The organism is Ruegeria sp. F11 (genome assembly GCF_056533855.1).
The window spans coordinates 280,747-334,435 of sequence record NZ_JBQFOW010000001.1; the positions used below are offsets into that span (position 1 = coordinate 280,747).

A 53,689-nucleotide genomic window follows, 5' to 3' on the forward strand; every position below is an offset into this window, starting at 1 on the left:
TCGTTCTGTTCGACGAGACGCGGTTTGACCCCGATGATTTCTACGAGGCCCGCCACGGCATGGTCCGCGCCACGCGCAATTTCTGTGCCACGCTCAGCGACAAGACGGCGGATGGCTATGTCTTTCGCACCGATCTGCGCCTGCGCCCTGATCCGGCGGTGACGCCGGTCTGCATGGCGATGGAGGCAGCAGAGCGATATTATGAAAGCCTCGGCCGCACTTGGGAACGCGCCGCTTATATCAAGGCGCGGCCCTGCGCCGGGGACATCGCCGCGGGACAGCGGTTTCTGGATGCGCTGCGCCCGTTCGTCTGGCGTCGCCATCTGGATTTCGCCGCCATTCAGGACGCCCACGACATGCGCCTGCGCATTCGCGAGAACAAAGGGACGGGCGGCACCCTGTCTATCCCGGGTCATGACATGAAGCTGGGGCAGGGCGGAATCCGCGAGATCGAGTTCTTCACTCAGACCCGGCAGTTGATCGCAGGCGGGCGCGATCCCGATCTGCGGGTGCGTGGCACGGTTCCGGGGCTGGTCGCGCTGGCGGAAAAGAACTGGGTGCCCGATGAGGTCGCCGCCAAGCTGACCGATCACTACCGCGCCCACCGCGAGGTCGAACACCGTATCCAGATGATCCACGACGCCCAGACCCATAAAGTGCCCAATTCCCAAGATGGGATCGAACGCGTTGCCTGCCTGATGGGCTTCAGCAGTGCCGAACTGACGCAGGACCTGACCCGACGCCTGACCGAGGTACACGACCTGACCGAAGGGTTCTTCGCGCCCGGCCCCGGTGCCACCCCGACGCCCGCGCAAGAGGTCGAGTTCGACAAAGGCATCCTCGCCCGCTGGACAACTTACCCGGCGCTTCGCACCCAAAGGGGCAGGCGCATCTTCGACCGCCTCAAGCCCGAACTTCTGTCGCGCCTCGCAAAAACCGCCCAACCCGAGGAGGCGCTGATGGCGCTCGACGGGTTCCTCGCCGGATTGCCCGCTGGCGTTCAGCTTTTTTCCCTGTTCGAGGCCAATCCCCATCTGATCGACCTGCTGATCGACATCGTGGGCACCTCGCACGCCCTGGCCTCCCACCTTTCCCGCAACGCCTCGGTGTTTGACGCGGTGATTGGCGGCAGTTTCTTTGCCGATTGGCCAGGGCAGGCGGTGCTGCAGGCCGAATTGGCACAGGCGCTGGCGCAGGAGGCGGACTATGAAACGCAACTCGATTTCGCGCGGCGCTGGTGCAAGGAATGGCATTTCCGCATCGGCGTGCATCATCTGCGCGGATTGATCGGCGGGGCGCAGGCGGGGCGTCAGTATGCCGATCTGGCGCGGGCGGTCATCGCCGCGATCCTGCCGCATGTTGCCGAGACTTTCGCCCGGAAGCACGGCCCCGCACCGGGGCGAGGGGCCGCAGTACTGGGCATGGGGTCGCTGGGGGCAGGGCGCATCAACTCGGAATCCGATCTGGACATGATCGTGATCTACGACCCGCTGGATCAGGATATGTCCGATGGCCCGCGCCCTCTGGCAACCCGGACCTACTATGCGCGGTTCACGCAGGCGCTGATCACGGCGCTGTCCGCCCCGATGTCGCAGGGACGGCTGTACGAGGTCGACATGCGCCTGCGCCCCTCGGGCAATCAGGGGCCGGTGGCGACAAGCTGGGCCAGCTTCACCCACTACCAGCAAGAGGAAGCATGGGTCTGGGAACACCTCGCCCTGACCCGCGCCCATGTTGTGGCGGGTGATCCGGCCTTGGCCGAGGATATCGAGGCGTTTCGGGCCGAATTCCTGTCTCACCCGCGCGACAAGGACAAGGTTCTGCGCGAAGTGGCCGACATGCGAACCCGGCTGGCCGCCGCGAAATCGCCCGCCGGTGTGTGGGATGCCAAAAACGGCCCCGGTCGGATGATGGATATCGAGTTGATGGCCGAGACCGGAGCCCTGTTGGCGGGGATACCGCGACGCGATGTGCAGTCCGGGCTCGACGGGGCGGTCGCTGCCGGCCTGCTGGATGTCGCGCAGGCGCAAACGCTGAAGGACAGTTACGACCTATGCTGGTCGGTGCAATGCGCCGCGCGGCTGCTGTCCGGCAAAGTGATCGAGGCCGACAAGATCGGCGAGGGCGGTTCGGCCTTTTTGTGCCGCGCCACCGGGTTCGAACGGGTGGAAGAGCTGCAGGCCGCATTGCAGGACAGTTACACCACCGCCGCCGCTCTGATCGGCAGCGTGATCAAAAGGGGCGAAGATGGCGCGCAGCAGTGATCCCAACGATCCCAAGGGCCTGATCCGCGAGGCCTACCGCATCGAGGGCATCACCTTGCCCGAATGCCGCAGCATCTTTCTGGACTGGGCGCTCAGCCTGCCGGACGGGCAGGACCAGAAACAGGCGCTGGCCGATTTGCACGCGGCCTATTCCGCGCAGGACGCCGATCACCCGATGACGCAGGTGTTGGCCGAGGGTCTGCAAGCTGCGCAAGCCCCGAAACGGCGCGGCGGCTGGCGCAGCCGTCCCCGTTAACGGGGCTTTCCCACCACGCAGTTCAGGATTATGAGGGCGTCATGACCCAAGCCGCTGACCGCCCCCGCATCCGCCTTAAACCCAAAGCCAACGCGCGCGGCCTGCGCCACGGCTTCACTTGGGTCTACGCCAACGACATCGTCACCGACCGCCGTACCCGCAAGATCGCCGCTGGGTCACTTGCCATTCTGGAGGATGACAAACGCGCGCCCATTGCGCTGGTCGCGGTCAACCCCGAGTCAAAGATCATGTGCCGCGTTTTGGACCGAAACCTTCAGGCCGACCTGAACGCCGAGTGGTTCGAAACCCGCCTGCGTCGTGCGCTTGAAATGCGGGAACAATTGTTCGACGCGCCGTACTACCGCCTGATCCACGCCGAGGCCGATGGCCTGCCCGGCGTGATCATCGACCGTTTCGGCGATACCTGCGTCATCCAACCCAACGCCGCATGGGCCGAGGCGCATTTGGAAACGCTGACGGACGCGCTGGTTAAGGTGACGGGCGTAACGACCGTGTTAAAAAACGCCTCAGGCCGCACACGCGGGCTTGAGGGGCTGGACGATGTGAACCAAACCCTGCGCGGAACAACTCCCGATGCCCCTGTGCCCGTGCCCATGAACGGTGCGACTTACATGGCCGATCTGACCGGCGGCCAGAAAACCGGCCTGTTCTACGACCAGCGCCCCAACCACGCCTTCGCCGCTCGGTTGGTGCATCCCGGCGCGCAGATTTTGGACGTGTTCAGCCATGTTGGGGGCTTCGCGCTGGCCATGCTGGCCGGAGGGGCCGCACAGGCGCTTTCGGTCGATGGCTCCGCCGCCGCGCTGGACTTGGCGACCAAAGGCGCCGAGGCCTCGGGCTGCGCCGACCGGTTCCAAACCCGCCAAGGCGACGCCTTCGACGTCCTGACCCAATTGGGCGAAGAGGGCGCGCAATTCGACATGGTGATCTGCGACCCGCCAGCCTTCGCCCCATCAAAACAAGCGCTGGATGCAGGCCTGCGCGCATACGAACGCATAGCCCGCCTTGCCGCGCCTTTGGTCAAACCGGGCGGCTATCTGGGCCTGTGCTCCTGCTCGCACGCGGCTGATCTGGGCCGCTTCCGCGACGCCTCATCCCGCGGGATTGGCCGCGCCGGACGACAGGCGCAACTGATCCACACAGGCTTCGCCGGGCCCGACCACCCGCAATTGCCGCAACTGGCCGAAAGCGGCTACCTCAAAGCTGTGTTCTACCGGCTGTGAAGGCGGTTCTGGACACCTGCGTCATCTACCCCACGGTGATGCGAGAGATGCTGCTGGGCTCGGCCAGCCTCGGCCATTTCACCCCACTCTGGTCTCAGCGCATCCTCGAAGAATGGGCCCGCGCCGCCCGAAAACTCGGCCCAGAAGGCGAGGCGCAAGCCCGCGCCGAAATAGCATTGGTCCAGTCGCATTGGCCCAAGGCGGAACGCGCCGCCCCGCCAGGTCTGGAACAACGGCTCTGGCTGCCTGACAGCGCGGACATCCATGTTCTGGCCACGGCCATCGCGGGCTCGGCAGATATCATCGTGACAGTCAACGCAAAGGACTTCCCCAGAAACATCCTTACCGAAGAAGGCCTCAACCGACGCGACCCCGACGGTCTTCTGCACGCGTTCTGGCTTGCCGATCCCGGCGGTATGACACATCTCGCCACCCGCGTTCTGGATGAAGCCAACCGCTTGTCCGGCAACCAATGGACCCTGCGCGCCCTTATGAAAAAAGCCCGCCTGCCACGCCTGGGCAAAGCCCTGTCGCACTGAACAGAATCCTCTTCATCTGTCCAAAAATATCCCGGAGAGCGCGAGAGGCTGGCCTCTCGCTGCGCTGTAATCAGCCACCAGCCCAACGCCGTTCAAGCACCTCAAGCGCCGCAATCCGCTCATCCGTCTTGGGGTGGCTCATCAACCACGCCGGAACAACACCCGCCCGCTGCTGCGTCAGGTCTTCCAGCTTGTGAAACAGCGATTTCTGCGGCCCTATGCCAATCCCGGCCTTGGTCAGCAGGGCAGCAGCGTACTCGTCTGCCTCATACTCATCCGCCCGCGACAGACGCGACGCCAAAAGCGAGGTCAGAGCATTCGCAATCAGCGCGCCAATGAATGGAATGAACCGGTTCAACACCATAATCAACGCCGTCCGCATGGCGTTCTGCCCGGAAAAATCAATCATCCGCCGCCGCGCGTGACCCAAGGCGACATGGCCCAATTCATGCGCAATGACACTGGCCATTTCCTCGGCCGAGACCTCTCCGTTGCGGAACTTGCGATAGAACCCACGCGTGATGAAGATACGCCCATCCGGCGCGGCCAGACCGTTTACCGGGTCGATCTCGTAGATATAAACCGGCACCCGTTCCACATCCAAAGCAACAGCCAGCCGGTCGGTCATGCGCTTGAGTGCCGGATCGGCCAGTTCGGTCGATTTGGCGTCCAGTTCGCGATGCGTGCGCCAGACGGAAATCCGGTACATCACGACGGCATAAGCGATGGCCAGCAGGATCGGGGTTAGGCGCAGCATAAGAAGGATATGGCTTCTTCGCGGCCTGAGGGCAACTATAGCTGTCCCGAAAATTTCGAGAGAAAACAGATCTCACCGACGGGGCCCCGGAAACTTCAAAAGTTTCCGGTCCGATTTCATTTAATGAAATCGGGTGTCGGGGGCGAAGGCCGGGCCAATGCCAGCTTGCCTCAACGCGTCAGTTCCCGCATCCCCTGTTCCAACCCTGCCAGAGTCATCGGCACCATCCGATCCTCGAAAATCTCGCGCATCATGCCGATGGACTGGGTGTAGCCCCAGTACTTCTCGGGCACGGGGTTGATCCACAGGTTTGATGCCCACTGATCGCGCGCCCGCTGCAGCCAAACCTGACCGGCCTCCTGGTTCCAGTGCTCGTTCGCGCCACCGGGATAGGCAATCTCGTAGGGGCTCATAGAGGCGTCGCCGACAAAGATGCATTTATAATCTGCGCCATAGGTGCGCAGGACCTCATGCGTGGGCGTTTGCTGATCCCAGCGGCGGCGGTTGTCACGCCAGACGCCTTCATAGAGGCAGTTGTGGAAGTAATAGTACTCCAGGTGCTTGAATTCGCTGCGCGCGGCCGAGAAAAGTTCTTCGACCACTCGGATATGCGCGTCCATCGAACCGCCCACATCGAGGAACAACAGAACCTTCACCGCATTGTGGCGTTCGGGGCGGGTTTTGACGTCCAGATAGCCATGCTCGGCGGTTGCGCGGATGGTGCCATCAAGATCCAACTCTTCGGCGGCCCCTTCGCGCGCCCAGCGGCGCAGGCGTTTCAAGGCAACCTTGATATTCCGGGTGCCCAGTTCAACTGTGTCGTCCAGGTTCTTGAATTCACGCTTGTCCCAGATCTTGACAGCGCGCTGGTGGCGGCTTTCTTTTTGCCCGACGCGCACCCCTTCGGGGTTGTAACCATAGGCGCCAAAGGGGCTGGTTCCGGCGGTGCCGATCCACTTGTTACCGCCCTGATGGCGGCCTTGCTGGTCCTTCAGCCGTTCGCGCAGCGTCTCCATCAGCTTGTCGAAACCGCCAAGCGCTTCGATCTCGGCCTTTTCTTCCTCGCTGAGGTGTTTCTCGGCCATCTTGGCCAGCCAGTCCGACGGGATATCGACCGCTTCCAGCACCTGATCGAAGCTGATCTGATCCAGCCCTTCGAAACTGGCGGCAAAGGCGCGGTCGAACTTGTCGATGTTGCGCTCGTCCTTCACCATCGAGACGCGGGCGAGGTAGTAGAGCGCCTCGACATCATAGGTGGCGAGGCCCTTCTTCATACCTTCCAGAAAGGTCAGGTATTCCCGCAGCGATACGGGAATGCCTGCTTTACGAAGGTTTTCGAAGAACGGCAGAAACATCGCGTCAGACCACCAGTCGCACCAACACCATCGAGATTATGAGGCCCACCAGCGCAAAGGCAATGCCATAACCGGCGGCATATTGCGCCATGTCCGCCGCGTTGCCGTTGCGTTTGCGCGCAGTTAAAGCGCCCAGGATCGCCCCGATAAGCGCCATTCCCAGAACCACTAACATGTGTGTTTCATCCACCTCTGCTGCTGTTTGCCGGGGCTCTGGCCGCGACGTCCTGAGTCAGCGACTGTGCCACCAGATCCGAGCCGAAGCCGTAGCGCGCCCACCCCAGACTGTCCAGCCTGACGGCGCGTGCTTCCTGTATTCGGCCCGATTGCCGGAGCGCCTCGGATTTCAGCAACAGTAGCGTGGCGAGGATGGATGCGTTCTCGGCCCGCGTCATCACGCCGATCGCCCGATCCAGATCAGGTAGCGCGCTGGGGCCGCCACCTTTCGCCAGCGCATAGGCTGCGGTCTGGGTGGTAACATGCGCCTGGTGTACCTCAGTTCCAGGTGTGGCACGCAAATATTGCAGGGCGATCTGAAATTGACGCTGTGCTTCCTCTGGGTCATCGAACTGCACCATGCGACCCATCAGATAGTGGGGATAGGCGCGGCGGTGGTCCGTCCAGCCCATCTGCTGACCGATCCTCGCTGCCTTTTTGACTGCCCGCATTTGCCGCGGAGAGCCCGGCCCGGCCCCAACCGATTTCTGGATTGCCTCGATCCATTCCCGTGGGGTTTCCGAGAACGGCTGCACCGGCAGGTTCTCTCCCCTCGGGTTCAACCGACGAAGGATGCCCGGGATGACAGCGGCAACCTCTTCTCGGGTCATGCCGGTCTGCAATTCGGGCGCATAGGCCGCGCGCAGGATCAACATGTCGAACCCGGTCAGAACGGTATGGATGTTGTCATCGTTGAACACTGAATCCGGCAGGTGATACAGGTCGTTCAGTGGCCCCAGCGCCTGCGCGATTTCCTCATGCAGGCAATCGCGCATTTCCTGCGGACTGACGTCATAGGGGATGAAGATGCCCAGCCGCTCGCGGCGGCGCAGCTCGGTCCAGCTGCTTTTGGCTTTGCGCCTGTCGCGGCGGTATTCTTCCAGGCTGGATGCGTTGGGAACGACAAAGCAGGCGGCGTTCGGCAGAACGCGATGGATTTGCTCCTGACTGACTGCCTCGACGGTGATGTTAGCCTGACCCTCGTCGATTTGGCGGATGTCGATCCCCGCTTCGCGCCGAATGCGGTTCAACAGGCGGGTCAGGTCCCGCTGCATGCTTGGGGTCGGTGTGCCGGTCAGGCGCAGAGTGACGGGCGTTTCAAAGCGGGTGAAAACGGGCAGGGGGGCTCCGCTTTCAAGTTCGAAATGCAGCGAAACGAAATCGGCGGCGATGTTCTTGTTCGACCGGGCCGGAGCGGTGGGATACGAGCGGGCGAAGCTCTTGGCGGGGGGCAGCGATATTTCGGCGACGTTCACGCGGGTCGGTAGCTCGATCCGGTCCACCTGTGTACAGGCCGACACCGCAGCCACCAGAAGGAATGCGCCCCACCGCTTCATGAGCGGTTGTACCGTATAAAGGGCGACTTCTTGCCGATCCGGTCGTACAATTGCCGGGCCGTGTGGTTGAAATCCTGCGTCAGCCAATAGACCGACGGCGCGCCCTGCCGGTCTGCCTCATCATAAACTGCCTGGATCAACGCCCGCCCGACGCCGGTTCCGCGCGCCTCGGGGCGGGCAAACAGGTCCTGCAGATAGCAGACGTTTTCCACCTTCCACGCGTGGCGGTGAAACAGGTAGTGGGTCAGCCCCACAAGCTGCCCGTTCAGGTCGGCCACGAAGCACGAAAAATCATGCGGATCATCGCCCAGCAGGCGCGAAAAGGTGGAATCGTAAATCTCATCCGGCACCGAAGTTTCGTAAAACGCCAGATAGTCCTGCCACATCTCGGCCCATGGCTCTCGGTCCTCGGGCCGCAGGGGGCGGATTGTCAAATTGTCGGCCAAAGGACGTCCTGCTCTGCTGTTGTGGTGCCGGGACCCGAGCGGTGGGCCATGCACAATGCTTGCATTCAGCCCGCCGTAAGGCAAGCCGTGATCCCCGCGCGCCGGTCAGGCCGTCGTTATCGCTTGGATCGTGCCATAAACGCCAGCCGCTCAAACAGGTGCACATCCTGTTCGTTCTTCAGTAATGCTCCATGCAGCTTGGGCAGTGCATTCGCTCCGTCGCGCTTGAGGTCCTCAGACGTCAGATCCTCGGCCAGCAGCAGTTTCAGCCAATCCAGAACTTCCGAGGTCGAGGGCTTTTTCTTCAACCCCTGCGTCTCGCGGATTTCATAGAACTGGGTCAGGGCGGTGGTCAGCAGCGCGTCTTTGATGCCGGGGTGGTGTACCTCGACGATCCGGCGCATCGTGGCCTCATCCGGAAAGCGGATATAGTGGAAGAAACAGCGGCGCAGGAACGCGTCGGGCAGTTCCTTTTCATTGTTCGAGGTTATGATGACGATGGGGCGGTGCTTGGCGCGAATCGTCTGACCGGTCTCGTAGACGTGGAACTCCATCTTATCGAGCTCTTGGAGTAGGTCGTTGGGAAATTCGATATCGGCCTTGTCGATCTCATCGATCAGCAGAACCACCTTTTCGTCTGCCTCGAACGCCTGCCACAGCTTGCCCTTGCGGATATAGTTCGACACATCATGCACGCGCTCCTCGCCCAACTGACTGTCGCGCAACCGGCTCACCGCGTCATATTCGTACAAGCCCTGCTGCGCGCGGGTGGTGGATTTGACGTTCCACTCGATCATCTTCAGGCTCAACGCCCCGGCCACCTGCCGCGCTAGTTCGGTCTTGCCGGTTCCGGGCTCGCCCTTGACCAACAGCGGACGCTCCAGCGTGACGGCTGCGTTCACGGCAATGGTCAGATCGTCGGTGGCGACATATTCGGCTGTGCCTTGAAAACGTGCGGTCATAGGCCCCTCGTGTGGATTCGCGTGATGTGCGGGCAGAATTGTGGTTTCCGGGTTACAGAGAGCCAGGGTTTTTGACAACCCGGGCCCCTGCGTCGTGTTTGATGAATTTTGCAGCGACTTCAATCCGTTTTGCTTGATTCGCTTGTGGCCGGGTGCCGCATGGGTTGTAGGGCGCCCAGAAATGGCCCGATAAAGTTCACAGAAAAACAAGGTTTTGTTTGTAAAAGTCTCATATTTAGACCGGTTCTTGTGACGGCGCGTTTGCGCTACGTTTGTGTAGTGACATTCCCACGCGCGTCGGATACATGCAGCGCAGAAGGGGGTGCCAAATGTCAGGTGAAACGACCGCAACCAACGACGTTTCTGGCCATACCGAGGGAGCAAAGATGAAGCAGGAAGTTTTTCTGCCGGAAGATTACCGCCCGGCCGAAGATGAACCGTTTATGAACGATCAACAGCTTGAGTATTTTCGCCGCAAGCTGCTGGATTGGAAAAATGAACTGTTAGCAGGCAGCCGCGACACGATCGAAGGGCTTCAGGACAATACCCGGAACATTCCCGATGTTGCAGATCGGGCCAGCGAAGAAACCGACCGGGCCCTGGAACTGCGCACACGGGATCGTCAGCGCAAGCTGGTTGCCAAGATTGACGCAGCCCTGCGCCGGATCGACGAAGGCGAATACGGGTACTGCGAAAAGACTGGCGATCCGATTTCTCTGAAACGTCTGGACGCACGGCCGATCGCAACCATGACGCTTGAAGCGCAAGAGCGTCACGAGCGCCGCGAAAAAGTCCACCGCGACGATTGATCGCTGGGAAACTTGGTAAAACGGAAACGCCGGGGCCTGTCGCTCTGGCGTTTTTGCGTTAAGGCGGTGCCATGAAGATCGACAGGCTGAAATTCTGTGTCGTCGGCGGCGGGATCGGTGGACTGGCGGCCGCGCTGGCATTGCGACAATCGGGCGCTAAAGTCACGGTGTTGGAGCAGGCCCCAGCCCTGATCGAGGTGGGCGCAGGGCTGCAGATCAGCGCCAACGGCATGTGCGTTCTGCGCGCGCTGGGTGTGGTCAAGGACATCCCCGAGGCGGGGCAGAGATCGCACGGCACCCTGTTGCGGGACTACCGCAAAGGCCGCCTGATCAGCCGTTTGCCTGCCCCATCTGCGGGTCCGACCTATTACTACCACCGCGCCGATCTGCTGGATCTGCTGCACACGGCGGCGCAACGGGCGGGTGTCGATATCCGTCTGGGTTCCCGCGTGACACAGGTGATCAAACACCCCGCCGAGGCTGAGGTGGTTATGGACGATGGCGAAAGGCTGCGCGCTGAATGCGCCATAGCGGCGGATGGCGGGCGTAGCATCATCCGGCCTATCCTGAATGGTCCCGAGACTCCGGAATTCACCCATCAGGTCGCCTGGCGCGCGACAATTCCTTGGGAACAGCGCGAACAAACCCCGAAAGCGACGCTGACAATGGGCCCGCACCGCCACGTTGTGACCTATCCCTTGCGCAACCAAAACCTGCTGAACATCGTGGCGATCGAAGAACGCTCGGATTGGCAGGAAGAAGGCTGGCGCCGCCCCGGCGACCCGGACGACTTGCGCGCGCGCTTCGCCGATTTCGGTGGGCCGGTACGGGACATTCTCGCCAAAGTGGACGAGGCGCATCTGTGGGCGCTATTCCTGCGCCCGGTCGCCGAAAAATGGCAAAACGGACGGCTGGCCCTGTTAGGCGATGCAGCCCATCCAACGCTGCCTTTCATGGCACAGGGGGCGTGTTTGGCACTTGAAGATGCGTGGATATTTGCGCGATCTTTCAAGGAACAATCAGGCGTAACCCGCGCGCTTGCCGCCTATGAGCAAACACGACGGCTGCGTGCACAAAAGGTCGTAGAGGCAGCTAACGCCAATGCCCGCAATTTCCACCTGACCGGGGCGGCTCGGCTGGCAGCTCAGACGGCGTTAACGGTGATCGGCCCGCGCCTGTCCCGACGCTATGAGTGGATTTATCGTTACGACGCGACCGTTTGAGCCCCTACAGATCCAGATCGACCCAGACCGGGACATGGTCCGAGGGTTTTTCATGCCCGCGCACCTCGGCGTCAATCCGGCAATCCCGCATCAGATCGGCAGCCTGCGGGGTCAGCAGGAAGTGGTCGATGCGAATACCGTCATTCTTGTTCCACGCCCCGGCCTGGTAATCCCAGAATGAGTAATGCCCGGGCCCCTGCGTGCGCGCCCGAAATGCCTCGGTATACCCGAGGTTCAGAATCTTGCGGAACGCAGTGCGGCTTTCCGGTCGGAACAACGCATCCTCGCGCCAGTCATCCGGGCGCTTCGCGTCTTCGGCTTGCGGAATGATGTTGTAGTCACCTGCCATAAGGGCCGGTTCCTCTGTCGACAAAAGATCACGAGCGCGATCATACAGACGCTCCATCCACGCCAACTTGTAATCATATTTTGGGCCGGGAACAGGATTGCCGTTGGGCAGATACAGCCCGCAAATACGCAGGGGCATTTTGCCAATGACGGTGGCCTCAATCCACCGTGCCTGTTCATCCTCCTCATCCCCCGGTAACCCGCGTGAGACGTCTTCTAAAGGCAGTTTGGACAGGATCGCCACGCCGTTGAAACTCTTCTGCCCGTGGGTTTCTACGTTGTAGCCGCGATCTTCAAATATCTCGCGCGGGAAGTTTTCATCGATCGACTTGATCTCTTGCAGCAACACGACGTCGGGCTGCGCATCGTCGAGCCAACGGGGCAGCGCCTCGACCCGCGCCTTGATGCCGTTGATATTGAACGTGGCGATTTTCATGCGCGGTCCTCCGTTGGCTTGTGGCAACCTATCGCTCATTCAAACCCCAGCGGCAAGTGTTGGGCGGATTTGCGAGGCTCTGCCTCGCGCTCCGGGATACTTTTAGACAGATGAAGAAACGGATCTTTAACCATTTTGAGTGAAGAAGATCAGGCGGTACAGGCGGGGACGCCGATGATCGCGACAGGTGAAGCTCTCCGACGGATTGGTCGGAGAGCGGATCCCTGCTTCATCTGTCCAAAAATATCCTGGGGGTGTGGGGGCAAAGCCCCCACTGGCGCTACATCGAAAAGGACGTGCCGCAGCCGCAGGAAGAGGTGGCGTTTGGATTCTCGATCACAAAACGCGCTCCGATCAGTTCCTGCGTGAAATCAATCACCGCGTTTTCCAGAAACGGCAGCGAGATTGAGTCGACGATGACTTTCTGGCCTTTGCCCTCAAGGATCAGGTCATCCTCTTTCGGGGTGTCCAGCGCGATTTCGTATTGAAAACCGGAACATCCACCGCCTTCCACCGCCACGCGCAGGGCTTGCCCTTGATCTGCTGCGCCAATCTCGGCCAGACGATCAAAGGCGCGTTCTGTGACTGTCGGGGGCAGATTCATGCCAGACTCCAAAGGTTTATTTCTGAACCACGGTACAATATATGAAACCTGACGACAGGCGACAAGGACAAGACGAGTGGAGCGAGCGGGTTTTGCCTCGGATCCGGGCCGCGCAAGGGGGCGGCTGGTGCCGGAAGAGGAGAGCAGTTTCCGGTCCTGCTTTCAGCGCGACAGGGACAGGATCATTCATGCCAGCGCCTTTCGGCGTCTCAAGCACAAGACGCAGGTTTTTGTCGAACATGAGGGCGACAGCTATCGCACCCGTCTGACCCATTCCATTGAAGTGGCGCAGGTCGCGCGGACCATTGCTGGGGCCTTGGGCCTGAACCCGGAACTGACTGAAGCTGTGGCATTGGCGCATGATCTAGGGCACACGCCGTTTGGTCATACGGGTGAGGACGCTCTGCATGCTTTGATGCAGCCGTATGGCGGTTTCGATCACAATGCGCAAGCGATCCGGATCGTCACGAAACTAGAAAGGCACTATGCGGAATTCGACGGCTGTAATCTGACATGGGAGTGCCTTGAAGGCATCGCCAAGCACAATGGCCCCGTGTTGGGGGAACTGCCCTGGGCGCTGGCCGAGTGCAATGGTGGCTTTGATCTGGAATTGCACACCCATGCCAGTGCCGAGGCGCAGGTGGCGGCGCTGTCGGATGACATAGCTTATAACAACCACGATTTGCTGGACGGGCTGCGGGCGGGGCTCTTTTCAGATGCCGAGATCGAGCAACTGCCCATCGTCGGCGACTGCTATGCCGAGGTGGATCGCAAATATCCCGGCCTTGATGCCTATCGGCGGCGGCACGAGGCGTTGCGCAGGGTGTTCGGCGTTATGGTGTCGGATGTCATTGATACGTCCCGAAACCTGATCGAGGCCTCCGGTGCTCAATCGGTCGAGGAGGTCCGTCATCTGGGCTACCCGGTCGTACAGTTCTCTGCCGGTCTTTGGGCGCAACTGAAAGAAATTCGCGCTTTTCTCTTTGCCCGAATGTACCGCGCGCCTGCGGTGATGCAGGTGCGGGCCGAGGTCAGCAAGGTCGTTCAGGAGCTATTCCCAATTTATCTGAGCGACCCAAGGCAAATGCCTGCGCGCTGGCATGCGGACATCGAAGCGGCCCAAGGCGAAACGGCGCTCGCCCGCATCGTGTCGGACTATATCGCGGGCATGACCGACAGGTTTGCATTGCAGGACCATGCCCGGCTGACCGGAGATCACTCGATCGCGATGTAGGCGATGGCCCAGACCTGCTGGCCTGCTTGTTCCTGCTTCAGGTCGGCGTCGTCCGTGGGTGGGAAGACAATCATCGTGGGACCATAGCCGCCGATGCCCATCGGCGCGCCGTCGGCATGGGTTGCTACGATGGGTTGGTGTGTCTCAATGCTCTGCCACGGAATTTCCGCCTGATAGCCGTCCATCGCCATGGGCAGCGCGGTTTTACCCTCGGCGCCGGCCATCTTCATCACTTCGGACAGCAGCGGGCCCGCGAAGGTATAGTCGCGCTGGTTGTCCGGCGGGCCATAGGGGATGGTGATCTCGACCTGCTCAAGCCCGTCCAGAATCGCGGCATCAAAACCGGCGGCCCCGTCATGGGTGACCTCAAGAAACCCAAGCAAACCGCCGTCATTTTCGCGGCGCGCGGGCAGGTTGGTTTCGTCAACCGCGCCGCCCAGCGTCAGGATCACATGGCCCTGCGGCGCGGGCATTTCGGCCCAGACAGAAGAGGCGGTCAGCAACAGGGTAAGGGGCAAGGCAAGGCGCATCATTGGGGGCTCCGGCGGTTGTATTGCAAATTCGACATTACCGGTCTGCGCGGCTGAACCAAGCTCAAACTTTAGGCGTCCATTGACCTTGGCGCTTTGCGTGGTAAACCGCCCGGCAAGCAGAAGGACATTCGAAATGAACCTGTTTTCCGAGATCCGCGCCCTTGTACTGGACGCGCTGGCAAAAATGCAGTCCGAAGGCACGCTGCCCGAGGGGTTGAGCTTTGACAATGTGGCGGTCGAACCTCCGCGCGATGCGGCGCATGGCGACATGGCGACCAACGCAGCGATGGTTTTGGCCAAGCCCGCCGGAATGAAGCCCCGCGACATTGCCGAAGCTCTGGCAGGTAAGCTGGCAGCGGATGACCGGATCACCAGCGCCGAGGTCGCAGGCCCCGGGTTTTTGAACCTGCGGTTGGCGCTGCCGGTCTGGCAGGGCATTGTGGGATCGGTTCTGGAAAAGGGCACGGATTACGGCAAGTCCGACATGGGAGCGGGCAAGACTGCGAATGTGGAATTTGTCTCGGCCAACCCAACCGGACCGCTGCATGTGGGCCATTGCCGGGGCGCGGTGTTTGGCGATGCGCTGGCGGGTCTGCTGGATTATGCCGGGTTCGACGTGACCCGGGAATACTGGGTCAATGATGGCGGCGGGCAGGTCGATGTGCTGGCGCGGTCGGCTTATGAACGCTACCGCGAGGCCAACGGGCTGGAATTCGAGGTCAAAGAGGGGCTGTACCCCGGCGATTACCTCGTGCCCGTCGGTGAGGCGCTGAAAGAGAAGTTCGGCGACAGCATGATCGACAAGCCCGAGGCCGACTGGCTTGTCACCTTCCGCGATTTCACCATTGACGAGATGATGCGGCAGATCCGCGAAGATCTGGGCTTGCTGGGGGTTCAGATGGATGTCTGGACGTCCGAGTGGTCGTATTATGACAGTGGCAAGATCGAAAAGACGCTGGAAGAGCTCAAAGGGATGGGGCTGGTCTATCGCGGCGTGCTGGAACCGCCCAAGGGCAAAGCCCCGCCCGAGGACTGGGAGCCGCGCGAACAGATGCTGTTCAAGGCGACCGAATATGGCGACGATGTCGACCGTCCGGTGCAGAAATCGGATGGCGGCTGGACCTATTTCGCGCCCGATCTGGCTTATCACTATGACAAGATCAAACGTGGTTTTGACGTCATCATCGACGTGTTCGGTGCCGATCACGGCGGCTATGTCAAACGGATGAAAGCGATCGTGGCGGCCTTGGACAGCGAAAAGCGGGTGTCCTTCGACATTAAGCTGACGCAGCTTGTGAAACTGTTCAAGAATGGTGAGCCGTTCAAGATGTCGAAACGGGCAGGGACGTTTATCACCCTGCGCGACGTGTTAGAGCAGGTTGGGCCTGACGTTACCCGTTTTGTCATGCTGACACGGCGCAATGATGCCTCGCTGGATTTCGATTTCGACAAGGTGCTGGAACAAAGCCGTGAGAACCCGGTGTTCTACGTGCAATACGCCCATGCCCGCGTCATGAGCGTGCTGCGCCGCGCGGCTGAGGCCGGGATTGACGCGCAGGATACGACCCTCGTCGCGTCTGACAGGGGCAAGATCGACCACCCGTCCGAACTGGCGGTTGCCAAGAAGCTGGCCGAATGGCCGCGTCTGGTCGAAATTGCCGCCCGCACCAATGAGCCGCACCGGGTTGCTTTCTACCTGTATGAACTCGCAGGCGATTTCCACGCGCTGTGGAACAAGGGCAATGATGAAACCCAGCTGCGTTTCATCCAGGATGGCGATGTTGCCACAAGCCAGTCAAAAATCGCATTGGCCCGGGCCGTTTCTGTTGTGATTTCAGCGGGCTTGGGTATTCTTGGCGTTACTCCGGCGCAGGAGATGCGGTAACAAATATCGCCCGAACCGCCGGTACGAGGTAGGCAAGAAATGACCCGCGCGCCCAATTTTACGGCGCGAAACGGGCGGTGAGGCGGATATGACGAGTTACGATTACTCGGGGCAGGAAAGCCCCGAGCACGCGCAGTACACGAATCAACCCCATGCGCAGGATGCGTATGAGTATCCCGAAGATATGCAGGACCACACCGCGCCTGCGCGGTCTTTTGGTCTGGGGCGTGCGGTCAATGTGCTGGGTGCGGTTGCCTCGGTGGCGCTGGTAGTCGGGGTTGGCGTTTGGGGCTATAAGCTGGTCATGAGGGATGTCAGCGGCGTTCCGGTTGTACGCGCGGCAGAGGGACCGATGCGTATTCAGCCCGAAAAGCCCGGCGGCACTCCTGCGGATCACCAGGGCCTTGCCGTGAATGCAGTGGCGGCTGAAGGTTCGGCTGCGGCCCCGGCAGATCGCCTGATCCTGGCACCGCGTCCGGTGTCCCTGACCGATGAGGACCTGCCCGCCGGTGAACTGAAGCCGACAAAAGCGGTGCATGTGATTGAAGAGCCGATCTCGAACCGTGAAGCGGCTGAGCTGCGACAGAACGCCGTTGACGCTCTGGTCGCGGAACTGGCCGGAGAGGCGGCGAAACAGGAACAGCCGCAGGACGAGGGCGTCCAAGTTGCCGCGCTGGCGTTGCCCGAAGAGGAACCTGCCATTGATCCCGCCGATCTGGCGGCCTCGCTGCCGGATCCGGAACTGGCGGCGCTGCCCGGTGTGCGGCGGTCTCTGCGGCCCCATACCCGCCCGGCCCGTAGCCTGCGCAGCGCGCCTGCCGAGGACGCAATCAATGCCGCCGTCAAAACGGCCGTGGGTCTGGATGTTGATCCCGACACCCTGAACAAGGGGACACGTCTGGCCCAGTTGGGCGCTTACGAAAGCGTGGATGTTGCCAAGTCCGAATGGGCGAGGCTGAACGGTCGGTTTGGCGAGTATATGGATGGAAAACAACGCGTTATCCAGAAAACCTCAAGTGGTGGGCGCACGTTCTACCGCCTGCGCGTGCTGGGCTTCGATGACCTGAGCGACTCGCGCCAGTTCTGCGCCGCGCTGGTGGCACAGGGGGCCGATTGCATCCCGGTGGCCGTTCGGTGAATTTCGGTGCGACGATCACCGATGCCGAAGGTCTGCGCCTGAGTGATGAGGAACGCGCCCTGTTCCGCCAGATGAACCCGTTCGGGTTCATTCTGTTTGCCCGCAATATCGACACTGCCGATCAGGTCCGTGCCCTGTGCGACGATTTCCGCGAGGCGGTTGGCCGCAATTGCCCCATCACCATTGATCAGGAGGGCGGGCGTGTGCAACGCCTGCGCGCTCCTTTGGCCCGCGAGTGGCTGCCCCCGCTTGATCACGCGGACCGCGCCGGGGATCAGGCCGAACGGGCCATGTATCTGCGTTATCGTCTGATTGCCCACGAACTGTTCGAACTAGGCATCGACAGCAATTGTGCCCCCACGGCTGACATGGCGTGGGCCGACACCCATGCTTTTCTCCGAAACCGCTGCTACGGCAGTGACGCGGACCAGATCGGAAAGATCGGGCGCGCGGTGGCCAAGGCCCATCTGGAGGGCGGGGTTTTGCCCGTTGTGAAGCACATGCCCGGCCACGGCCGTGCGACGCTGGACACCCATTTCGACCTGCCACGCGTTGACCTGTCGTTGGAAGAGCTGACTGAGACGGACTTTGCGCCGTTCCGCGCGCTGAACGATCTGCCCATGGGGATGACGGCGCATCTGGTGTTCGAACAGATCGACTCGACGCCGGCAACGATCTCAGCACCGATGATGCAGGTGATCCGCGAGGTGATCGGCTTCAAAGGCCTGATCATGACCGACGACATCTCGATGAAGGCGCTCAGCGGGTCCGCCGCGGACCTGTCGCGGCAGGCATTGCAAGCGGGGTGCGATGTTGTCCTGCACTGTAACGGAAGCTTTGCGGAACGCGCCGAAGTGCTGGAAGCCGCAGGTCAGATGTCGGACATGGCACAAACCCGCGCGGAGCGTGCGCTGGCCATGCGCAAAGCCCCGCAGGAACTTGACATCCAAGCCGCCGAGGCGGAACTATCTGCCCTAATGGGCGGGCAGGTATATGAACGATAACCTTTTCAGCGAAGACCCGGTCTCGGTCGCGGATCGTCTTGCGGCCGAAGCGCTGATCGTTGACGTCGACGGGTTCGAAGGCCCGCTGGACGTGCTGCTGACCCTGTCGCGGACGCAAAAGGTCGACCTGCGGAAAATCTCGGTTCTGGCGCTGGCACAGCAATATCTGGCCTTTGTCGAAAAGGCCCGCGCGCTGCGGATCGAACTGGCCGCCGATTATCTGGTCATGGCCGCCTGGCTGGCGTTTCTGAAATCCCGCCTGCTGCTGCCACCCGACCCAGATGATGAAGGCCCCTCGGGCGAAGAGCTGGCCGCGCATCTGGCGTTCCAGCTTGAACGTCTTCAGGCCATGCGGGACGTCGCCGCGCGGTTGATGGCGCGCGATCAGCTAGGTCGAGATTTCTTTAAACGCGGGCAGGGCGAAGATGTTACCCGCATCCGCACCGTGACCTATTCCGCGACGCTGCTGGACCTGATGCAGGGCTATGCGCGCATCCGCACCCGCGACGAATTCCGCCCCTTCGTCATGGACCGCGACGCCGTTTTTACCATGGAACAGGCGCTGGAACGGATGCGCCCTCTGATCGGGTTTGCCGGCGCTTGGACGGATATGGAGACCTATCTGCCCGACGGCTGGGATGCCGATCCGGTGCGCCGCAGGTCCGCCACGGCGGCGACCTTTGCGGCCTCGCTGGAACTGGTGAAGGAAGGACATATGGAGATCAAGCAGAGCGAGACTTTCGCTCCGATCCATCTGCGGAAAAGGACCGAAACCCGTGACTGACGCCCCCGAAGAGACCGGTACGCTGTTCGAAGCGCCCCCCTTGGCCGAACAGGAGCGCATGGTCGAAGCGGTGCTGTTCGCCAGCGCCGAACCTGTCACCGTGGCCGATCTTGAGGCCCGGATGCCCCATGGCAGCGACGCGGCGCAAGCGGTTGAATTGCTGCAAAAACGCTATGAAGGGCGCGGTGTGCGTGTGGTCCGTGTGGGTGAGGCTTGGGCGATCCGGACGGCACCGGATCTGGGCTTTCTGATGCAGAAGGAAACGGTCGAAACCCGCAAGCTGAGCCGCGCCGCCATCGAAACGCTGGCTATTGTCGCCTATCATCAGCCCTGCACCCGAGCCGAGATCGAGGAAATACGCGGCGTGTCCGTCTCGCGCGGCACCATCGACCAGTTGCTGGAAATGGAGTGGATCAGGCTGGGCCGCCGCCGCATGACGCCGGGTCGTCCGGTGACTTTCGTGGTGACGCCGCAGTTTCTGGATCACTTCGGGCTGGAAAATGCGCGCGACTTGCCGGGGCTCAAGGAATTGCGCGCCGCAGGGCTGCTGGAAAACCGTCCGCCCCCGGGGGCGATTCCGCTGGGCGAGGGCCGCGAAGATGAGGCAGACGAGGATCAGACGGAACTTTTCGAGGAAGAATAGCCAACTGGCCCTTTTTCCACCGCAAAGACCCCTTAAGTTGTGTCCCAGCAAACGGAGTTGAGCAATGAACGCAAACCGGATCATCGACATGATCGTGCGTCAGGTCATACGGCGGTTGGTGACACGTGGCGTGGACAAGGGCTTTGACATGGCCAGTCGGACGGGCAAACCGGGGCAAGCCCCGCGCGATCCGGAAGCCAAGCGTCAGGTGGCGGACAGTTCCAAGCGGCAAAAGCAGAACATGAAACAGGCGCAACGGATGACCCGACAGATGCGCCGGTTCATGAAGTTCTAACCCGCCTTGAAATGCTTCGACAGTTTCAGGCCTTGCCCCTGATAGTTCGACGCAATACCCGCGCCGTATAGCTGCGTGGGCATCTCGGCCATCCGTTCATAAACCAGCCGCCCAACAACCTGACCATGCTCCAGCACAAACGGTGCTTCGTGGCAGCGGACCTCAAGCACGCCGCGCGAGCCTGCACCACCGGCGGCGGCGTGGCCGAAACCGGGGTCGAAGAAACCTGCGTAGTGCACCCGGAACTCCCCGACCATTGCCAGATAGGGGGCCATTTCGGCGGCATACATTGGCGGGATATGAACCGCCTCGCGGCTGACGAGGATATAGAACGCGCCGGGGTCGAGGATGATGCGGCCATCATTGGTGCGCACCTCTTCCCAGTATTCCTGCGGGTCGTATTCGCCGATCCGGTCCAGGTCTATGACGCCGGTATGCGGCTTGGCGCGATAGCCGACCAGATCGGTGTCGGGCAGTTGCAGGTCGACCGAAAAGCCCAACCCGTCCTGAATCACCGCAGGCCCATCCACAAGGGGCGAGTCCATATGCAGCGCGGTCAGTTCCGCATCGGTCAGAACCGCCTGACCCTGACGGAACCGGATCTGGTTCAAACGCATGCCGGGGCGGACGAGGACCGAGAAGGAGCGCGGGCAAATCTCGGCGTACAAAGGCCCGGTGTAGCCTGCGGGAACGCGGTCAAATTCAGTGCCGCCATCGGTGATGGTGCGGGTCAGCAGGTCCAGCCGCCCGGTCGAGCTTTTGGCGTTGGCCACGGCGCTGACATCATCGGGCAGGGCCAACGATTCCATCAGCGGCACCAGATAGACGCAGCCTTTTTCCAGAACCGCGCCATCGGTGATGTCGATGCGGTGCATTTCGAACTCGGCCAGACGGTCGGCGACAGACCGGCTTTCGCCCGCAAGGAACGACGCGCGAACACGGTAAGCCACTGTTCCCAATCGTAAATCAAGGCTGGCGGGTTGAACTTGAGCCGGGATGATCTCGGGGCTGGCCGTGATCTCACCTCGCGCGATCATCGCCTCAAGCTGCTGGTTCGGGCATACGCCGGTCATTCCGATCCCCTCATGTGCCAGAGCGGGATCTGGCCTGTGTGCCATAAACGTCGGTGTGATTTGGTCGGGCTAGCAGGACTCGAACCTGCGACCTTCCGTCCCCCAGACGGACGCGCTACCAGGCTGCGCCATAGCCCGACGTTGGGCTGTTCATAAAGATTTTCCCGGCAGGGGCAAGAGGAAAACAATGCCTTTTTTCCTATCCGGCCACCTTGGTTTCCACCCGATCCAACCACGTGCGCAGGTCCCGCGCAATCGGTGCGATTCGGGCCAGAAGCGTATCGTCATACTCGTCGCGGTTCCAGGCCAGCGACGCGACACCACCCAGCAGCGGGGCGGTGTCCAGCTCCGGCTCTGCCGGCGCAGGGTCCGCAGATGCAGCGGCGGGGCTTGGGTGTTCTGGCGCGGCCTGTGGCGTCGAAGGTTCGTCCAGATCCATATGGATTTGCTCGGCCGTGGCGGGTTGTTTCGCGGCGAAGGGGACCACTGTGGCGTCAGCCTCGGCAGGTTCGTCCAGCGGCTGAGACAGGGCGGCAACATTGGCCACGCCCTGTTCGCGCAGGATGCGCTGCACGCCTTTGATGGTGATGCCATCCTCGTGCAGCAGCTTCTTGATGCCCCCCAGCAGGCGCATGTCGTTGGGCCGGTAATAACGCCGCCCACCGGCGCGCTTCACGGGTTTGACCTGACTGAACCGACTTTCCCAGAATCGCAGCACATGGGCCTGCACTCCCAGCCAGTCCGCAACCTCACTGATCGTGCGAAACGCGTCGGGGGACTTGCTCATCTCTGCGGGACCTCTGACTTACTTGCGGTTCCCGGCGGCGACGCGATCCTTCATCAGGTGCGACGGGCGGAAGGTCAGAACGCGGCGGGGTTGAATCGGAACCTCTTCGCCGGTTTTGGGGTTGCGGCCGATGCGGGCGGTTTTGTCCCGAACGCTGAACGTGCCGAAGGATGAAATCTTGACCTGCTCGCCGCGCACAAGCGCGTCGGACATGTGGTTCAGAACGCTTTCGACCAATTGCGCGCTTTCGTTGCGTGAGAGGCCTACCTCGCGAAAGACAGCCTCGCTCAGATCCATTCGGGTCAGTGTTTTGTCGCCCATGCCAATTCCCCTGTTGATAGGAAAGAATAGGGTCAGGGGAAATTCGCTGTCAATATCAATGAATTGCAGGCGGCTGTGTAAGCCGGATTGCGCCTGTTACCAGCGCAGCGCCACCGCGCCCCAGGCCAGACCGCCGCCGATGGCCTCGGTCACAATCAGATCGCCCTGCTTGATCTGCCCGCGTTCCTTGCCCACCGACAGGGCCAGAGGGATCGAGGCGGCAGAGGTATTGCCGTGATCCTGCACGGTGACCACCACGTTCTCCATCGGCAGGCCCATCTTCTTCGCGGTGCCCTGAATGATGCGGATATTGGCCTGATGCGGCACGACCCAGTCAACATCAGCGCTGCTGAGACCCGCGCGTTCCAAGGCGGTTTCAGCAGTTTTTGCAAGCTTTTCAACGGCATGACGGAAGACCTGATTGCCCTGCATCCGTAGGTGCCCGGTCGTATGAGTCGACACACCGCCGTCGACATAGAGCAGGTCCTTGTAGCGCCCGTCCGAATTCAGATCGGTTGCCAGAATGCCTCGGTCTGTAGGGGTGCCTGCACTCTCCTGCGCTTCAAGCACCAGCGCGCCCGCGCCGTCGCCGAACAGGACGCAAGTGGATCGGTCGGTCCAGTCCATGATTCGGGAAAACGTCTCGGCCCCGATCACCAGAACGCGTTTGGCCTGACCCGACAGGATCAGAGCATCGGCGTTGCTGAGTGCAAAGACGAATCCGGCGCACACGGCCTGAACGTCGAAAGCAAATCCATTGGTCATGCCCAACCGGGCCTGAACCATCGTCGCCGCAGACGGAAAGGTCAGATCGGCGGTCGAGGTGGCCAGGACGATGGCGTCGATATCATCCGCCGTCAGCCCCGCATCGGCCAGCGCCGCCTCGGCCGCGTGGGTTGCCAGATCCGACGTTGTTTGGCCATCTGCGGCAAAGTGGCGGCGTTCAATCCCCGAGCGGGTCCGAATCCATTCATCGGTTGTGTCCAGCGTCTTTTCGAACTCGGAATTCGGAACAACGCGTTCAGGCAAATAATGCCCGACACCTACAACAACTGAACGGCCTGCCATGTTGGGGTACTGCCTTTTTGTTATTTTTCGGTCTGCGGCGCAGATTGCGCGGCATCTTGGGCAAGCTGGGCCGTTGATGCAACCCGTGCCGCCAATTTTTCGGCAAATCCTGACTGGGCCAAGGTGAACGCCAGCTTGACCGCCGCGGACACGCCGGTCGCGTCCGCGCCGCCATGGGATTTGACCACGGTGCCGTTCAGGCCAAGGAAAACGCCGCCATTCACCCGGCGCGGGTCGATGCGTTTTTTCAGCCGGTTCAGCGACGTGATGGCCAGAACCGAAGCCAAACGGGACAGGGGCGAATACTTGAACGCTTGCCGCAGCAGATCGCCGATCAGGCTTGCGGTGCCTTCTCCGGTCTTGATCGCGACGTTGCCGGTGAACCCGTCAGTCACGATGACATCGGCCTTGTCGCCAGGAATGTCGCTTCCTTCGACAAAGCCTACAAAATCGAAATTCGCAGGGTCCGCGAAATCCGAGATCATGGCGTGGGCTTCTTTCAACTCCGCCCGGCCTTTGTGTTCCTCGGTGCCCACATTCAGCAGACCGATCCGGGGGCGGGTCAGCGCCATGCCGTTGCGCGCGTAAGACGCACCCATCAGAGCGTATTGCAACAGGTCCTTGGCATCGGCGCGCACATCCGCGCCGACATCCAGCATTACGTTGAACCCCTGCGGGTTCCGCGAGGGCCATAGAATGGCGATGGCAGGCCGGTTCACGCCCGGCAACTTGCGCAGTCGCATCATCGACAGCGCCATCAGCGCGCCGGTATTGCCGCAGGACACCGCGCCGTGTGCCTCGCCCTGACGCACGGCCTCAAGCGTGGACCACATCGAGGTCTGCTTGCCGTTGCGCACCACCTGACTGGGCTTGTCCTCCATCGTGACCACATCGCGGCAATCACGAAAAACGACGCGCCCATCAAGGACACGTCGTTTGGCGACAAGCTTGCGCAAGGTCTGTTCCGGACCGTGCAGCAGAAACCCGATATCGGGGTTCTTTTTGGCCGAATTCGCAATGCCTGCAACAACGACTGCGGGACCCGCGTCCCCACCCATAGCGTCTACCGAGATGGTGATCCGACCGGCGTGCGAGGGTTGTTCAGTCATGCCTTGGCCTGCGCTCGATCAGGCTTAGGCTGCGTCTTCGTCCAGATCGATTTCGTCGGCCTGTGCGACGACTTCGCGATCATCATAGTGGCCGCAGGATGCACAAACGTGGTGGGGGCGCTTCAGTTCACCGCAGTTGGGGCATTCGTTCGGGTTTGCAGCAACCAGAGCGTCGTGTGCGCGGCGGTTGTTGCGACGCGACTTGGAAACTTTGTTCTGTTGGACGGCCATGGTCTCAACCTTTGTCTGACTGGGGGCGGCAGATTCGCTGCCAGCCCGGGTTTCGTAGTTCGTTTTATCGTGGTTTGACGCGCGTTTAGGGGACGAGCCCCGCAATGTCCAACCCAAAATCCGATGAGCGCGCGAAAATACTGCGATTCTCGGTATGTTCAAGCGATTTTTCTGACCGCCTGCTATGACAGGAAATCAGCGCCCTGTCACTCGTCTTTTTTGAGCGCATCGCGCAATCCTGCCAACCCGGCAAAGGGCTTGGCGTCGTCGTCCGTCATCGCCTGTTTGCCCGGTTCGGTATAGTCGGCCTGACCGAGCTCCGCGCCATCCTTGCGCGGGTATTGGGGCAGGGCGAGGGACAGCGCCTCGGCCATCACCTGCGCGGGGTCGATCTCGGGACCCAAGGGCTCGGTCTCGTCGCCTTTGGGGATTTCGAACTCGTCTTCGTCCGGGTCGGTCCAGTCGGCCAGAAACAGGCGGGACACCGGGATGTCGATCCGGGTCGTGACCGGCTCCAGCGTAACGACGCAGGGCTGAATCACGGTTGCGCCCAGCTTGCCGGTCAACTCCCAGTCGCGTTTGCCCTGCGCGCGGACCTGACCCACAAAGCTGAGTTTGCGCAGGCCCAGCAGGTTAAGATCGTTTTTCAGCGCTTCCAGCGCCTGCGCGCCCGGGCGCAGGTCAAAGGGCGTGGGGGCGTTTTGCGGCAGATCGGCCACCCGAAGTGATGTGACGTTAGTCATCATAGAGTCTTTCCTGTGTTGAACCGTGGCAGCGGTTTCTGTAATCGGATAGAAGCCGTGACAGGCCAAGGCAAGAGGGTGCGTATGTTGAAGGTTGTAAACAGGTTTAAACCGGCTGCGAAATCGCTGGTCATTGTTGTGGGCCTGGGTATTGCCGGGGCTTGCTCGCCTGTCTTCCAGAATCACGGATATGTGCCACCTGCGGACCAGCTGGCCGAAATTCAGGTTGGCAAAGACACCCGCGATAGCGTGGCCGAGGCCATCGGCGCGCCCGGTGCGTCTGGCGTAGTCAAAGATTCCGGATACTATTATGTCCGCTCGCGGGTTCGCCACTACGGCCCCAAACGGCCCGAGGTTGTCTCGCGCGAGCTGGTGGCTATCAGTTTCGACCAGCGCGGCGTTGTCCGTAATATCGAACGTTTCGGCCTTGAGGATGGCCTTGTCATTCCGCTGGAACGCCGCGTGACCGAGTCGAGTGTTCAGGACAAAGGCTTCCTGCGGCAGTTGCTGGGTAACATCGGTAACTTCAACCCAGCCAATATTCCGGGTGCCAACTAAAACAGGCCGGTCCCTTGCTTAGGTCACATGGCGGTCACATGTCATGTGTTACCCAAACAACAAGGACGACAACAGGTCAGCAACCGTGGAGGATGCGACCATGACAACGGCAGTTTTGTTGAGCAAAGGGCGCTATCGCGCCCGTCTGGCCCAGTCGACCGCGGATGTCGCGGCGGCCCAACGCCTGCGGACGCTGGCCTTTGGCACCCGTCAGGTCGATCAGGACGGTCTTGACGCTGCGTGCGCCCATGTGCTGGTCGAGGATATGCGGTCAGCCGGGCAAATGGTCTGCTGCTTTCGTATGCTGGTGATGGAACATGGGGCTGAGATCGGGCGCAGCTATTCCGCACAGTTTTATGATCTGTCGTCCCTCAAGGGTTTCAGCGGACGGATGGTGGAGATGGGCCGGTTCTGCATCCATCCGGACTGGACTGACCCTGATATTCTGCGTGTCGCGTGGGGCGCGATGACGGCCTATGTGGATCAGAACGAGGTCGAGATGCTGTTTGGCTGTTCTTCTTTCGCGGGAACCGAGACCGGGCAGTATCTGGACGCGTTCGCCATGCTCAAGCACCGGCATCTGGGGCCCAAGCGCTGGTTGCCGCGGGTCAAGGCACCGGATGTGTTCCGGTTCGCGGCCCGTCTGCGGCGCAGGCCGGACGCAAAGAAGGCGATGCTGAGGATGCCTCCGCTTCTGCGCACCTATCTGATGATGGGCGGCTGGGTCAGTGATCACGCGGTGGTGGATCGGCACATGAACACGCTGCATGTGTTCACCGGGCTTGAGATTGGAGCGATACCCCCGGCACGGAAGCGTTTGCTACGGGCGGTGGCCGGGTAATTCCGTATTTTTGACGAGAAGAAGGTGTGGGCGTTGACGCGCCTGCCTTGCGGGTTTAGCTGGCGGGCATGGCGAGAATTCCTTTGTTGCAGATGTCCGGCATTTCCCTGACCTTCGGGGGTGATCCGGTGTTTTCCGAGCTTGATCTGGTGGTTCAACCGGGTGACCGAGTGGCGCTGGTCGGGCGCAATGGGTCGGGCAAATCGACATTGATGAAGGTTATGGCTGGTCTGGTCGAGGCGGATCGGGGCGACATCGTGATTCCGCCGGGGAAATCCGTTGGATATATGGAGCAGGACCCCGGTATGGAGGGTTTCGCGACCTTGGGGGACTACGCCTCGAGCGGGTTGGAACCTGGTGAGCTGTACAAGGTTGAGCGTGCGGGCGAGGGGTTGAAGTTTGATCCGTCACGCGCGGTTGAGACCGCCTCGGGCGGGGAGCGGCGGCGGGCGGCGCTGGCCAAGTTGATGGCGGAAGCGCCGGATCTGATGCTGTTGGATGAGCCGACAAACCATTTGGACATTGAGGCCATCGCCTGGTTGGAGCGCGAGTTGGGCGCGACGCGGGCGGCGTTTGTTCTGATCTCGCATGATCGGGCGTTTCTGCGTGCTTTGACCCGCGCGACGCTGTGGATTGATCGGGGTGTTGTGCGGCGGCAGGAGCAGGGGTTTGAAGCGTTCGAGGCCTGGCGCGATAAGGTTTGGGAAGAAGAAGACCAGCAGCGGCACAAGTTGAACCGGCTGATCAAGTCTGAGGCCAAATGGGCCGTCGAAGGCATCAGCGCCCGTCGCAAGCGCAATCAGGGCCGGGTGCGCGCGTTACAGGCTTTGCGGGCCGAGAAAGCGGCGCAGATCAAGCGGCAGGGATCGGCGGCCATGTCGCTGGAATCCGGCCCAAAGTCGGGCCGCAAGGTGATCGAGGCCAAAGGTGTTTCGAAAGCGTTTGGCGATCAGCAGATCGTGCGCAATTTCAACCTGTTGGTGCAGCGCGGCGATCGGGTGGCCTTTGTCGGGCCGAACGGCGTAGGCAAGACGACGCTGCTGAAGATGTTGCTGGGGCAAGAGGCCCCGGATGCGGGCACGGTCACGCTGGGCACCAACCTTGAGATTGCCGTTTTTGATCAGACCCGTGCGCAGCTCGATCTCGAGATGACCCTGTGGGACAGCCTGACCGGTGACCCTGAGATGCGGGTTTCCGGCAAGGCCGATCAGGTCATGGTGGGCGGGCAGCCGAAGCATGTTGTGGGTTACCTCAAGGAGTTTCTGTTTGACGAACGGCAGGCAAGAGCGGCGGTTAAGTCGTTGTCCGGTGGGGAAAAAGCGCGGTTGCTGTTGGCGAAGCTGATGGCCAAGCCTTCAAACCTGCTGGTGTTGGACGAACCGACGAACGATCTGGATGTCGAGACGCTGGATTTGTTGCAGGAACTGCTGGACGATTATGACGGCACCGTTCTGCTAGTCAGCCACGACCGGGATTTTCTGGACCGGGTGGCGACAACGACCATCGCGATGGAGGGCAATGGCCGGGCGACGGTCTATGCCGGAGGATGGACAGACTATATTGCGCAACGCGGTGATGTTTTCGAGAAGAAAGAAGAGAAAACAAAGGCTTCAAAGCCGAAGGTAACGCAAGAGGCGAAGCCGAAGGTGGGGCTTTCTTTCTCGGAAAAGCACCGGCTTGAGAAGCTGCCTGCGGAAATTGCGCGCCTTGAGGCCGAAATCGGCAAGCTTGAGGAACTTATGTCAGACCCCGAGCTGTTCAAGCGAGAGCCGGTCAAGTTCCAGAAAGCGACGGAAGCTCTGGTCGAGCGACAGGCAAAGCTGTCAGCGGCCGAGGAGGAATGGCTGATGTTGGAAGAGAAGGCCGAGGGGGTCTAGGCCGCCTTGGCTAGTCAACAGGACGGGCCGGATTGCCGACGACCGTCGCGCCGGGGCTGACATCCCGCGTCACCACGCTGCCTGCGCCGATAATGGCGTTGTCGCCGATTGTGATGCCGGGCATCAGGATAGCACTGCCGCCAACCCAGACATTGCGACCGATGGTGACGGGCAGGCCGATTTCCAGCCCACGGGCGCGCTCGGCAGGGTCTTTGGCATGTTGCGCGCAATAGATTTGGGCGTTAGGGCCAAACATGGTGTCGTCGCCGATCTGGACCCGCGCCGTATCCAGAATGACGCAACCGGCGTTGAAATAGACCCGGTTGCCCAGATGGATGTTCACGCCATAGGCGCAGTGAAACGGGGCCTCAAGAAAGCAGTCCGTTCCCACATGTGCAAACAAGGAACGCAGGGCGGGGGCCATCGCGCCCCGCTCTTCGGGATCGCAGGTGTTATGGGCACGCACAGCGCGGCGCGCCGTTGCGCGCATCGCCTCAAGTTCGGGGTCGAGGCAGCAATACCACGCGCCCGCTTCCATCTTCTCCCGCTCGGTCATGCGGCAGGTCTAGCGCATCCGTAACGCGCCGTCGATGCGGATGACCTCTCCGTTGAGATAGCCCATCTCGACGATGAACCCGGCCAGCCGCCCGTACTCGCTGGGGTCGCCCAGACGCGGCGGGTTGGGGACGTCGGCGGCGAGTTGTTGCTGTACTTCCTCGGGCAGACCGGCCAGCATTGGCGTCATGAAGATGCCCGGCGCGATGCCCATCACTCGGATGCCGGTCGAGGCCAGATCGCGCGCCATCGGCAGTGTCATACCCACGACGCCACCTTTTGACGCCGCATAAGCCGCCTGACCCTTTTGCCCGTCAAAGGCCGCGATCGAAGCGGTGTTGATGATGACACCACGCGCGCCGTCCGCGTCGGGCTCGTTCTTTGCCATCTCGGCGGCGGCCAAGCGCGAGACGTTGAAGCTGCCGACCAGGTTGATGTCGATAGTGCGCTGGAACGCGTCCAGCGGGTGTGGCCCGTCCTTGCCCACTGTCTTAGCACCAATGGCGATGCCTGCGCAGTTCACGGCGGCGGTGATCTTGCCCATTTTGCCCATCGCGTGAGCGATGGCCTCGGCCACCGACGGCTCATGCGTCACATCGGTTTGCGCAAAATGCCCGTTGATTTCTGCGGCGACTTGCGTGCCGCGCGTCGCATCCCGGTCAAGCAATGTGACCTGCGCGCCCTGGGCTGCGAAGTAGCGCGCCGTGGCCTCACCCAGACCGGACGCCCCTCCGGTGATGATGGCGGCGGTGTCGGATAGGTGCATGGCGGGCTCCTTGCAGGTATATGAACGATTGTTCAATAACTGATTTGAACGCTCTATGTCCATAGGTTTGATGGTGCCAGCCGTTGGGTCGGTGGATTCTAAATATATCCTCAGAAACACTTTAGCGGGGCTTCACGCGACATCGCCATTTCGGTGCTGAACTGCCCGATCACATCGGGCGTCTTTTGGTCACGAGGTGCTGAAATGTCGAAGAGTACGAAGCAGAAATTGGGCGCGCTTACTGCTGTGCCATTCATGGGAACTCTGATGGTGGGCAGCGCGTCTGCGGCACCTGAGACCTGCAACTGGAAAACCGCGCGGGATTATGCCAATGCTGGCGACTATGCGGCCCTGTGCGACTGCGCGCAGGTCACGCCAAGCTTCTTGGAGCGGCTTCAGAGCCGGTCTGATTTCGAAACAACCCTGACCGTGACCGGAGCGCAATGCCCCGGACTGGCCGCGTTGTTGACTGACCTGCCGACGGCAAGCATTTCGAACGCGGCCAGCACTCTGGGTGAGGATCGGAGTTCTGATCGCAACACACCGGGGGCCGGTCAAGTTGCGGATGCTGGCGGTGGCGGCAATGACAATCCCGGCGACGGCGGTGGTAACGATGGTCCCGGAGGCGGTGGTGGCAACGATGGCCCCGGCGACGGTGGTGGCAATGATGGTCCCGGTGACGGAGGTGGCAACGACGGCCCCGGTGATGGTGGCGGTGATGAGCCGGGTGATGGCGGTGGCAAGCCAGGCGATGGCAAACCCGGCAAAGGCGGCGGCAAGGGCGGCGACGGACCCGGCAAAGGGAAAGGTGGCGGTAAAGGCGGCGACGGCCCCGGCAAGGGTAAAGGCGGCGGCAAAGGGAATAACGGGCACGGGAACGGCTCGGAAGGCAGCAGCCCCGGACGCGGCAACAACGCCAATGATGATGAAGGCGGTGGCGGCAAGCCCGGTAAGGGCGGCGGCAAGCGCTAAGCCGGTTTGACCCGCATCCTTCTGAAACCACAACGGCCACCCAAGGGGTGGGCGTTGCTGTGTTGGTAGTCGAACCGCTTAGCCCAACTGCACCAGCGCGTGCCGCTTCTTGCCAGCGCTCAGCTTGATGGGCGAGGACAGAGCGCCCGCGTCGATCATCAGCCCTGCATCGGTCAGGGGGGCGTCGTCCAGCTTGGCTCCGTTCTCGGCGATCAGGCGTTTGGCCTCTTTGCCGGATTTGGCGAGGCCGGATTTGACGATGATCTGCACAATCGAGGCGGGCAGGTCTTCGGCATTCAGCGTCAAGGTCGGGAGGTCCTCGCCCACGCCGCCTTTTTCGAACACCTCGCGGGCGGTGGCCTCAGCCGTGGCTGCGGCCTCGGTCCCGTGCAGCAGGGTGGTAACTTCATTGGCGAGGCGAATTTTGGCCTCGTTGATCTCGGACCCTTGCAGCGCGGCCAGACGGTCGCACTCGTCGACGGGAAGCTCGGTGAAGATTTTCAGGAACCGGCCTACGTCCGCATCGGTGGTGTTGCGCCAGAACTGCCAGAACTCATAGGCACTCAGCATATCGCCGTTCAGCCAGACGGCTCCGCCTTGGGATTTGCCCATCTTGCGGCCATCGCTGGTGGTCAGCAGTGGCGTGGTCAGGCCATAGATTTCCTGATCCAGCACGCGGCGGGTCAGGTCGATGCCGTTGACGATATTGCCCCACTGATCCGAGCCGCCCATCTGCAGAACGCAGCTATAGCGGCGGTTCAGTTCCAGGAAATCATAGGCCTGCAGGATCATGTAGTTGAATTCGAGGAAGCTGAGCGATTGCTCGCGGTCCAGCCGGGATTTCACTGACTCGAAGGACAGCATCCGGTTGACCGAGAAATGCCGCCCGATATCGCGCAGGAAATCGAGGTAGTTCAGGCTGTCGAGCCATTCGGCATTGTTCAGCATCAGCGCGCCGATGTCGCTGTCATCGTAGGACAGGTATTTGGCGAACACCTGCTTCATGCCCGCGATATTGGCGCCGATCTGTTCGGGGCCCAGCAGGGGGCGCTCGTCCGAGCGGAACGAGGGGTCGCCCACCTTGGTCGTGCCGCCGCCCATCAGGGTGATCGGTTTGTGGCCGGTTTTCTGCAGCCAGCGCAGCACCATGATGTTCATCAGGTGACCCACGTGCAGCGACTGCGCCGTGGCGTCGTAACCGATATAGGCCGTCTGCACCCCGCTGATCAGCGCGTCGTCAAGGCCCTGATAATCGGTGCAGTCGGCGAGAAAGCCGCGCTCGATCATCGTGGCGATGAAATCCGATTTGGGGTGGTAGGTCATATCGTGCCCTTTGGGTTGATGTTGCGCGGCAACGTATAGGGCCGTGCAATGCCAAGTAAAAGGTGCATTTGCCCGTTTTAACGTGCAGAGGTCAGCTTTTGGTCGGCGGCAGGCGGAAGGCAAACACCATCGCAATCAGGTTCAACGCCGCCAGCGCGAAGATCGGCGTGATCGGATCATGCAGATGCGCCACCGCCCCAAGGGCTGCCGCAAAGGCGATGCCGACCAGCCCGGCGGTGACATCTCCGAGGGCGACGAGATAGGGGCGCTCGGTCTCTTTGGTCATTTCGATGATGTACAGGTAGCGGCCATAGATCACGCCGTTGCCGCCGAGCGACAACAAAAGGATCACCGCCGCGTACAGCCAGACGTTCTGCGCATAGCCCATGAAAGTGAACCCCAACGCCAAGACCGCCGACAGCGCCGAGATCAGGCATCCCAGCCACATCACCGGCTTCACCGAGATCCGGCCGCTGAGCCAGCCCCAGATGATCGAGCCGATCACGACACCGGCGCTGGCCCCGATCACGAAGTAACTCAGAGAGTGTTTGGTGCCCACGTGATAGGTGGCGGCGTGGATGGTGTAGAAAGGCATGGCCAGTTCGACCGACACAAACAGCAGCCGGGTGACCAGGAACTTGCGATACCAGGGATAGCCCATGCCGGTTTTGAAGCCGGTCGCCAGTTCGGCCATTGGTTTGGGCTTCTTGGCGGGGGTAGGTCTGGGCGGCTGGTCCTCCTCGAAGATGCGCACACCGGCAAAGCTGATGCCGGCGGCAAACATGGCGACAACGCCGCACCACATGACAACGATATGGCGCTGCATGGGCTGGTCCGAGACCAGAAGGTCCTTGGTTACCCAGACAACGACAATCGCTAAAGCGCCCGAGATCGTGGCCTGCGCAAACACCATCCGATTGCGCTTGGCATCCGGTACAGACACGCCATAGATCTGGCTGGTGCCAAGGCTGGCCAGCCCCTGACACAGCCCCATGATCGCCGCCGTCGCAAGGAACAGCAAAACGACCATCAGCTGCGGCAGGTTGGTCGCAAACAGCGCGACGATGGACAGGATCACTCCGGTCAGGATATTGGGCACATAGACGGCCAGTTTCGCCCGGGTGACGCGATTGATGAAGGGTGAGACAAAAATTTCAGCAATCAGCCGCGCGCCGGTGACGCAGGGCAGCAGCAGCCCCGCGATGAACGTGGGCGCGCCCAGGGCGAGATACAGGAACGGCAGCACCAGGCGCGGGTTGACCAGTTGCGTCCCGATGGTAGACAGCGCCCCCGACCAGAAGATCAACTGGTAGTTCCGGCTTTCAACCGTGCGCGTTGGTTTTGACGTCTCAGGCTGTCCCATTCTTGCTCATCACACGATCGGTATTTGTGTCTTGCCCGCCCTCAATGCTGGCGCAGAAATCGGTTTTCTGCAATGGGATTGGGGCCTTGGTGTTGATCCCGGGGCGCAGGCGGCGAAAAAAGCTGAAGGATGCAGCGCAAGGCTCTTGCCATGGGCTGCGGATAGGTTGCAGTTTGGTCAGATCGCAACCCAAGGGTGTAAAGCCCCTGCGAAAATCCACATCACCAAACGGGAGAAGGGCGTGGGCCTGGCCATCAAGACAAACAAGGCGATCCGGGCGCTGGGCGCGATGTCCGGCACCTCGCTGGACGGGGTGGATGCCGCCGTGGTGGAAACGGACGGGCACCGGATATTGGGGTTCGGCGAAAGCGGCTATCGGGCGTATTCCGAGGCCGAGCGTACTCAGCTACGCGCCGCCCTTGGGCAATGGAGCGGGCCTCAGGTCGAAGCGGCGGCGGAGCTTGTGACGCTGGCCCATGCCGAGGCGCTTTCGGAATTCGAAGATGTCGACCTGATCGGTTTTCACGGCCAGACCCTTGCGCATGAACCGCGCGGGCGGGGCACGCTGCAGGTGGGTGATGGCTTTGGTCTCGCGCAGGCGCTGGGCCTGCCGGTGGTCTGGGACTTTCGCAGCGACGATGTGAAAATGGGCGGTGAGGGCGCGCCGCTTGCGCCGTTCTTCCATTTTGCCTGTGCCAAGTGGATTGGGGCACAGGACCCTCTGTGCTTTCTGAACCTCGGCGGGGTTGGGAACCTGACCTATGTGGACCCATCCTTTGACGGGCCCGAGATGCCGGGGGCTCTGCTGGCCTTTGACACCGGCCCGGCCAATGCGCCGGTCGATGACTTTATGCAGGCGCGGCTGGGCCTGCCGATGGATCGCGACGGTGCGGTGGCGCGCGGCGGGAGCGTCGAGACCGGCGCGCTGGAGCTATTCCTGGCCGAGCCGTTCTTCACCCGCATGCCGCCGAAATCGCTGGACCGCAACGACTTTGCCGAGATGATCGGGCTGGTGCAGGAACTCAGCGATTCCGATGCGGTCGCCACGCTGACCGGCATGTGTGCCGCCGGGGTGGTGCAGGGGATGGAGCATTGCCCCAAGCCGCCCGCGCGGCTGCTGGTGACAGGCGGCGGGCGTCATAACCCGGTGCTGATGGAGATGCTGCGGGTCGCGCTGGACTGTCCGGTCGAGCCGGTCGAGACAGTTGGTCTGGACGGCGACATGTTGGAAGCACAGGCCTTTGCCTATCTCGCCGTGCGCGTGGCGCGGGGGTTGCCGACCTCGTGCCCCGGAACGACCGGCGTGCGGGCGTTGGTGGGCGGCGGGGTTGTCAGTTCGGTGTCAATGGATCGCGCTGTCTGAACCGGTCTGCCGGGGCCGCCGCAGAACAGCAGTTCAAAAAACCGCAATGATGTGCAAGGGTTACGGCATGGTCTGATCCGGGCATATTGAAGGTAGGTGGGTATGGCGACCAAGGCGGAACTGGAAGCTGAACTGAACGCGCTTCGGGCGCGCAATGCTACGTTGGAAGCAAAGGCCGAGGAACGCGCGGAGCCCGAGGCCTCACCGCCTTTGAAAACGGCGGACGAGATTCGAAAGATGCTGGAAGAGCACGGCATAGACCTGAAAAAGGCCGAGGCGCTGGGCGAGGATGTGGTCGAAGAATTCGGCAGGCTGCAGAAGCAGTACCCGATCACCGCTTTGTTGGTCGCCTTCACCCTTGGGTATGTCGTTGGCCGGGTGCGTAGTTAGGATACGGGACATGAACAGACTCAGCAAAAATCTGACAACGATCTACCGCACCGAACGCCTGATCGCGCGCCGCCGTTTCGCCGTCATGCAGCAGCAGACCATTTTGATGGTGTTGGCCGGGATCTCGGCCTTGGCTGGCCTGGTTCTGTTGGATGTCGCGCTGTTTTTTACGCTGAAAACATGGATGTCCTCGGGGGCGTCAGCAGCCGTTTTGTCCCTCGCCAACCTGCTGCTGGCCGTTCTGCTTGTGCTGTTTGCCAAGCGCACGAATGTCGAGGACGAAATCGCCCCGGCAGTCGAGGTCCGCGACATGGCCATCGCCGATATCGAGGACGAGTTGGAAGAAATGGCGGTTGAAGCGCGTGAGGTCGTTCAGGCAGTGAAAAGCATCGGCGCGAACCCTCTGGGGTCTTTGCCCGCCTTGTTGGTTCCGCTGATCTCCGCAATCCTTCGCGCCAAAGAGCGTAAGGAATAACGCGGGGCTCAGTTGTTCAAAGCGCGCGTGTAGTCAGCCGCAAATTCGGTATACCCGTCCGAGGTGGATTTCAGATGCGCCCGCGTCCAGTCGTGGAAGGCGGGTAGATGGTGGAACGGCACGTTCGGGAAGGCGTGATGTTCCGCATGATAGGGCATATTCCATGCCACGAACCGGACGATCCGGTTGGTGAATGTCGTGCGTGAGTTCTCCAGCATGTTGGCCACGGGTGGGCAGAGCCCATGTTCCGCCAGCAAATAGAGGCGCAAAAAAGGCTGGCCGATCAGCACCGGCAGCAGCCAGAGCCAGAACAGGGCCGAGGTATAGAACAGGCTGAGCGTAGTAAGGGTGTATAGCGCCAGAAGAACCCGCGCCTCGGTTCGGATGGCGCGATGTTGGCGGGCTGGAAGGTAAGGCGCGTCGATCTTTCCTGCGGCATTGCGCAGAAGGGTGCGCACCATGCCGGACCAATAGGGCCACCCGCTGAGGTAAATGATCAGGCTGCGCCAATTGTCGGGGCGGGGCTTGCCGTCCAGCTCGGGGTCTTTCTGCGGATGATTGGTCCATTTGTGATGCGCCAGATGGAAATAACGGAACCATGTAAAGGGCAGGGCGATCGGCACCGAGACCAGATGCCCGACCGCGTCATTCAGCCACTCGGTTCTGAACGGCGTTTTATGGGTGCATTCGTGGCTCAGCGTGAACAGGAAGACCAACAGAATGCCCTGCGGCAGGATCAGCAGCGGCCAGAGCGGGATTTGCGCGGCGATCCCGGCGCTGGTCACGGTGAGCATCCCAAAATACAGCGCAAGATGCTTCAAGCCCGCCCAGTCGGACCGTCTCTGCAGATGGTCCTTCGCCTCGGGCGGTATTGTGGCGATCAGGGCGCGGTGGTCCATTCCTCAGCCTTTCGGGATGTCAAAACCTGGCGCGGCCAGTTCGAAGCCCTCGAACTCGAACCCCGGAGAAACGGTGCAACTGACCAGAGTATACTCGCCGGTACTACGCGCTGCCTGCCAATGGCCTTCGGGCACGATCACTTGCGGCGCGCCCTGCGACAAGTCAGGCGTCAGCAGGTGATCGCTTGCAGGCCCTTCATCTGTTTCGCTCAGCGACAGGACCAGCGGTGCGCCTGCATGAAAAAGCCAAATCTCGGTCGCATCGACCCGGTGCCAGTGGCTGCTTTCCCCAGCCTTTAGCAGGAAATAGATACAGGTCCCGGTCGCGCGCCCCGGATTGTCGGCGCGCCAGGTCTCTTTGAACCAGCCGCCCTCGGGGTGTTGCTGCAGGTTCAGGTGGTCGATGATCTGGTCAGCGGTCATGGTGTCCTCGTGAGTTAGGGCGATTATGCACGCGCGCGCACGATCTGCTATGGCAATCATGCGCAGGGTGCATATGTTTGCGACATGACCCTGACGATCCCCTTTGACAACTCCTATGCCCGCCTGCCGGACGGATTTTTCGCACGGCAAGCCCCTGTTCCGGTGCGCGCGCCGCAGATGATCGCGTTCAACGAGGGCCTCGCGCGGCTTTTGCGGGTCTCTCCTGGTGACGTGCAGGAGATGGCCGAGGCCTTCTCGGGGAACACCCTGCCCAGAGGGGCCGAGCCGCTGGCGCAGCTCTATTCCGGGCATCAGTTCGGGCACTACAACCCGCAGCTTGGCGACGGGCGGGCGGTTTTGTTGGGCGAGACCGTGGGAACCGACGGTATCCGCCGCGACATTCAGCTTAAGGGTTCCGGCCCCACGCCGTTCTCGCGACAGGGAGACGGACGGGCGTGGCTGGGGCCTGTCCTCAGGGAATACGTGGTGTCCGAGGCCATGCATGCGCTGGGCATCCCAACCACGCGTGCGCTCGCCGCCGTTGAAACGGGCGAGGTCGTCCTGCGTGAAGGCCCGATGCCAGGTGCGGTTCTTACCCGCGTGGCGCAAAGCCACCTGCGGGTGGGCACGTTTCAGGTCTTTGCCGCGCGCGGTCAGTTGGATAGCCTGCGACGCCTGACTGACTATGCCATTGGGCGCCACTACCCAGAGGCCGAAGGACCGATGGGCCTGCTGCGCGCGGTGCGGGATGCGCAGGCGCGGCTGATTGCCGGGTGGATGAGCGTCGGCTTCATTCACGGGGTGATGAACACCGACAATTGCTCGATTGCCGGTGAGACCATTGACTACGGGCCATGCGCGTTTATGGACAGCTATCACCCCAATACGGTCTACAGCTCAATCGACCGGATGGGGCGCTATGCCTATTCCAACCAGCCGGATATCGCCGTTTGGAACCTCGCCCAACTGGCGACGGCGCTGATCCAGCAAGTCGAGGATAAAGACGCCGCGGTCGAGGAAGCCACCGAGATCGTCCACGCCATGCCGGACCTGCTGCAGCAGAACTGGCTTGCCCGTTTCCGCGCGAAAATCGGTCTTGCGACGGCCGAAGATGGCGACCTTGAGATGATCTCGGACCTGCTGACTCGCATGGCGCAGAACCAGGCCGATTTCACCAATACGTTCAGGGCTTTGGGCAGCGATAACACGCGGGACCAGTTCACCGATCCCGATGCGTTTGATAGCTGGTCCGAGGGCTGGCAGGCGCGGCTTCAGCGCGAGGACGATCCGCAACAGGTCATGGCCTCCGCCAACCCGGCCTACATCCCGCGCAATCACCGGATCGAACAGATGATCGAGGCCGCAGTCGCCGGAGACTATGCACCGTTTCACCGGCTGAATACCGTGCTTGCCAAACCTTACGAGGATCAACCGGACCAGACCGACTTGGCACGGCCTCCTACGGTAAACGAGGTGGTTCAGGCCACGTTCTGCGGAACCTGAGGGCGACCGATAAGGTCAAATCGCAAACAGGCTTCGGACTGTTCGATGGGCAGGGTGGGCGAAATCAGACCGCTGCTGGTCAGCATGATCGTTTCGCGTTTCAGCTGGATTTCCTGGCCGCCTTCCGATTTTACATAGGTGCCCGATGTGCTGCGATCCGTCAGAAACAGCTTGCCGCTTTTCATGCTCAGAACTGCATGCAGCCGTGAAACCCATGGCTGCGGCAGCACGACGTCGCAGTCGGACGACCGGCCCAGTTTGAACTCACCATCGTTTCGGCAGCGCCAGGCTCGGTCCTTGTAGCTGAGAATCAAAGTCAGGGTATCCCCACCCTGCAGGTTGCTTTCGGTCCGACCGAAATCCAGCGGCAAACGGGTTTGTGTTGACGGGTCCAGCACGGAGTTGACCAGCGAATATGCCGTAACCGGCTCGCTCAGCCCTTTCAGGGTGAGCCCGCCAAGCGGCTTGAGAAGCTGCCGAAGCTCTGGCGACAGCATCGAGGCGACGTCGTCGCTGATACAAGCCTCGCGCGGGTTGGCGGCGGTGGACAGGCGGGCGGTGACGTTGACGGCCTCGCCATAGATACCCCGCTCGGCCACGACGATTGGCCCGCTATGCACGCCGACATGGACGGAGACCGGCGCTTCGGCCGGGCGTTCAATCATCTGCAGGGTCGCATAAACCGCCGCATTCGGGTCGTCAAAATAGCTGAGGACATCGTCGCCCTTCTGGCCCACCGGTATGCCGCCAAATTCCAGCATCACAGTCCGCAGCCGGTCGATTTCAAGCTGAAGCAGCCGCTGCGCCTCATCATCGCCCACAGCCTGATACAGCGGTGTGCTTCCCGAAATATCGGCGATGACCATGGTGGCGAACCTGGAGTTGGCGTCCAAAACCTGCATTCCCTTTTTTGGCGCAGTTTAGCGGTGCAGGATGATCTGTACACGGTTTTATGTCGTTTCTGTGGGCGTTGGATGAAGTTCCCCGCGCCTGTGTGACGAAATCGCGAGGTATAGCAAAATCAGGTTGCGCCGGGCGTTGAGTTTGGCACCCTTGCATTTGATTGTTAAACCGGATGCCGATGACCAGTTCCCGTACCCTGCGCCTTGCCAGCTACAATATTCAGAAATGCGTCGGGTTGGATTTCCGCCGTCAGCCACAGCGCATCCTGCAGGTTCTGGACAAGATGCAGGCCGACATCGTGGTTCTGCAAGAGGCCGACAAACGCCTGCCGCCCCGCCCCGCGGCGCTGCCGCATTTCATGCTGGATGAGGCCGGGTGGCAGATTGTGGATCTGGGCGGTGCGGGCAGCCTGGGGTGGCATGGCAACGCTGTGATCTGGCGGGGTCAGGGTATCTCGGTTCGGCAGACAGCACATCACGAATTGCCGGGGTTAGAGCCGCGCGGTGCGGTGCGGGTCGAGTTCGACACACAGATCGGGCCGCTGCGGGTGATGGGATTGCATCTGGGACTGATACCGGCGTCGCGGCGTCAGCAAATCTCGCATCTTCGGCGATGCGATTCAGCGCTGGACAGGATGCCGACGGTCTGGGCGGGTGATTTCAACGAATGGTCGCGCCAACCGGTACTGGACAACCTCGCGCCCGAGATGCGGTTTTTGCCGCCGAAACCCAGCTTTCCGGCGGCGCAGCCATTGGGCGCGCTGGACCGGATCGCGTTGGGACAGGGCGTCGAAGCCTTGGCGCATGGCGTGCACGAAGACCGCCCGGCCCATATCGCCTCGGACCATCTGCCGGTCTGGGCAGATTTGCGGCGCAGCGCCTGAAACCCTTGCCGTTTCAAACGAATCCCTGTGGCGCTGGGCGCGCAGACATACTAAGACAGAAACCCGAGTAGTTCCTGAGGGGCATCATGAAGGATTCGATCATCGCGCGCTGCGAAGCCAAAGGGCTGCGCATGACTGGCCAGCGGCGGACCATCGCGCAGGTTCTGGAACAGAGCGAGGACCATCCGGATGTCGAAGAACTGTACGGGCGCGCCTCGGCCATAGATTCCGGGATTTCGATTGCCACTGTGTATCGCACGGTGAAACTTTTCGAAGAGGCCGGAATTCTTGAACGTCTGGAGTTCGGCGACGGGCGCGCGCGCTACGAAGATGCCGAGCGGGACCACCATGACCATCTGATCGACATGCAGTCCGGCAAAGTGATCGAATTTGTCGACCCCGAGATCGAAGCGCTACAGGAAAAGATCGCGGAAAAGCTGGGGTATCAGTTGAAAGGCCACCGGTTAGAGCTGTACGGGGTGCCGCTCAAACGGGACTGATCCATCACAAAACGCGATTGGTCTCAGCAAGATAATTCATCAGTGGCGATGTGATTACGCTTGCTTCCTAAATATGCATGCGGCTTAGCTGTTTTGACGGACGGCAAATGAGGCCGCCGGTTCCTGCGGACAAATACATGAACAACGTAAACGGCATTCTGCTGCTTGTCGGATCGATGGCAGCTTTTGCAATCGAGGATATGTTTATCAAGCACCTGTCGGCAACTGTGCCGACCGGGCAGATTCTGATTGCGTTGGGCGTTTTCTGCGGTTTGGCCTTTGCGCTGATGTCGCTGACCACGCGCAAGCGGATCTTCGATCCCGCTGCGTGGGCCTTGCTGCCGCTTGCGCGCGCTACGTCCGAGGGCGTGGGCGCGGTGCTGTTTGTGACCGCGTTGTCTTTGATCGATCTGTCCACGGTTGCCGCTGTGTTTCAGGCGCTGCCGCTGGCTGTGACAATGGGTGCTGCGTTATTTCTGGGCGAAAAAGTAGGCTGGCGGCGGTGGAGCGCGATTGGTGTCGGCTTTATCGGAGTGTTGATGATCATTCGTCCGGGCCTCGACGGATTCCAGCCCGAAACACTCTTGGTTGTCGCGACCGTGTTCCTGATCGCCGCGCGCGACCTGATCACCCGCAAAATTGATGCGCGCGTGGCATCTTCGGTCGTAGCAATGCAAGCCTATGTTGCCGCAATCCTGGCGGGGGCCGTGTTGATGGTTTCGACAGGGCAATCTTATGCTCCGATTCAATCGGCGCAGGTCGGGCCTTATCTGGCGGCGGTGATCTTCAGCATGTTGGGCTATTACGGCATCGTTGCGGCGATGCGGGTGGGTGAGGCCTCGGCCATGATGCCCTTCCGCTATACGCGGCTGGTGTTTTCGATGATTGCGGGCGTGTTGATGTTCAACGAACGGCCCGACACGATGACGCTGGCCGGGGCGACGCTGATCATCGGGTCGGGTCTTTACACCTTTGTCCGCGAACGCCGTCTGGCGCGGCAGATGGCCACCGCCTGATCGCTGTTGGCGCAAACAGGCGCGTGTTAGCCCTAAAGGTTGCAAATATGTGTGTTAGCGATAACATGACCGGTTTACTTTTCACCGGTTGCTGCTATGACGCGTGCAACCGAATGCAGCCATAGGGACGGCCTCATGAGCACGATCATCGACATCCACGCACGCGAAATTCTGGACAGCCGGGGCAACCCGACGGTCGAGGTTGACGTGATTCTGGAAGACGGCACTATGGGCCGCGCGGCCGTGCCCTCGGGCGCGTCGACCGGGGCCTATGAGGCGGTGGAAAAGCGCGACGGCGACAAAGCGCGGTACATGGGCAAGGGCGTTCTGGAAGCCGTGGCCGCCGTGAACGGGGAGATTGCCGAGGAACTGGTAGGCTTTGACGCGACCGAGCAGGTGGCGATTGATCAGGCGATGATCGAGTTGGACGGGACCGAGAACAAGGGCCGTCTGGGTGCAAACGCCATTCTGGGTGTCTCGCTGGCGACCGCTAAGGCGGCGGCGGATTTCACCACGCAGCCTTTGTATCGCTATGTCGGCGGCACCTCGGCGCGGGTTTTGCCGGTGCCGATGATGAACATCATCAATGGTGGCGAGCACGCCGACAACCCGATCGACATTCAGGAATTCATGATCATGCCGACCTCGGCCAGCAATATCCGCGAGGCGGTGCGCATGGGGTCCGAGGTGTTCCACACGCTGAAGAAAGAGCTGTCTGCGGCGGGTCTGGCCACCGGTGTGGGTGACGAGGGCGGCTTTGCCCCGAACATTGCCAGCACGCGTGAGGCGCTGGATTTCATCCTGAAGTCCATCCAAAAGGCAGGTTACAAGCCGGGTGAGGAAATCCATCTGGCGCTGGATTGCGCCGCGACCGAATATTTCAAGGACGGCAAATACGTTCTGGCGGGTGAGGGTATTACCCTGACCTCGGAAGAAAACGCTGCCTATCTGGCCGCATTGGTCAACGATTACCCGATCATCTCGATCGAAGACGGCATGTCCGAGGATGACTGGGACGGCTGGAAAGCCCTGACCGACGCCATCGGTAACGAAGTTCAACTGGTGGGGGACGACCTGTTCGTGACCAACCCCGAACGTCTGGCTGAGGGGATCGACCGCGGTTGTGCCAACTCTATGCTGGTCAAGGTGAACCAGATCGGCTCGCTGACCGAGACCCTGCGCGCCGTCGATATGGCCCACCGTGCGCGGTACACCAACGTGATGTCCCACCGCTCGGGCGAGACCGAGGACGCCACGATTGCCGATCTGGCGGTGGCGACGAACTGCGGTCAGATCAAAACCGGCTCGTTGGCGCGGTCGGACCGGTTGGCTAAATACAACCAACTGATCCGCATCGAAGAGTCGCTGGGCGAGGTCGCCGAATACGCCGGGGCGTCGATCCTGAAACGCTGAGCGTCGGCGGATCACTACACAATTCAGAGCGCCGGACCGCTGCTACGCGGCCCGGCGTATTCGTTGAGAAAGCTTAGAATTATACTCCCGTCTTGCGGGAGGGCGCAGCGCGCCCGTCTCTTTCAGCGTGAAATTTCAGCTTCGGAAACGCGGGTCCGGAGTAGAAGACGTGAAAATTATTGTTTCCGTTACCCTTTGTTTTTCAGTCGAAAATCATCAATAAGCCTCAGCGCATAAGATTTTATATAACTTTTGTGTGAACTTTTACCTATTAGCCAAGGCGCACTGTTCCCTATCCTGACGCTATTACAGAAAAGGGGAACATCATGACTGGTTCGAAATTCATTCTTGTTGCATCAGTTATCAGCACTGTTTTTCTGGCGGCCTGCTCAGCGCCCGGCACATACCCGATCACCGGACAGAAGGTGTCGGCGGACGATCCGGTTCATGAGATGAGCTACAATCAGTCGATGATCTTCCGCGGGGAATCGCGCTGATCCGACTTTGTCCTGCCAGTGATCCTGTCAGAGCTTCCGGCTCATCAGTATATACCGGTCGCGGGGTTTGAAACCGGTACGCAGGTACAGCTTTTGCGCTGACTCGTTCTTACGGTCCACTTCCAGATGCAGAGCAGTCAGACCGGCCTCGGCCAGCGCTTTGGGAAGATCCAGCAAAACCTCGGTCGCGATCCCGCGGCCGCGAACGGCGGGGCGGATGTAGATTTCGTCTACGAAGCCGTCCATCCCCCCGAATTCGACCGACCAGCCGAAGGTCAGGATGATGTAACCAAGTGGCGCACGCCCCGGACCGATCAGATAGACGCAGCCGTGGGGGATGCCCTCGAGCAGTGGCAACAACGCATCGCGGCGCTGGTCTGCGTCTTGTTCGATGCCCTGTTCAGCGTGAAAGGCCGACACAAGCGCCATCAGGCGGTCCAGATCTTCGGGGCGGGCGAGGCGGAGTGCAGCGCTCATAGTCGGGCCAGTCTTTCTGTTAGCAAGTCGAAGAAGCCCTGAGCGTCTACGTCGCCCATGAACATGGCATTTGGCGCGCGGTCCGTGACCCGCCACCAGTCCGCCACTGTCATGCCCAACGTCAATTCTGACTGGGTTTCAATCTCAACATTGATGTGGCGGCCCGAGAACAGTTCGGGGCGGATCAGATACGCGGTCACGCAGGGGTCGTGCAGCGGCGCGCCTTCCGAGCCGTATTTCTCTTTGTCGAACCGTTCGAAGAAATCGGTCATCTCGGCGACGGCATGGCCAACTTTGGACTCCAGCGCCCGGAACGCGTCGTTGCGATGTGGGGTGACCAGCGCATCATGGGTGACATCCAAAGGCATGACCACGATATGAGCGCCGGATTTAAACACGATATCAGCGGCTTCCGGGTCGACATAGATGTTGAACTCAGCCGCCGGGGTGATGTTCCCAACCTCGAAATACGCGCCACCCATCAGCACGATTTCCTGAACGCGATCAACGATATCGGGCGCTTTCTGAAAGGCGGTGGCGATATTGGTCAGCGGCCCTAAGGGGCAGAGCGACACGGTCCCCGGCTCCTGCGTGCGCAGGGTGTCGATTATGAAATCCACACCGTGCCCATCGGCCAACGGCATCTGAGGGTCGGGCAGAACCGGCCCGTCCAGCCCCGTCTTCCCATGCACATGCTCCGCCGTAACCAATGGGCGTTTCAGCGGACGGTCGCACCCTGCATAGACGGGAATGTCGGTGTGACCGGCCAGTTCACACACAATGCGCGCGTTCTTGGCGGTCAATTCCAGCGGTACATTACCAGCGACGGCGGTGATGCCCAGCACCTCGATCTCTTCCGGGCTAGCCAGCGCCAGCAGAATGGCGACGGCGTCATCCTGTCCGGGATCGGTGTCGATGATGATCTTGCGCGGTGCCATAGCCTGTCTCCCGGAGGGCGTAGAGGCCGGACACTCGCAAGTGCCGCCCCGCTTGTCCACCCGTTTTACGTGTCAGCAGCCGTGCTTACCGGCGGGAGTTTGCCGTTGGCGCGGTGTTCCTCGGTTTTGACCTCATCCCAGAGCGCATCCATTTCTTCCAGCGTGCTGTCCGTCGGCAGCTTGCCCCGCGCAGCCAGCTGGGCCTCAACCTGTTCGAACCTGCGGGTGAATTTGGCGTTGGTGCGGCGCAGGGCGGCCTCGGGTTCGATGCCTAGATGGCGGCCCAGATTGACCATGACGAACAGCAGGTCTCCGAACTCATCTTCAAGGGCGTCGGCGTCCTTGCTGTTGCGGGCCTCTTCCAGTTCCGCAGCTTCCTCGGTGATCTTGGCCAGCACATGGCTGGCGTCGGGCCAGTCGAACCCCACGCGGGCGGCGCGCTTCTGCAGCTTATGGGCACGCAGCAAGGCTGGCAGGTTGGCGGCCACGCCATCCAAAGCGCCTTTTTGTTCCTTGTCTGCGCGTTCGGCGGCCTTGATGGTTTCCCAGTCAACCGTTTGCTGTTCCGCCGATTTCTCGCGGGATTCGTCGCCGAACACATGCGGATGCCGGGCGACCATCTTGTCCGACATGGTGCGCACCACGTCTTGAAAGGTGAAATGCCCGGCCTCGGCAGCCATTTGCGCGTGGAAGACGGATTGAAACAGCAGATCGCCCAACTCGCCCTTCAACTCGTCATAGGCTTCGCGTTCGATAGCGTCGGCGACCTCATAGGCTTCTTCGATTGTGTAGGGGGCGATGGTGCCGAAATCCTGTTCGATGTCCCACGGGCAGCCGGTATTGGGGTCGCGCAGTCGGCGCATGATTTCCAGCAGACGCTCGATCCCAGCATCCGAGTCGTGGATCAGCGGATTTTCGGCCATTGCGAACCCTTTCGTTCCGGTGTCAGATGCATCCATTCCGCAGACTGGAACAGGAGTCCACCCCAGATGCCCGTCGTCAACCGAATTGCCGATTACGCCGATGATATGACTGCGTGGCGGCAGCACCTGCATACTATCCCGGAACTGGAGTTCGAATGTCATGAAACCGCGGCCTTCGTGGCGGACCGGCTGCGCGACTTCGGTGTGGATGAGTTGCACGAAGGGATCGCCAAGACCGGCATGGTCGCGATTATCAACGGGCAGGGTGAGGGGCCCACAATTGGCCTGCGCGCCGATATGGATGCGTTGCCGATCCCCGAAGAGACCGGCGTGCCTTATGCCTCGAAAAACCCCGGCAAGATGCATGCCTGTGGCCATGACGGGCACACCACGATGTTGCTGGGGGCTGCGCGGTACCTGGCAGAGACGCGGAATTTCGCGGGCCGCGTTGCGCTGGTTTTTCAACCTGCCGAGGAAGAGGGCGGCGGGGCCGGTGTGATGGTCGAAGAGGGGATCATGGATCGGTTCGACATCTCTCAGGTCTACGGTCTGCACAACGATCCCGGCAATCCCGAGGGCGCATTCTATACCGCGCCGGGGCCGATCATGGCGGCAGTGGATACGTTTGACATAAACATACAGGGCGTCGGTGGCCACGGGGCTATGCCGCATGAAACCCGTGACCCTGTAATGGCGGCGTGCGGGATCGCGCAGGCGATCCAGACGATCGTCAGCCGGAACCACTATGCGGTCGAAGATCTGGTGGTCTCTGTCACGCAGATCCACACCGGCACCGTCAACAACGTGATCCCTGATACGGCTTACCTGAACGGTACGGTTCGCACCTTCGATCCAGCGGTGCAAAAGATGGTGATGGAGCGGATGGAGCAGATCGTGGCGGGGCAGGCGGCCTCTTACGGGGTTGAGGCGGTGCTGGATTATCAGGTGGGCTATCCGGCCACGATCAATGACGCCGAGAAGGCAGCGTTTGCCGCCGATGTCGCGCGCGATGTCTCAGGACCCGAGCGTGTGGTCGACAATATGGGGCGCGATATGGGGGCCGAGGATTTTTCCTACATGCTGCAGGAACGACCTGGAGCCTACCTGTTTCTGGGTCAGGGTGAGGGCGCGGGGCTGCATCATCCAAAGTACAATTTCAACGACGATATCGCGCCGGTTGGGGCCTCCTTCTTCGCGCGGATCGTCGAAAAGGCGCAGCCTTTGGGCTGATGAGGCAAGAGCATGGCACTGGAAGATTCGAAGAACTACGTTGATGAGGCGTTCACCAACCCCGAACTGAAAGGCGTCTCGTACGAGAACACCTTTGGCGGAGCGACCTCGTTCCTGCGCCGTCTGTATACCAAGGACCTGACAGGCGCAGATATTGCCGTGACCGGTATCCCGTTCGATCAGGCGGTGACCAATAGACCCGGCACCCGGCTCGGGCCTCGTGCCATCCGTGAGGCGAGCACCCTGCAATCGCCGGATGAGCCCTATGGCTGGCCATTCAAGGCGTTGAACGAACTGGCGGTCATCGACTATGGGGACCTAGCGTTTGACTATGCCAATATCCCGGCTTTTCCCGACACGCTGACCGATCACATCCGCACCATTCTGGCGGCCGATGTCGCCTCGGTTGCGTTGGGTGGGGATCACTATGTCAGCTTCCCGATCCTGAAGGCCTATGCCGAGAAATACGGGCCGATGTCTCTGCTGCAATTCGATGCGCATACCGACACCTGGGCCGATGATGACATGTCCCGCGTGGACCACGGAACGATGTTCTACAAGGCGGTGAAGTCGGGGATCGTGGACCCCAAGCGCTCGGTTCAGGTGGGGATACGGACCACGAACGAGGACACGCTGGGCGTCAACATCATCGACGCGCGCGAGGTTTATGAAAGTGGGCCAGCTGCGGTGGCGCAAAAGATCAGGGGTATCCTCGGCGACAGCCCGGTTTATCTAAGCTTTGACATTGATGGTCTGGACCCGGCCTTTGCGCCCGGCACAGGAACGCCAGTTTGGGGCGGTTTGTCCTCGATCCAGGCGCAGATCATTCTGCGCGACATCGCCGGGATCAACATCAAGGGCGGCGACGTGGTCGAGGTGTCTCCGCCCTATGACACCTCGGGCGCGACGGCGATTGCCGGGGCGCATGTGGCGACGCAGATTATTTGCCTGCTGGGGTGGAACAAGCTGGTGCCTTAACCTTTGGTTAGCCATCTTTCCGCTATCAGGTTAACCAAAAGACCGGACAGGAGGCATCTGGGCATGACCGAGTTTAACCAACCCATCAGCGGTAACGATCTGGCGCGGTTTTCCGGGCCGAATACGTTCATGCGGCTACCGCAGGCGTCCTCGCTTGAGGGGCTGGATGTGGCGGTGCTGGGCATTCCGATGGACATCGGCACCTCTTGGCGGTCGGGCACCCGGTTCGGGCCCAAACAAATCCGCAGCGAAAGCGCGATGATCCGGCCTTATAACATGGCCAACGGGGCGGCCCCGTTCGACAGCCTGCAGATTGCCGATATCGGCGATCTGGCGATCAACACGTTTTCGCTGGCCGATAGCCTGAAGATCATCCGCGAAAGCTATGACGGCATTCTGACGCAGGATGTGACCCCTGTGGCGATGGGCGGCGACCATTCGATCACCCTGCCGATCCTGCGGGCTGTGGCGGCCAAACATGGCCCCGTGGCGCTGGTCCATGTGGACGCCCATGCGGATGTGAATGACGAGATGTTCGGTGAGCGTGAAACCCACGGCACCGTCTTCCGCCGCGCCTATGAGGAAGGTCTGATCGTCCCCGACAAGACCTATCAGATCGGCATCCGGGGCTCAGGCTACGCCGCCAGCGACTTTGCCGAGGCGAAGGGTTGGGGCTTCAAACAGTTCCCGGCGTGGGAGGTGTGGCAGCAGAACCTGACCGGCATCGGAACGATGATCCGGAAAGAGGTCGGCAATCACCCGCTCTACATCACCTATGACATTGACAGCCTGGACCCGGCCTATGCCCCCGGCACCGGCACGCCCGAGATTGGTGGCCTGACCACTCCACAGGCGCTGCAACTGATCCACGCATTGGGTGGGGCGAATGTGGTCGGCTGCGATCTGGTCGAGGTCTCTCCGCCCTTTGATCCGTCGGGCAACACGGCGCTGACCGCCGCCAACCTGCTGTTCGAACTGTTGTGCATCCTGCCCGGTGTGACGTCGCGGTAGGGCGGCTTGTCTCAGTGCGCTTTGCAAATAGGTTGGGTCAAAAGGGACGGGATCAGGGATGAAAAAAGTGCTGCTGTTGCTGGTTTTGGGGGGAGTGGTTTTGCTGGGGGCGTATATCCGTCTGGCCCCCTCTGACCCGGATCGCTGGCATGTCGCTCCGGTAGGAGACGCGAACCGGGATATGCCCGGCGGGGCGCTGCGGGTCGTTGAGACCGGCCCGAACGGGCTGGAGGCACTTGACGCCATCGCCCGCGCTGCGCCGCGAACCACCGTGCTGGCGGGGTCGGTTGAGGATGAGATGATCACCTACGTCACGCGCACCAAGGTTATTGGATTTCCGGACTATACCACGGCGCAGCAGGACGGAGACATCCTGCGCGTTTATGGCCGGTTGCGGTTTGGTCGCAGGGATTTCGGGGTGAACGCGGCGCGGGTGGATGGGTGGTTGCAAAATCTCCAATAGGTTGAAAAGGCGCGCCAAAATACCCATATGGGTAATATGAGCAATTATGAAAGAAAGTTCCAACGTGCCACCGCAGAACTGGAATATGCCGGTCTGCAAGAACGCGGTAACCCCGCACCGGTTATCAGATTTCTCAGAAAAGCCGGGTTTGAACCGATACCGGATTTCTATCGCAGTAGGGCCTCACGACTGTTCTGGGACCCGCTAATGTTTGGCGGCCTATGGGGGGTACCAATGTACATTCTCAGAACCCCGCCGTCCTGCCTTATCTTGCGCCTGGTTGTTGCTTCGTTGGCCTTTGGCGCTGTCATGACAGCGTTCCAAGAAATGACGATCTGGCGCAAAAGAAAGCGGCACCAGCTCAGCCGGTGGGAAGACCTTTGATTGATTAAGTTGCGTCGTGGGAGGGGGCCGAGGGTTCAAGCTCGGGCCACTCCGACTGCAATCCGGACGACAAACACCCCTCCTGCACCTCGCGCCACATGGGCACGTTCAGCGACATCTGGCATTGCGCCATGAACATGCGGCCATCAACCTGCAGGCAGATCATCTCACCCAGTTCCACGCGGCTACCGGCTTTGTCGGTGCAGTAGCAGTCCTGAACCTTGCCATTCGGGCCGTAGACATCGGCCATCGCAGGGGCTGCGCACAGCGCTAAAACAAGAGCAATTCGTTTCATGCGCGGCAGCTTAGCACAGCGACGGCTCTTGACCAAAGCCCCGGATTGAGAGACACCGCCCGGATGATCCCCGAAGAACGTCTTGAACAGATTACACAGCGTTTCCAGTACCTCGAGGCTGCCATGGCCGATGGTGCCTCGGGCGGTGATATCGCGACGCTGGCCAAGGAGTATTCCGACCTTAAGCCGGTGGTCGATCAGATCACCGCGTGGCGGCAACTGGTCGCCGATCTGGCCGAGGCCGAAGCGATGCTGGCCGACCCGGACATGAAGGAACTGGCGGAAGAGGAAATCCCCACGCTTCAGGCACAGATCCCCGAGGCCGAGCATGCTTTGCAACTGGCGCTGCTGCCCAAGGACGCGGCGGATGCGCGCCCCGCGATGCTGGAGATTCGCCCTGGCACCGGGGGCGATGAGGCGGCTCTGTTCGCGGGTGATCTGCTGCGGATGTATCAGCGATACGCCGAAGCGCGGGGCTGGCAGTTTGAGATCATTGAGGAACAGGCTTCAGACCTGGGCGGCATCAAAGAAGTGGTGGCCCACATCAAGGGCGACAACGTCTTTGCCCGGATGAAATACGAATCCGGCGTGCATCGGGTGCAGCGCGTGCCCGAAACCGAAAGTGGCGGTCGCATACATACCTCGGCGGCGACGGTGGCGGTTCTGCCCGAGGCGGAAGATGTGGACATCCAGATCGACGCCAATGACATCCGCATCGACACGATGCGGTCCTCGGGCGCGGGCGGGCAGCATGTGAACACCACCGACTCGGCGGTGCGGATCACCCACCTGCCCAGCGGCATCGTGGTGACGAGTTCCGAGAAGTCCCAGCACCGCAACCGCGAGATCGCGATGCAGGTGCTGAAAACCCGCCTGTATGATCTGGAACGCCAGCGGATCGACAGCGAACGCTCGGCCGATCGTGCCAGTCAGGTGGGTTCTGGCGACCGGTCAGAACGGATCAGGACATATAATTTCCCGCAAGGCCGCATGACGGATCACCGCATCAACCTGACGCTCTATAAACTGGATCAGGTGATGCAGGGCGATCTGGATGAGGTGATCGACGCGTTGACTGCGGATGATCAGGCGCGGCTGCTGGCGGAGATGGCGCAATGATTGCGGCGTTGACAGCAGCTCAGGCCATGGTGGCTGCGACGGCACGTTTGCGTGCCGCAGGCGTCGAGGACCCGGCGCGGGATGCACGCGTCTTGCTGGCCCATGCTGCGCGGATCGAGGCCAGCCGCGTAACTCTGATCGCGCCCGAGGAACTGTCGCCGGACATCGCCGAGCGGTACGACCAGTTGGTTTCCCTCCGCGCAATCCGCGTGCCGGTGTCGCACCTGTTGGGCGAGCGCGAGTTCTACGGTCGCCGCTTCCGCGTCAGCGGCGACGTGCTGGACCCGCGGCCCGAGACCGAGGCGCTGGTTGAAGCCGCCCTCAGCCAGCCGTTTGACCATGTTTTGGACCTTGGCGTCGGGTCGGGCTGCATTCTGATCACCTTGCTGGCGGAACGGGCCAGTGCATCGGGTTTGGGGGTGGATTTAAGCGAAGCCGCGTGCCTGCAGGCCAGCGCCAATGCCGTGTTGCATGCGGTGCAGGACCGCGTCGAAATCCGCAAATCGGACTGGTTTGCAGCGGTGGGCGGCACGTTCGATCTGATCGTTTCGAACCCGCCTTATATCTCGCTGGCGGAAATGCATGACCTGTCGCCCGAAGTTCGCGATCATGAACCCCGACTGGCGCTTACCGACGAGGGCGATGGGCTTGATGCATATCGTCGCATAGCCGCCGACGCGCCGGATTATTTGGCCCAGGGAGGGCGAATTCTGGTCGAGATCGGCCCGACGCAGGCAAAATATGTCTCGGCGCTGTTTGATGCGGCAGGGCTGGCAGATATCCGCGTGATCCCCGATCTGGACGGCAGGGATCGCGTCGTTGGTGCAACAATGCCGGGTTGATCGGCAGGATTGAGGCCAAAAATCGCCGTTGAATGTAAAAAACCTGCGAAATTGGCGATTACCCTCTTGTCTGTGGGGGCCGGACATGTTTACTCAGGGATAGTCGGAGAGGTTGACGCCGTTCCAGCGCACCCCTGACGCCAAGCCCAAAAAGTCGATGACACGGTACGGGACAAGCTTCTGAGCAGTGCAAGTTACGGGTTGATCGACAGTGAACGACAAGGCTGACGTAAAGTAAGATGAGATCTTCTAAATCCCGCTCGCGGGCCAAGAATAACCGCAATCGTCCTTCCGGCGGCAACGTCGTAAACCGGGTTTTTGACAGCTCCGGCCCCGAGGGCAAAGTGCGTGGCACGCCGCAACAAATCATTGATAAATACAATCAGCTGGCGCGTGACGCTCAGTTGTCGAATGACCGTGTGGCGGCTGAGAATTTCCAGCAGCACGCCGAGCATTACCTGCGGATGCTGAGCGAAGCGCAGCGCGAGATTGAAGCGCGCCGCGAAGAGCAGGAGCGTCAGAACCGCGAACGTCAGGCCGAACGCGACCGCGAACGTGCCGAGCGTCAGGAACGCGAAGCCGCTCGTCAGGCCGACCCGGCCGAGGCCCCGCAGCCCGATGTGATGGATTTTGCCGAGCCTACGGCCGCGCCCGAAAGCGGTCTGGTCGAGACGCCGGAAAGCCAGAACAAACCTGCCGATGGCGAGCCTGCCGAGCGCAAGGAAAAGCAGCCCCGCCGCCCGCGCACCCGCAAACCCAAAGCGGCACCGGCCAAGGAAGAGGCCACCAGCGATAACGGCGACACGTCAGAAGCCGCTGAGTAAATCGCCAGACAAATACGTCAAAAAACCCCGGTCGATGCGCC

General features: G+C 61.2%; 61 protein-coding genes and 1 tRNA gene (1 of these 62 cut by a window edge). 34 read left to right on the forward strand and 28 right to left on the reverse strand.

Features of this window, described 5'->3' with window-relative positions:
• The 4 genes in view from ACR0NJ_RS01400 to ACR0NJ_RS01415 are tightly spaced (at most 41 nt apart) and all read left to right on the forward strand, a layout consistent with a single transcriptional unit that may run on beyond the window.
• A protein-coding gene (locus ACR0NJ_RS01400; RefSeq protein ID WP_480815343.1) for a [protein-PII] uridylyltransferase family protein crosses the window boundary here: on the forward strand, positions 1-2,264 show its 3' portion. The gene continues 532 nt to the left of window position 1, outside the view; the window shows 2,264 of its 2,796 coding nt (coding positions 533-2,796); its start codon lies off the left edge, out of view; its stop codon occupies positions 2,262-2,264.
• Positions 2,248-2,520, forward strand: a complete 273-nt coding sequence (locus tag ACR0NJ_RS01405) for a hypothetical protein (RefSeq protein WP_480815344.1) — start codon at positions 2,248-2,250, stop codon at positions 2,518-2,520. Before ACR0NJ_RS01400 ends, ACR0NJ_RS01405 begins: the two co-directional genes overlap by 17 nt.
• A gap of 41 nt (positions 2,521-2,561) precedes the next feature.
• Entirely contained in the window at positions 2,562-3,764 is a 1,203-nt protein-coding gene (locus tag ACR0NJ_RS01410; protein ID WP_480815345.1) for an RSP_2647 family RNA methyltransferase, read from the forward strand.
• Positions 3,761-4,303 (forward strand): RSP_2648 family PIN domain-containing protein, encoded by a 543-nt coding sequence (locus ACR0NJ_RS01415; protein ID WP_480815346.1) that lies wholly within the window; start codon positions 3,761-3,763, stop codon positions 4,301-4,303. Before ACR0NJ_RS01410 ends, ACR0NJ_RS01415 begins: the two co-directional genes overlap by 4 nt.
• Before the next feature lie 70 nt (positions 4,304-4,373).
• Here ACR0NJ_RS01415 and ACR0NJ_RS01420 read toward each other — a convergent pair whose 3' ends face one another.
• The 6 genes from ACR0NJ_RS01420 to ACR0NJ_RS01445 form a co-directional block, all read right to left on the reverse strand.
• Positions 4,374-5,060 (reverse strand): M48 family metallopeptidase, encoded by a 687-nt coding sequence (locus tag ACR0NJ_RS01420; RefSeq protein ID WP_480815347.1) that lies wholly within the window; start codon positions 5,058-5,060, stop codon positions 4,374-4,376.
• A 170-nt stretch (positions 5,061-5,230) separates the two neighbouring features.
• Positions 5,231-6,415 (reverse strand): vWA domain-containing protein, encoded by a 1,185-nt coding sequence (locus ACR0NJ_RS01425; RefSeq protein ID WP_480815348.1) that lies wholly within the window; start codon positions 6,413-6,415, stop codon positions 5,231-5,233.
• A 4-nt stretch (positions 6,416-6,419) separates the two neighbouring features.
• Entirely contained in the window at positions 6,420-6,590 is a 171-nt protein-coding gene (locus ACR0NJ_RS01430) for a hypothetical protein (RefSeq protein ID WP_480613870.1), read from the reverse strand.
• Between the two features lie 7 nt (positions 6,591-6,597).
• Positions 6,598-7,968: a DUF2927 domain-containing protein gene (locus tag ACR0NJ_RS01435; RefSeq protein ID WP_480815349.1), complete on the reverse strand. Its 1,371-nt coding sequence runs from the start codon at positions 7,966-7,968 to the stop codon at positions 6,598-6,600.
• The gene (locus ACR0NJ_RS01440) at positions 7,965-8,414 is read right to left on the reverse strand and encodes an N-acetyltransferase family protein (protein ID WP_480815350.1); all 450 of its coding nucleotides are present in this window, start codon (positions 8,412-8,414) and stop codon (positions 7,965-7,967) included. The genes ACR0NJ_RS01435 and ACR0NJ_RS01440 overlap by 4 nt, the downstream gene beginning before the upstream one ends.
• Positions 8,415-8,530: 116 nt before the next feature.
• Positions 8,531-9,376, reverse strand: coding sequence for an AAA family ATPase (locus ACR0NJ_RS01445; protein ID WP_480815351.1), 846 nt, complete (start codon positions 9,374-9,376; stop codon positions 8,531-8,533).
• Positions 9,377-9,762: 386 nt separating this feature from the next.
• On the opposite strand from ACR0NJ_RS01445, the gene dksA reads away from it, so the two are divergent.
• Together dksA and ACR0NJ_RS01455 are read left to right on the forward strand one after the other, a co-directional pair.
• Complete coding sequence (dksA, locus tag ACR0NJ_RS01450; protein ID WP_480815352.1) at positions 9,763-10,185, forward strand: RNA polymerase-binding protein DksA; 423 nt, start codon at positions 9,763-9,765, stop codon at positions 10,183-10,185.
• A gap of 71 nt (positions 10,186-10,256) precedes the next feature.
• Positions 10,257-11,408: an FAD-dependent monooxygenase gene (locus ACR0NJ_RS01455; protein WP_480815353.1), complete on the forward strand. Its 1,152-nt coding sequence runs from the start codon at positions 10,257-10,259 to the stop codon at positions 11,406-11,408.
• A gap of 4 nt (positions 11,409-11,412) precedes the next feature.
• Here ACR0NJ_RS01455 and xth read toward each other — a convergent pair whose 3' ends face one another.
• On the reverse strand, positions 11,413-12,192 hold the full coding sequence (gene xth, locus ACR0NJ_RS01460) for an exodeoxyribonuclease III (protein ID WP_480815354.1): 780 nt from the start codon (positions 12,190-12,192) through the stop codon (positions 11,413-11,415).
• A 280-nt stretch (positions 12,193-12,472) separates the two neighbouring features.
• Positions 12,473-12,796: a HesB/IscA family protein gene (locus ACR0NJ_RS01465; RefSeq protein ID WP_480613884.1), complete on the reverse strand. Its 324-nt coding sequence runs from the start codon at positions 12,794-12,796 to the stop codon at positions 12,473-12,475.
• Between the two features lie 76 nt (positions 12,797-12,872).
• Between ACR0NJ_RS01465 and ACR0NJ_RS01470 the strand changes: the two genes are divergently transcribed.
• Complete coding sequence (locus ACR0NJ_RS01470; protein ID WP_480815355.1) at positions 12,873-14,030, forward strand: deoxyguanosinetriphosphate triphosphohydrolase; 1,158 nt, start codon at positions 12,873-12,875, stop codon at positions 14,028-14,030.
• Here the strand turns inward: ACR0NJ_RS01470 and ACR0NJ_RS01475 are convergent.
• Positions 14,012-14,563: a putative pterin-binding protein gene (locus tag ACR0NJ_RS01475; protein WP_480815356.1), complete on the reverse strand. Its 552-nt coding sequence runs from the start codon at positions 14,561-14,563 to the stop codon at positions 14,012-14,014. The two genes, ACR0NJ_RS01470 and ACR0NJ_RS01475, sit on opposite strands and share 19 nt — an antisense overlap.
• 133 nt (positions 14,564-14,696) lie before the next feature.
• On the opposite strand from ACR0NJ_RS01475, the gene argS reads away from it, so the two are divergent.
• From argS to ACR0NJ_RS01505, 6 genes are all read left to right on the forward strand, one after another.
• Positions 14,697-16,448, forward strand: coding sequence for an arginine--tRNA ligase (argS, locus tag ACR0NJ_RS01480; protein ID WP_480815357.1), 1,752 nt, complete (start codon positions 14,697-14,699; stop codon positions 16,446-16,448).
• Positions 16,449-16,536: 88 nt separating this feature from the next.
• Positions 16,537-17,586: an SPOR domain-containing protein gene (locus ACR0NJ_RS01485; RefSeq protein ID WP_480815358.1), complete on the forward strand. Its 1,050-nt coding sequence runs from the start codon at positions 16,537-16,539 to the stop codon at positions 17,584-17,586.
• Complete coding sequence (gene nagZ / locus ACR0NJ_RS01490; RefSeq protein WP_480815359.1) at positions 17,583-18,590, forward strand: beta-N-acetylhexosaminidase; 1,008 nt, start codon at positions 17,583-17,585, stop codon at positions 18,588-18,590. The genes ACR0NJ_RS01485 and nagZ overlap by 4 nt, the downstream gene beginning before the upstream one ends.
• Positions 18,580-19,374, forward strand: a complete 795-nt coding sequence (locus ACR0NJ_RS01495) for a segregation and condensation protein A (protein WP_480815360.1) — start codon at positions 18,580-18,582, stop codon at positions 19,372-19,374. The genes nagZ and ACR0NJ_RS01495 overlap by 11 nt, the downstream gene beginning before the upstream one ends.
• A complete protein-coding gene (gene scpB, locus ACR0NJ_RS01500; RefSeq protein WP_480815361.1) occupies positions 19,367-20,017 on the forward strand; it encodes an SMC-Scp complex subunit ScpB in 651 nt (216 codons plus the stop codon). The genes ACR0NJ_RS01495 and scpB overlap by 8 nt, the downstream gene beginning before the upstream one ends.
• Positions 20,018-20,081: 64 nt before the next feature.
• Positions 20,082-20,312 carry a hypothetical protein gene (locus ACR0NJ_RS01505; protein ID WP_480815362.1) on the forward strand — a complete coding sequence of 77 codons (231 nt, stop codon included), beginning with the start codon at positions 20,082-20,084 and terminating at the stop codon, positions 20,310-20,312.
• Here ACR0NJ_RS01505 and ACR0NJ_RS01510 read toward each other — a convergent pair.
• From ACR0NJ_RS01510 to ACR0NJ_RS01545, 8 genes are all read right to left on the reverse strand, one after another.
• Positions 20,309-21,385 (reverse strand): 2'-deoxycytidine 5'-triphosphate deaminase, encoded by a 1,077-nt coding sequence (locus ACR0NJ_RS01510; RefSeq protein ID WP_480815363.1) that lies wholly within the window; start codon positions 21,383-21,385, stop codon positions 20,309-20,311. The genes ACR0NJ_RS01505 and ACR0NJ_RS01510 overlap by 4 nt on opposite strands.
• A gap of 61 nt (positions 21,386-21,446) precedes the next feature.
• Positions 21,447-21,523, reverse strand: a tRNA-Pro gene (locus tag ACR0NJ_RS01515).
• A gap of 61 nt (positions 21,524-21,584) precedes the next feature.
• A complete protein-coding gene (locus tag ACR0NJ_RS01520) occupies positions 21,585-22,172 on the reverse strand; it encodes a MerR family transcriptional regulator (RefSeq protein ID WP_480815364.1) in 588 nt (195 codons plus the stop codon).
• An 18-nt stretch (positions 22,173-22,190) separates the two neighbouring features.
• Entirely contained in the window at positions 22,191-22,493 is a 303-nt protein-coding gene (gene ihfA, locus ACR0NJ_RS01525; protein ID WP_008755922.1) for an integration host factor subunit alpha, read from the reverse strand.
• A gap of 96 nt (positions 22,494-22,589) precedes the next feature.
• Positions 22,590-23,561, reverse strand: coding sequence for a beta-ketoacyl-ACP synthase III (locus ACR0NJ_RS01530; RefSeq protein WP_480815365.1), 972 nt, complete (start codon positions 23,559-23,561; stop codon positions 22,590-22,592).
• 20 nt (positions 23,562-23,581) lie between these two features.
• Entirely contained in the window at positions 23,582-24,670 is a 1,089-nt protein-coding gene (plsX, locus tag ACR0NJ_RS01535) for a phosphate acyltransferase PlsX (protein WP_480815366.1), read from the reverse strand.
• 24 nt (positions 24,671-24,694) lie between these two features.
• Entirely contained in the window at positions 24,695-24,901 is a 207-nt protein-coding gene (gene rpmF / locus ACR0NJ_RS01540) for a 50S ribosomal protein L32 (protein ID WP_008756996.1), read from the reverse strand.
• 206 nt (positions 24,902-25,107) lie between these two features.
• Positions 25,108-25,644, reverse strand: a complete 537-nt coding sequence (locus ACR0NJ_RS01545) for a YceD family protein (RefSeq protein ID WP_480815546.1) — start codon at positions 25,642-25,644, stop codon at positions 25,108-25,110.
• Positions 25,645-25,728: 84 nt separating this feature from the next.
• Between ACR0NJ_RS01545 and ACR0NJ_RS01550 the strand changes: the two genes are divergently transcribed.
• From ACR0NJ_RS01550 to ACR0NJ_RS01560, 3 genes are all read left to right on the forward strand, one after another.
• Positions 25,729-26,202, forward strand: a complete 474-nt coding sequence (locus tag ACR0NJ_RS01550; RefSeq protein ID WP_480815367.1) for an outer membrane protein assembly factor BamE — start codon at positions 25,729-25,731, stop codon at positions 26,200-26,202.
• 100 nt (positions 26,203-26,302) lie between these two features.
• Positions 26,303-27,043, forward strand: coding sequence for a GNAT family N-acetyltransferase (locus ACR0NJ_RS01555; RefSeq protein WP_480815368.1), 741 nt, complete (start codon positions 26,303-26,305; stop codon positions 27,041-27,043).
• A gap of 68 nt (positions 27,044-27,111) precedes the next feature.
• Positions 27,112-28,920: an ABC-F family ATP-binding cassette domain-containing protein gene (locus tag ACR0NJ_RS01560; RefSeq protein ID WP_480815369.1), complete on the forward strand. Its 1,809-nt coding sequence runs from the start codon at positions 27,112-27,114 to the stop codon at positions 28,918-28,920.
• A gap of 10 nt (positions 28,921-28,930) precedes the next feature.
• Here the strand turns inward: ACR0NJ_RS01560 and ACR0NJ_RS01565 are convergent, their stop codons facing one another.
• Positions 28,931-29,476, reverse strand: coding sequence for a sugar O-acetyltransferase (locus ACR0NJ_RS01565; RefSeq protein ID WP_480815370.1), 546 nt, complete (start codon positions 29,474-29,476; stop codon positions 28,931-28,933).
• Between the two features lie 9 nt (positions 29,477-29,485).
• A complete protein-coding gene (locus ACR0NJ_RS01570; protein ID WP_480815371.1) occupies positions 29,486-30,241 on the reverse strand; it encodes a 3-hydroxyacyl-CoA dehydrogenase in 756 nt (251 codons plus the stop codon).
• A 204-nt stretch (positions 30,242-30,445) separates the two neighbouring features.
• On the opposite strand from ACR0NJ_RS01570, the gene ACR0NJ_RS01575 reads away from it, so the two are divergent.
• Positions 30,446-31,213 (forward strand): hypothetical protein, encoded by a 768-nt coding sequence (locus ACR0NJ_RS01575; protein ID WP_480815372.1) that lies wholly within the window; start codon positions 30,446-30,448, stop codon positions 31,211-31,213.
• Positions 31,214-31,291: 78 nt separating this feature from the next.
• Here the strand turns inward: ACR0NJ_RS01575 and tyrS are convergent, their stop codons facing one another.
• Together tyrS and ACR0NJ_RS01585 are read right to left on the reverse strand one after the other, a co-directional pair.
• Complete coding sequence (gene tyrS / locus ACR0NJ_RS01580; RefSeq protein WP_480815373.1) at positions 31,292-32,536, reverse strand: tyrosine--tRNA ligase; 1,245 nt, start codon at positions 32,534-32,536, stop codon at positions 31,292-31,294.
• A gap of 91 nt (positions 32,537-32,627) precedes the next feature.
• Positions 32,628-33,899 (reverse strand): MFS transporter, encoded by a 1,272-nt coding sequence (locus tag ACR0NJ_RS01585; protein ID WP_480815374.1) that lies wholly within the window; start codon positions 33,897-33,899, stop codon positions 32,628-32,630.
• Positions 33,900-34,188: 289 nt separating this feature from the next.
• Between ACR0NJ_RS01585 and ACR0NJ_RS01590 the strand changes: the two genes are divergently transcribed.
• The 3 genes from ACR0NJ_RS01590 (at position 34,189) to ACR0NJ_RS01600 (ending at position 36,127) form a co-directional block, all read left to right on the forward strand.
• Positions 34,189-35,262 carry an anhydro-N-acetylmuramic acid kinase gene (locus tag ACR0NJ_RS01590; RefSeq protein ID WP_480815547.1) on the forward strand — a complete coding sequence of 358 codons (1,074 nt, stop codon included), beginning with the start codon at positions 34,189-34,191 and terminating at the stop codon, positions 35,260-35,262.
• Positions 35,263-35,364: 102 nt separating this feature from the next.
• The gene (locus ACR0NJ_RS01595) at positions 35,365-35,652 is read left to right on the forward strand and encodes a hypothetical protein (RefSeq protein WP_480815375.1); all 288 of its coding nucleotides are present in this window, start codon (positions 35,365-35,367) and stop codon (positions 35,650-35,652) included.
• A gap of 10 nt (positions 35,653-35,662) precedes the next feature.
• Positions 35,663-36,127 (forward strand): hypothetical protein, encoded by a 465-nt coding sequence (locus ACR0NJ_RS01600; protein ID WP_480815376.1) that lies wholly within the window; start codon positions 35,663-35,665, stop codon positions 36,125-36,127.
• An 8-nt stretch (positions 36,128-36,135) separates the two neighbouring features.
• Here the strand turns inward: ACR0NJ_RS01600 and ACR0NJ_RS01605 are convergent, their stop codons facing one another.
• Positions 36,136-37,026 (reverse strand): fatty acid desaturase, encoded by an 891-nt coding sequence (locus tag ACR0NJ_RS01605; RefSeq protein WP_480815377.1) that lies wholly within the window; start codon positions 37,024-37,026, stop codon positions 36,136-36,138.
• A gap of 3 nt (positions 37,027-37,029) precedes the next feature.
• Positions 37,030-37,449, reverse strand: coding sequence for a cupin domain-containing protein (locus ACR0NJ_RS01610; protein ID WP_480815378.1), 420 nt, complete (start codon positions 37,447-37,449; stop codon positions 37,030-37,032).
• 84 nt (positions 37,450-37,533) lie between these two features.
• On the opposite strand from ACR0NJ_RS01610, the gene ACR0NJ_RS01615 reads away from it, so the two are divergent.
• Entirely contained in the window at positions 37,534-38,952 is a 1,419-nt protein-coding gene (locus tag ACR0NJ_RS01615) for a protein adenylyltransferase SelO (RefSeq protein ID WP_480815379.1), read from the forward strand.
• Here the strand turns inward: ACR0NJ_RS01615 and ACR0NJ_RS01620 are convergent.
• Entirely contained in the window at positions 38,928-39,854 is a 927-nt protein-coding gene (locus ACR0NJ_RS01620; protein WP_480815380.1) for an adenylate/guanylate cyclase domain-containing protein, read from the reverse strand. The genes ACR0NJ_RS01615 and ACR0NJ_RS01620 overlap by 25 nt on opposite strands.
• A 179-nt stretch (positions 39,855-40,033) precedes the next feature.
• On the opposite strand from ACR0NJ_RS01620, the gene ACR0NJ_RS01625 reads away from it, so the two are divergent.
• The 5 genes from ACR0NJ_RS01625 to ACR0NJ_RS01645 all read left to right on the forward strand — a co-directional run bounded on the left by ACR0NJ_RS01625 (position 40,034) and on the right by ACR0NJ_RS01645 (position 44,164).
• Entirely contained in the window at positions 40,034-40,738 is a 705-nt protein-coding gene (locus ACR0NJ_RS01625) for an endonuclease/exonuclease/phosphatase family protein (protein WP_480815381.1), read from the forward strand.
• Positions 40,739-40,824: 86 nt separating this feature from the next.
• On the forward strand, positions 40,825-41,238 hold the full coding sequence (locus ACR0NJ_RS01630; protein WP_480815382.1) for a Fur family transcriptional regulator: 414 nt from the start codon (positions 40,825-40,827) through the stop codon (positions 41,236-41,238).
• A gap of 137 nt (positions 41,239-41,375) precedes the next feature.
• On the forward strand, positions 41,376-42,254 hold the full coding sequence (locus tag ACR0NJ_RS01635) for a DMT family transporter (RefSeq protein WP_480815383.1): 879 nt from the start codon (positions 41,376-41,378) through the stop codon (positions 42,252-42,254).
• Between the two features lie 135 nt (positions 42,255-42,389).
• Entirely contained in the window at positions 42,390-43,667 is a 1,278-nt protein-coding gene (gene eno, locus ACR0NJ_RS01640; RefSeq protein ID WP_480815384.1) for a phosphopyruvate hydratase, read from the forward strand.
• Between the two features lie 326 nt (positions 43,668-43,993).
• On the forward strand, positions 43,994-44,164 hold the full coding sequence (locus ACR0NJ_RS01645; RefSeq protein ID WP_480815385.1) for a hypothetical protein: 171 nt from the start codon (positions 43,994-43,996) through the stop codon (positions 44,162-44,164).
• A gap of 27 nt (positions 44,165-44,191) precedes the next feature.
• On the opposite strand, the gene ACR0NJ_RS01650 is transcribed toward ACR0NJ_RS01645, so the two are convergent.
• The 3 genes from ACR0NJ_RS01650 to mazG form a co-directional block, all read right to left on the reverse strand.
• Positions 44,192-44,641 carry a GNAT family N-acetyltransferase gene (locus tag ACR0NJ_RS01650; protein WP_480815386.1) on the reverse strand — a complete coding sequence of 150 codons (450 nt, stop codon included), beginning with the start codon at positions 44,639-44,641 and terminating at the stop codon, positions 44,192-44,194.
• Complete coding sequence (locus tag ACR0NJ_RS01655) at positions 44,638-45,579, reverse strand: nucleoside hydrolase (protein ID WP_480815387.1); 942 nt, start codon at positions 45,577-45,579, stop codon at positions 44,638-44,640. Before ACR0NJ_RS01655 ends, ACR0NJ_RS01650 begins: the two co-directional genes overlap by 4 nt.
• A gap of 65 nt (positions 45,580-45,644) precedes the next feature.
• The gene (mazG, locus tag ACR0NJ_RS01660) at positions 45,645-46,502 is read right to left on the reverse strand and encodes a nucleoside triphosphate pyrophosphohydrolase (protein ID WP_480815388.1); all 858 of its coding nucleotides are present in this window, start codon (positions 46,500-46,502) and stop codon (positions 45,645-45,647) included.
• 66 nt (positions 46,503-46,568) lie between these two features.
• Here mazG and ACR0NJ_RS01665 point away from each other — a divergent pair, with 66 nt between their 5' ends.
• The 5 genes from ACR0NJ_RS01665 to ACR0NJ_RS01685 all read left to right on the forward strand — a co-directional run bounded on the left by ACR0NJ_RS01665 (position 46,569) and on the right by ACR0NJ_RS01685 (position 50,568).
• A complete protein-coding gene (locus ACR0NJ_RS01665; RefSeq protein WP_480815389.1) occupies positions 46,569-47,732 on the forward strand; it encodes a M20 aminoacylase family protein in 1,164 nt (387 codons plus the stop codon).
• A gap of 12 nt (positions 47,733-47,744) precedes the next feature.
• Positions 47,745-48,710 carry an agmatinase gene (speB, locus tag ACR0NJ_RS01670; RefSeq protein WP_480815390.1) on the forward strand — a complete coding sequence of 322 codons (966 nt, stop codon included), beginning with the start codon at positions 47,745-47,747 and terminating at the stop codon, positions 48,708-48,710.
• A 63-nt stretch (positions 48,711-48,773) separates the two neighbouring features.
• Positions 48,774-49,721 carry an agmatinase gene (gene speB / locus ACR0NJ_RS01675; protein ID WP_480815391.1) on the forward strand — a complete coding sequence of 316 codons (948 nt, stop codon included), beginning with the start codon at positions 48,774-48,776 and terminating at the stop codon, positions 49,719-49,721.
• Between the two features lie 58 nt (positions 49,722-49,779).
• Positions 49,780-50,184 (forward strand): DUF1499 domain-containing protein, encoded by a 405-nt coding sequence (locus ACR0NJ_RS01680; protein WP_480815392.1) that lies wholly within the window; start codon positions 49,780-49,782, stop codon positions 50,182-50,184.
• A 36-nt stretch (positions 50,185-50,220) separates the two neighbouring features.
• A complete protein-coding gene (locus ACR0NJ_RS01685; RefSeq protein WP_480815393.1) occupies positions 50,221-50,568 on the forward strand; it encodes a DUF6404 family protein in 348 nt (115 codons plus the stop codon).
• Positions 50,569-50,572: 4 nt separating this feature from the next.
• On the opposite strand, the gene ACR0NJ_RS01690 is transcribed toward ACR0NJ_RS01685, so the two are convergent.
• Positions 50,573-50,863, reverse strand: coding sequence for a hypothetical protein (locus tag ACR0NJ_RS01690; RefSeq protein WP_480815394.1), 291 nt, complete (start codon positions 50,861-50,863; stop codon positions 50,573-50,575).
• 63 nt (positions 50,864-50,926) lie between these two features.
• On the opposite strand from ACR0NJ_RS01690, the gene prfA reads away from it, so the two are divergent.
• The 3 genes from prfA (at position 50,927) to ACR0NJ_RS01705 (ending at position 53,648) form a co-directional block, all read left to right on the forward strand.
• Entirely contained in the window at positions 50,927-51,982 is a 1,056-nt protein-coding gene (prfA, locus tag ACR0NJ_RS01695; RefSeq protein ID WP_480815548.1) for a peptide chain release factor 1, read from the forward strand.
• Positions 51,979-52,824 (forward strand): peptide chain release factor N(5)-glutamine methyltransferase, encoded by an 846-nt coding sequence (gene prmC / locus ACR0NJ_RS01700; protein ID WP_480815395.1) that lies wholly within the window; start codon positions 51,979-51,981, stop codon positions 52,822-52,824. Before prfA ends, prmC begins: the two co-directional genes overlap by 4 nt.
• A gap of 239 nt (positions 52,825-53,063) precedes the next feature.
• Complete coding sequence (locus ACR0NJ_RS01705; RefSeq protein WP_480815396.1) at positions 53,064-53,648, forward strand: DUF4167 domain-containing protein; 585 nt, start codon at positions 53,064-53,066, stop codon at positions 53,646-53,648.
• Positions 53,649-53,689 lie beyond the last annotated feature (41 nt).

Excerpts from the sequence above, each read along its gene's own strand:
- ACR0NJ_RS01405 (WP_480815344.1), top strand. The coding sequence starts at position 2,248 with ATGGCGCGCAGCAGTGATCCCAACGATCCCAAGGGCCTGATCCGCGAG.
- ACR0NJ_RS01410 (WP_480815345.1), top strand. The coding sequence starts at position 2,562 with ATGACCCAAGCCGCTGACCGCCCCCGCATCCGCCTTAAACCCAAAGCC.
- ACR0NJ_RS01420 (WP_480815347.1), bottom strand. The coding sequence starts at position 5,060 with ATGCTGCGCCTAACCCCGATCCTGCTGGCCATCGCTTATGCCGTCGTG.
- ACR0NJ_RS01425 (WP_480815348.1), bottom strand. The coding sequence starts at position 6,415 with ATGTTTCTGCCGTTCTTCGAAAACCTTCGTAAAGCAGGCATTCCCGTA.
- ACR0NJ_RS01430 (WP_480613870.1), bottom strand. The coding sequence starts at position 6,590 with ATGTTAGTGGTTCTGGGAATGGCGCTTATCGGGGCGATCCTGGGCGCT.
- ACR0NJ_RS01435 (WP_480815349.1), bottom strand. The coding sequence starts at position 7,968 with ATGAAGCGGTGGGGCGCATTCCTTCTGGTGGCTGCGGTGTCGGCCTGT.
- ACR0NJ_RS01445 (WP_480815351.1), bottom strand. The coding sequence starts at position 9,376 with ATGACCGCACGTTTTCAAGGCACAGCCGAATATGTCGCCACCGACGAT.
- dksA (WP_480815352.1), top strand. The coding sequence starts at position 9,763 with ATGAAGCAGGAAGTTTTTCTGCCGGAAGATTACCGCCCGGCCGAAGAT.
- ACR0NJ_RS01455 (WP_480815353.1), top strand. The coding sequence starts at position 10,257 with ATGAAGATCGACAGGCTGAAATTCTGTGTCGTCGGCGGCGGGATCGGT.
- xth (WP_480815354.1), bottom strand. The coding sequence starts at position 12,192 with ATGAAAATCGCCACGTTCAATATCAACGGCATCAAGGCGCGGGTCGAG.
- ACR0NJ_RS01465 (WP_480613884.1), bottom strand. The coding sequence starts at position 12,796 with ATGAATCTGCCCCCGACAGTCACAGAACGCGCCTTTGATCGTCTGGCC.
- ACR0NJ_RS01475 (WP_480815356.1), bottom strand. The coding sequence starts at position 14,563 with ATGATGCGCCTTGCCTTGCCCCTTACCCTGTTGCTGACCGCCTCTTCT.
- argS (WP_480815357.1), top strand. The coding sequence starts at position 14,697 with ATGAACCTGTTTTCCGAGATCCGCGCCCTTGTACTGGACGCGCTGGCA.
- ACR0NJ_RS01485 (WP_480815358.1), top strand. The coding sequence starts at position 16,537 with ATGACGAGTTACGATTACTCGGGGCAGGAAAGCCCCGAGCACGCGCAG.
- ACR0NJ_RS01495 (WP_480815360.1), top strand. The coding sequence starts at position 18,580 with ATGAACGATAACCTTTTCAGCGAAGACCCGGTCTCGGTCGCGGATCGT.
- ACR0NJ_RS01505 (WP_480815362.1), top strand. The coding sequence starts at position 20,082 with ATGAACGCAAACCGGATCATCGACATGATCGTGCGTCAGGTCATACGG.
- ACR0NJ_RS01510 (WP_480815363.1), bottom strand. The coding sequence starts at position 21,385 with ATGACCGGCGTATGCCCGAACCAGCAGCTTGAGGCGATGATCGCGCGA.
- ACR0NJ_RS01520 (WP_480815364.1), bottom strand. The coding sequence starts at position 22,172 with ATGAGCAAGTCCCCCGACGCGTTTCGCACGATCAGTGAGGTTGCGGAC.
- ihfA (WP_008755922.1), bottom strand. The coding sequence starts at position 22,493 with ATGGGCGACAAAACACTGACCCGAATGGATCTGAGCGAGGCTGTCTTT.
- ACR0NJ_RS01530 (WP_480815365.1), bottom strand. The coding sequence starts at position 23,561 with ATGGCAGGCCGTTCAGTTGTTGTAGGTGTCGGGCATTATTTGCCTGAA.
- plsX (WP_480815366.1), bottom strand. The coding sequence starts at position 24,670 with ATGACTGAACAACCCTCGCACGCCGGTCGGATCACCATCTCGGTAGAC.
- rpmF (WP_008756996.1), bottom strand. The coding sequence starts at position 24,901 with ATGGCCGTCCAACAGAACAAAGTTTCCAAGTCGCGTCGCAACAACCGC.
- ACR0NJ_RS01545 (WP_480815546.1), bottom strand. The coding sequence starts at position 25,644 with ATGACTAACGTCACATCACTTCGGGTGGCCGATCTGCCGCAAAACGCC.
- ACR0NJ_RS01550 (WP_480815367.1), top strand. The coding sequence starts at position 25,729 with ATGTTGAAGGTTGTAAACAGGTTTAAACCGGCTGCGAAATCGCTGGTC.
- ACR0NJ_RS01555 (WP_480815368.1), top strand. The coding sequence starts at position 26,303 with ATGACAACGGCAGTTTTGTTGAGCAAAGGGCGCTATCGCGCCCGTCTG.
- ACR0NJ_RS01560 (WP_480815369.1), top strand. The coding sequence starts at position 27,112 with ATGGCGAGAATTCCTTTGTTGCAGATGTCCGGCATTTCCCTGACCTTC.
- ACR0NJ_RS01565 (WP_480815370.1), bottom strand. The coding sequence starts at position 29,476 with ATGACCGAGCGGGAGAAGATGGAAGCGGGCGCGTGGTATTGCTGCCTC.
- ACR0NJ_RS01570 (WP_480815371.1), bottom strand. The coding sequence starts at position 30,241 with ATGCACCTATCCGACACCGCCGCCATCATCACCGGAGGGGCGTCCGGT.
- ACR0NJ_RS01575 (WP_480815372.1), top strand. The coding sequence starts at position 30,446 with ATGTCGAAGAGTACGAAGCAGAAATTGGGCGCGCTTACTGCTGTGCCA.
- tyrS (WP_480815373.1), bottom strand. The coding sequence starts at position 32,536 with ATGACCTACCACCCCAAATCGGATTTCATCGCCACGATGATCGAGCGC.
- ACR0NJ_RS01585 (WP_480815374.1), bottom strand. The coding sequence starts at position 33,899 with ATGGGACAGCCTGAGACGTCAAAACCAACGCGCACGGTTGAAAGCCGG.
- ACR0NJ_RS01590 (WP_480815547.1), top strand. The coding sequence starts at position 34,189 with ATGTCCGGCACCTCGCTGGACGGGGTGGATGCCGCCGTGGTGGAAACG.
- ACR0NJ_RS01595 (WP_480815375.1), top strand. The coding sequence starts at position 35,365 with ATGGCGACCAAGGCGGAACTGGAAGCTGAACTGAACGCGCTTCGGGCG.
- ACR0NJ_RS01600 (WP_480815376.1), top strand. The coding sequence starts at position 35,663 with ATGAACAGACTCAGCAAAAATCTGACAACGATCTACCGCACCGAACGC.
- ACR0NJ_RS01605 (WP_480815377.1), bottom strand. The coding sequence starts at position 37,026 with ATGGACCACCGCGCCCTGATCGCCACAATACCGCCCGAGGCGAAGGAC.
- ACR0NJ_RS01610 (WP_480815378.1), bottom strand. The coding sequence starts at position 37,449 with ATGACCGCTGACCAGATCATCGACCACCTGAACCTGCAGCAACACCCC.
- ACR0NJ_RS01615 (WP_480815379.1), top strand. The coding sequence starts at position 37,534 with ATGACCCTGACGATCCCCTTTGACAACTCCTATGCCCGCCTGCCGGAC.
- ACR0NJ_RS01620 (WP_480815380.1), bottom strand. The coding sequence starts at position 39,854 with ATGCAGGTTTTGGACGCCAACTCCAGGTTCGCCACCATGGTCATCGCC.
- ACR0NJ_RS01625 (WP_480815381.1), top strand. The coding sequence starts at position 40,034 with ATGACCAGTTCCCGTACCCTGCGCCTTGCCAGCTACAATATTCAGAAA.
- ACR0NJ_RS01630 (WP_480815382.1), top strand. The coding sequence starts at position 40,825 with ATGAAGGATTCGATCATCGCGCGCTGCGAAGCCAAAGGGCTGCGCATG.
- ACR0NJ_RS01635 (WP_480815383.1), top strand. The coding sequence starts at position 41,376 with ATGAACAACGTAAACGGCATTCTGCTGCTTGTCGGATCGATGGCAGCT.
- eno (WP_480815384.1), top strand. The coding sequence starts at position 42,390 with ATGAGCACGATCATCGACATCCACGCACGCGAAATTCTGGACAGCCGG.
- ACR0NJ_RS01645 (WP_480815385.1), top strand. The coding sequence starts at position 43,994 with ATGACTGGTTCGAAATTCATTCTTGTTGCATCAGTTATCAGCACTGTT.
- ACR0NJ_RS01650 (WP_480815386.1), bottom strand. The coding sequence starts at position 44,641 with ATGAGCGCTGCACTCCGCCTCGCCCGCCCCGAAGATCTGGACCGCCTG.
- ACR0NJ_RS01655 (WP_480815387.1), bottom strand. The coding sequence starts at position 45,579 with ATGGCACCGCGCAAGATCATCATCGACACCGATCCCGGACAGGATGAC.
- mazG (WP_480815388.1), bottom strand. The coding sequence starts at position 46,502 with ATGGCCGAAAATCCGCTGATCCACGACTCGGATGCTGGGATCGAGCGT.
- ACR0NJ_RS01665 (WP_480815389.1), top strand. The coding sequence starts at position 46,569 with ATGCCCGTCGTCAACCGAATTGCCGATTACGCCGATGATATGACTGCG.
- speB (WP_480815390.1), top strand. The coding sequence starts at position 47,745 with ATGGCACTGGAAGATTCGAAGAACTACGTTGATGAGGCGTTCACCAAC.
- speB (WP_480815391.1), top strand. The coding sequence starts at position 48,774 with ATGACCGAGTTTAACCAACCCATCAGCGGTAACGATCTGGCGCGGTTT.
- ACR0NJ_RS01680 (WP_480815392.1), top strand. The coding sequence starts at position 49,780 with ATGAAAAAAGTGCTGCTGTTGCTGGTTTTGGGGGGAGTGGTTTTGCTG.
- ACR0NJ_RS01685 (WP_480815393.1), top strand. The coding sequence starts at position 50,221 with ATGAGCAATTATGAAAGAAAGTTCCAACGTGCCACCGCAGAACTGGAA.
- ACR0NJ_RS01690 (WP_480815394.1), bottom strand. The coding sequence starts at position 50,863 with ATGAAACGAATTGCTCTTGTTTTAGCGCTGTGCGCAGCCCCTGCGATG.
- prfA (WP_480815548.1), top strand. The coding sequence starts at position 50,927 with ATGATCCCCGAAGAACGTCTTGAACAGATTACACAGCGTTTCCAGTAC.
- prmC (WP_480815395.1), top strand. The coding sequence starts at position 51,979 with ATGATTGCGGCGTTGACAGCAGCTCAGGCCATGGTGGCTGCGACGGCA.
- ACR0NJ_RS01705 (WP_480815396.1), top strand. The coding sequence starts at position 53,064 with ATGAGATCTTCTAAATCCCGCTCGCGGGCCAAGAATAACCGCAATCGT.